The sequence below is a fragment of the Micromonospora sp. HM134 genome (assembly GCF_007833915.1).
GTDB classification, from domain to species: Bacteria; Actinomycetota; Actinomycetes; order Mycobacteriales; family Micromonosporaceae; genus Micromonospora; species Micromonospora wenchangensis.
In genome coordinates, this window is record NZ_CP041061.1 from 6,870,920 (window position 1) to 6,927,930 (window position 57,011).

The 57,011-nt window shown below is 73.7% G+C and carries 48 protein-coding genes and 1 riboswitch; of the genes, 24 read left to right on the plus strand and 24 right to left on the minus strand.

Annotated features, from left to right (window positions below):
• Positions 1-90: 90 nt before the first annotated feature.
• From groL to FJK98_RS29915, 3 genes are all read right to left on the minus strand, one after another.
• On the minus strand, positions 91-1,713 hold the full coding sequence (groL, locus tag FJK98_RS29905; RefSeq protein WP_088643186.1) for a chaperonin GroEL: 1,623 nt from the start codon (positions 1,711-1,713) through the stop codon (positions 91-93).
• 279 nt (positions 1,714-1,992) lie between these two features.
• Complete coding sequence (locus tag FJK98_RS29910) at positions 1,993-3,069, minus strand: hypothetical protein (RefSeq protein ID WP_145922004.1); 1,077 nt, start codon at positions 3,067-3,069, stop codon at positions 1,993-1,995.
• Between the two features lie 178 nt (positions 3,070-3,247).
• Positions 3,248-3,451: a cold-shock protein gene (locus tag FJK98_RS29915; protein WP_067305333.1), complete on the minus strand. Its 204-nt coding sequence runs from the start codon at positions 3,449-3,451 to the stop codon at positions 3,248-3,250.
• A 223-nt stretch (positions 3,452-3,674) separates the two neighbouring features.
• Here FJK98_RS29915 and FJK98_RS29920 point away from each other — a divergent pair, with 223 nt between their 5' ends.
• Positions 3,675-4,205: a GNAT family N-acetyltransferase gene (locus tag FJK98_RS29920; protein WP_145922005.1), complete on the plus strand. Its 531-nt coding sequence runs from the start codon at positions 3,675-3,677 to the stop codon at positions 4,203-4,205.
• Between the two features lie 201 nt (positions 4,206-4,406).
• Here FJK98_RS29920 and paaN read toward each other — a convergent pair whose 3' ends face one another.
• The 3 genes from paaN to thrC all read right to left on the minus strand — a co-directional run bounded on the left by paaN (position 4,407) and on the right by thrC (position 8,852).
• Entirely contained in the window at positions 4,407-6,080 is a 1,674-nt protein-coding gene (gene paaN, locus FJK98_RS29925) for a phenylacetic acid degradation protein PaaN (RefSeq protein ID WP_194823038.1), read from the minus strand.
• Between the two features lie 52 nt (positions 6,081-6,132).
• Complete coding sequence (locus tag FJK98_RS29930) at positions 6,133-7,176, minus strand: GNAT family N-acetyltransferase (RefSeq protein WP_240762429.1); 1,044 nt, start codon at positions 7,174-7,176, stop codon at positions 6,133-6,135.
• A 389-nt stretch (positions 7,177-7,565) separates the two neighbouring features.
• Positions 7,566-8,852 carry a threonine synthase gene (gene thrC / locus FJK98_RS29935; RefSeq protein ID WP_145922008.1) on the minus strand — a complete coding sequence of 429 codons (1,287 nt, stop codon included), beginning with the start codon at positions 8,850-8,852 and terminating at the stop codon, positions 7,566-7,568.
• A gap of 8 nt (positions 8,853-8,860) precedes the next feature.
• A riboswitch (SAM riboswitch) is annotated at positions 8,861-8,994 on the minus strand.
• 277 nt (positions 8,995-9,271) lie between these two features.
• On the opposite strand from thrC, the gene FJK98_RS29940 reads away from it, so the two are divergent.
• Positions 9,272-10,015, plus strand: a complete 744-nt coding sequence (locus FJK98_RS29940) for a hypothetical protein (RefSeq protein ID WP_145922009.1) — start codon at positions 9,272-9,274, stop codon at positions 10,013-10,015.
• 55 nt (positions 10,016-10,070) lie between these two features.
• Here FJK98_RS29940 and FJK98_RS29945 read toward each other — a convergent pair whose 3' ends face one another.
• The gene (locus tag FJK98_RS29945) at positions 10,071-10,520 is read right to left on the minus strand and encodes a DoxX family protein (protein WP_145922010.1); all 450 of its coding nucleotides are present in this window, start codon (positions 10,518-10,520) and stop codon (positions 10,071-10,073) included.
• A 987-nt stretch (positions 10,521-11,507) separates the two neighbouring features.
• On the opposite strand from FJK98_RS29945, the gene FJK98_RS29950 reads away from it, so the two are divergent.
• Complete coding sequence (locus tag FJK98_RS29950; protein ID WP_240762430.1) at positions 11,508-13,325, plus strand: hypothetical protein; 1,818 nt, start codon at positions 11,508-11,510, stop codon at positions 13,323-13,325.
• 112 nt (positions 13,326-13,437) lie between these two features.
• On the opposite strand, the gene FJK98_RS29955 is transcribed toward FJK98_RS29950, so the two are convergent.
• Genes FJK98_RS29955 through FJK98_RS33420 form a run of 4 tightly spaced genes read right to left on the minus strand, consistent with a single transcriptional unit; the run spans position 13,438 to position 17,114 of the window.
• Positions 13,438-14,694: an ABC transporter permease gene (locus FJK98_RS29955; protein ID WP_145922011.1), complete on the minus strand. Its 1,257-nt coding sequence runs from the start codon at positions 14,692-14,694 to the stop codon at positions 13,438-13,440.
• Positions 14,691-15,377 carry an ABC transporter ATP-binding protein gene (locus tag FJK98_RS29960; RefSeq protein WP_205789565.1) on the minus strand — a complete coding sequence of 229 codons (687 nt, stop codon included), beginning with the start codon at positions 15,375-15,377 and terminating at the stop codon, positions 14,691-14,693. Before FJK98_RS29960 ends, FJK98_RS29955 begins: the two co-directional genes overlap by 4 nt.
• A gap of 22 nt (positions 15,378-15,399) precedes the next feature.
• Positions 15,400-16,569: a peptidoglycan-binding protein gene (locus FJK98_RS29965; protein WP_145922012.1), complete on the minus strand. Its 1,170-nt coding sequence runs from the start codon at positions 16,567-16,569 to the stop codon at positions 15,400-15,402.
• Positions 16,566-17,114 carry a hypothetical protein gene (locus FJK98_RS33420; protein ID WP_168222571.1) on the minus strand — a complete coding sequence of 183 codons (549 nt, stop codon included), beginning with the start codon at positions 17,112-17,114 and terminating at the stop codon, positions 16,566-16,568. Before FJK98_RS33420 ends, FJK98_RS29965 begins: the two co-directional genes overlap by 4 nt.
• A 125-nt stretch (positions 17,115-17,239) precedes the next feature.
• On the opposite strand from FJK98_RS33420, the gene FJK98_RS29975 reads away from it, so the two are divergent.
• Together FJK98_RS29975 and FJK98_RS29980 are read left to right on the plus strand one after the other, a co-directional pair.
• Positions 17,240-17,896: a response regulator transcription factor gene (locus FJK98_RS29975; protein ID WP_194823035.1), complete on the plus strand. Its 657-nt coding sequence runs from the start codon at positions 17,240-17,242 to the stop codon at positions 17,894-17,896.
• On the plus strand, positions 17,893-19,065 hold the full coding sequence (locus FJK98_RS29980) for a HAMP domain-containing sensor histidine kinase (protein WP_145922014.1): 1,173 nt from the start codon (positions 17,893-17,895) through the stop codon (positions 19,063-19,065). The genes FJK98_RS29975 and FJK98_RS29980 overlap by 4 nt, the downstream gene beginning before the upstream one ends.
• Before the next feature lie 270 nt (positions 19,066-19,335).
• On the opposite strand, the gene FJK98_RS29985 is transcribed toward FJK98_RS29980, so the two are convergent.
• Positions 19,336-20,220 (minus strand): ABC transporter permease, encoded by an 885-nt coding sequence (locus FJK98_RS29985; RefSeq protein WP_145922015.1) that lies wholly within the window; start codon positions 20,218-20,220, stop codon positions 19,336-19,338.
• Positions 20,220-23,090 carry an alpha/beta fold hydrolase gene (locus FJK98_RS29990; RefSeq protein WP_145922016.1) on the minus strand — a complete coding sequence of 957 codons (2,871 nt, stop codon included), beginning with the start codon at positions 23,088-23,090 and terminating at the stop codon, positions 20,220-20,222. Before FJK98_RS29990 ends, FJK98_RS29985 begins: the two co-directional genes overlap by 1 nt.
• A 369-nt stretch (positions 23,091-23,459) precedes the next feature.
• Between FJK98_RS29990 and FJK98_RS29995 the strand changes: the two genes are divergently transcribed.
• The 8 genes from FJK98_RS29995 to FJK98_RS30025 all read left to right on the plus strand — a co-directional run bounded on the left by FJK98_RS29995 (position 23,460) and on the right by FJK98_RS30025 (position 32,122).
• Positions 23,460-24,647 (plus strand): hypothetical protein, encoded by a 1,188-nt coding sequence (locus FJK98_RS29995; protein ID WP_145922017.1) that lies wholly within the window; start codon positions 23,460-23,462, stop codon positions 24,645-24,647.
• Positions 24,634-27,411, plus strand: a complete 2,778-nt coding sequence (locus tag FJK98_RS30000; RefSeq protein WP_145922018.1) for a sensor histidine kinase — start codon at positions 24,634-24,636, stop codon at positions 27,409-27,411. Before FJK98_RS29995 ends, FJK98_RS30000 begins: the two co-directional genes overlap by 14 nt.
• Positions 27,408-27,878, plus strand: a complete 471-nt coding sequence (locus tag FJK98_RS30005; protein ID WP_067305308.1) for a roadblock/LC7 domain-containing protein — start codon at positions 27,408-27,410, stop codon at positions 27,876-27,878. Before FJK98_RS30000 ends, FJK98_RS30005 begins: the two co-directional genes overlap by 4 nt.
• Positions 27,875-28,348 (plus strand): DUF742 domain-containing protein, encoded by a 474-nt coding sequence (locus FJK98_RS30010; protein ID WP_145922019.1) that lies wholly within the window; start codon positions 27,875-27,877, stop codon positions 28,346-28,348. Before FJK98_RS30005 ends, FJK98_RS30010 begins: the two co-directional genes overlap by 4 nt.
• Positions 28,326-29,081 (plus strand): ATP/GTP-binding protein, encoded by a 756-nt coding sequence (locus tag FJK98_RS30015; RefSeq protein WP_194823239.1) that lies wholly within the window; start codon positions 28,326-28,328, stop codon positions 29,079-29,081. The genes FJK98_RS30010 and FJK98_RS30015 overlap by 23 nt, the downstream gene beginning before the upstream one ends.
• Before the next feature lie 42 nt (positions 29,082-29,123).
• Entirely contained in the window at positions 29,124-29,432 is a 309-nt protein-coding gene (locus FJK98_RS34440; RefSeq protein ID WP_240762432.1) for a hypothetical protein, read from the plus strand.
• The gene (locus FJK98_RS34445; RefSeq protein WP_240762434.1) at positions 29,387-29,749 is read left to right on the plus strand and encodes a hypothetical protein; all 363 of its coding nucleotides are present in this window, start codon (positions 29,387-29,389) and stop codon (positions 29,747-29,749) included. Before FJK98_RS34440 ends, FJK98_RS34445 begins: the two co-directional genes overlap by 46 nt.
• Before the next feature lie 111 nt (positions 29,750-29,860).
• Positions 29,861-32,122, plus strand: a complete 2,262-nt coding sequence (locus FJK98_RS30025; RefSeq protein WP_145922021.1) for an AAA family ATPase — start codon at positions 29,861-29,863, stop codon at positions 32,120-32,122.
• 50 nt (positions 32,123-32,172) lie between these two features.
• On the opposite strand, the gene FJK98_RS30030 is transcribed toward FJK98_RS30025, so the two are convergent.
• From FJK98_RS30030 to FJK98_RS30050, 5 genes are all read right to left on the minus strand, one after another.
• Positions 32,173-32,685, minus strand: coding sequence for a GNAT family N-acetyltransferase (locus tag FJK98_RS30030; protein ID WP_145922022.1), 513 nt, complete (start codon positions 32,683-32,685; stop codon positions 32,173-32,175).
• Between the two features lie 133 nt (positions 32,686-32,818).
• A complete protein-coding gene (locus FJK98_RS30035; protein WP_309236888.1) occupies positions 32,819-33,217 on the minus strand; it encodes a DUF3263 domain-containing protein in 399 nt (132 codons plus the stop codon).
• A gap of 160 nt (positions 33,218-33,377) precedes the next feature.
• Complete coding sequence (locus FJK98_RS30040) at positions 33,378-34,391, minus strand: ABC transporter permease (protein WP_145922023.1); 1,014 nt, start codon at positions 34,389-34,391, stop codon at positions 33,378-33,380.
• On the minus strand, positions 34,388-35,311 hold the full coding sequence (locus tag FJK98_RS30045; RefSeq protein ID WP_194823242.1) for an ATP-binding cassette domain-containing protein: 924 nt from the start codon (positions 35,309-35,311) through the stop codon (positions 34,388-34,390). Before FJK98_RS30045 ends, FJK98_RS30040 begins: the two co-directional genes overlap by 4 nt.
• 206 nt (positions 35,312-35,517) lie before the next feature.
• Positions 35,518-36,303 carry a DeoR/GlpR family DNA-binding transcription regulator gene (locus tag FJK98_RS30050; RefSeq protein ID WP_145922025.1) on the minus strand — a complete coding sequence of 262 codons (786 nt, stop codon included), beginning with the start codon at positions 36,301-36,303 and terminating at the stop codon, positions 35,518-35,520.
• 197 nt (positions 36,304-36,500) lie between these two features.
• On the opposite strand from FJK98_RS30050, the gene FJK98_RS30055 reads away from it, so the two are divergent.
• From FJK98_RS30055 to nagA, 3 genes are read left to right on the plus strand one after another with little or no spacing between them, the layout of a single operon-like run.
• Positions 36,501-37,430, plus strand: coding sequence for an SIS domain-containing protein (locus FJK98_RS30055; protein ID WP_145922026.1), 930 nt, complete (start codon positions 36,501-36,503; stop codon positions 37,428-37,430).
• Positions 37,427-38,365 (plus strand): ROK family protein, encoded by a 939-nt coding sequence (locus tag FJK98_RS30060; protein WP_145922027.1) that lies wholly within the window; start codon positions 37,427-37,429, stop codon positions 38,363-38,365. The genes FJK98_RS30055 and FJK98_RS30060 overlap by 4 nt, the downstream gene beginning before the upstream one ends.
• Positions 38,362-39,471, plus strand: a complete 1,110-nt coding sequence (gene nagA / locus FJK98_RS30065) for an N-acetylglucosamine-6-phosphate deacetylase (RefSeq protein ID WP_145922028.1) — start codon at positions 38,362-38,364, stop codon at positions 39,469-39,471. The genes FJK98_RS30060 and nagA overlap by 4 nt, the downstream gene beginning before the upstream one ends.
• 149 nt (positions 39,472-39,620) lie before the next feature.
• On the opposite strand, the gene FJK98_RS30070 is transcribed toward nagA, so the two are convergent.
• Positions 39,621-40,829: a DUF4032 domain-containing protein gene (locus FJK98_RS30070; protein WP_145922029.1), complete on the minus strand. Its 1,209-nt coding sequence runs from the start codon at positions 40,827-40,829 to the stop codon at positions 39,621-39,623.
• A gap of 144 nt (positions 40,830-40,973) precedes the next feature.
• On the opposite strand from FJK98_RS30070, the gene FJK98_RS30075 reads away from it, so the two are divergent.
• A complete protein-coding gene (locus tag FJK98_RS30075) occupies positions 40,974-41,753 on the plus strand; it encodes a phosphatase PAP2 family protein (protein WP_145923077.1) in 780 nt (259 codons plus the stop codon).
• A gap of 9 nt (positions 41,754-41,762) precedes the next feature.
• Entirely contained in the window at positions 41,763-42,995 is a 1,233-nt protein-coding gene (locus tag FJK98_RS30080; RefSeq protein ID WP_145922030.1) for an APC family permease, read from the plus strand.
• On the opposite strand, the gene FJK98_RS30085 is transcribed toward FJK98_RS30080, so the two are convergent.
• Positions 42,996-44,786: a potassium channel protein gene (locus FJK98_RS30085; RefSeq protein WP_205789279.1), complete on the minus strand. Its 1,791-nt coding sequence runs from the start codon at positions 44,784-44,786 to the stop codon at positions 42,996-42,998. It lies immediately after the preceding gene.
• 121 nt (positions 44,787-44,907) lie between these two features.
• On the opposite strand from FJK98_RS30085, the gene FJK98_RS30090 reads away from it, so the two are divergent.
• Together FJK98_RS30090 and FJK98_RS30095 are read left to right on the plus strand one after the other, a co-directional pair.
• A complete protein-coding gene (locus tag FJK98_RS30090) occupies positions 44,908-45,429 on the plus strand; it encodes an MSMEG_6728 family protein (RefSeq protein ID WP_145922031.1) in 522 nt (173 codons plus the stop codon).
• Between the two features lie 58 nt (positions 45,430-45,487).
• Entirely contained in the window at positions 45,488-47,014 is a 1,527-nt protein-coding gene (locus FJK98_RS30095) for an FAD-dependent oxidoreductase (RefSeq protein WP_145922032.1), read from the plus strand.
• Between the two features lie 48 nt (positions 47,015-47,062).
• On the opposite strand, the gene adhE is transcribed toward FJK98_RS30095, so the two are convergent.
• The gene (gene adhE, locus FJK98_RS30100) at positions 47,063-49,636 is read right to left on the minus strand and encodes a bifunctional acetaldehyde-CoA/alcohol dehydrogenase (RefSeq protein ID WP_145922033.1); all 2,574 of its coding nucleotides are present in this window, start codon (positions 49,634-49,636) and stop codon (positions 47,063-47,065) included.
• A 221-nt stretch (positions 49,637-49,857) separates the two neighbouring features.
• Here adhE and FJK98_RS30105 point away from each other — a divergent pair, with 221 nt between their 5' ends.
• Together FJK98_RS30105 and FJK98_RS30110 are read left to right on the plus strand one after the other, a co-directional pair.
• Positions 49,858-50,814, plus strand: a complete 957-nt coding sequence (locus tag FJK98_RS30105) for a hypothetical protein (protein WP_145922034.1) — start codon at positions 49,858-49,860, stop codon at positions 50,812-50,814.
• 423 nt (positions 50,815-51,237) lie between these two features.
• Positions 51,238-51,681, plus strand: coding sequence for an HNH endonuclease (locus FJK98_RS30110; protein WP_145922035.1), 444 nt, complete (start codon positions 51,238-51,240; stop codon positions 51,679-51,681).
• 149 nt (positions 51,682-51,830) lie between these two features.
• On the opposite strand, the gene FJK98_RS30115 is transcribed toward FJK98_RS30110, so the two are convergent.
• Both FJK98_RS30115 and FJK98_RS30120 read right to left on the minus strand, forming a co-directional pair.
• Positions 51,831-52,595 carry an enoyl-CoA hydratase/isomerase family protein gene (locus tag FJK98_RS30115; protein WP_145922036.1) on the minus strand — a complete coding sequence of 255 codons (765 nt, stop codon included), beginning with the start codon at positions 52,593-52,595 and terminating at the stop codon, positions 51,831-51,833.
• 105 nt (positions 52,596-52,700) lie between these two features.
• Complete coding sequence (locus tag FJK98_RS30120) at positions 52,701-55,088, minus strand: M4 family metallopeptidase (protein WP_145922037.1); 2,388 nt, start codon at positions 55,086-55,088, stop codon at positions 52,701-52,703.
• A 168-nt stretch (positions 55,089-55,256) separates the two neighbouring features.
• Between FJK98_RS30120 and FJK98_RS30125 the strand changes: the two genes are divergently transcribed.
• On the plus strand, positions 55,257-55,790 hold the full coding sequence (locus FJK98_RS30125) for a hypothetical protein (RefSeq protein ID WP_145922038.1): 534 nt from the start codon (positions 55,257-55,259) through the stop codon (positions 55,788-55,790).
• A gap of 129 nt (positions 55,791-55,919) precedes the next feature.
• Positions 55,920-56,549 carry a hypothetical protein gene (locus FJK98_RS30130; RefSeq protein ID WP_145922039.1) on the plus strand — a complete coding sequence of 210 codons (630 nt, stop codon included), beginning with the start codon at positions 55,920-55,922 and terminating at the stop codon, positions 56,547-56,549.
• A gap of 18 nt (positions 56,550-56,567) precedes the next feature.
• Here the strand turns inward: FJK98_RS30130 and FJK98_RS30135 are convergent, their stop codons facing one another.
• Positions 56,568-57,002, minus strand: coding sequence for an ASCH domain-containing protein (locus FJK98_RS30135; RefSeq protein WP_205789281.1), 435 nt, complete (start codon positions 57,000-57,002; stop codon positions 56,568-56,570).
• Positions 57,003-57,011 lie beyond the last annotated feature (9 nt).

Genomic DNA, 57,011 nt, shown 5'->3' on the forward strand with positions numbered 1-57,011 from the left:
GGCCGGCCGGTCCCGGCTGGGTACGGGCTACGGACACGGAACGGGGCGGACCGCTCGCGCGGCCCGCCCCGTTCGGCGTTGGAGCTGGACTCAGAAGTCCATGTCCCCGCCACCCGGGCCAGCCGGGGCGGCCGGGGTCTTCTCCGGCTTGTCCGCCACGACGGCCTCGGTGGTGAGGAAGAGCGCCGCGATCGACGAGGCGTTCTGCAGCGCCGACCGGGTCACCTTGGCCGGGTCGATGATGCCCGCGGCCAGCAGGTCGACGTACTCACCGCTGGCGGCGTTGAGGCCGTGCCCGGCGTCCAGGTTGCGGACGCGCTCGACGACCACGCCACCCTCCAGGCCGGCGTTGACGGCGATCTGCCGCAGCGGGGCGTCCAGCGCGATCTTGACGATCTGCGCGCCGGTCGCCTCGTCTCCGGTGAGGTCCAGCTTGTCGAAGGCGGTCTTGCCGGCCTGCACCAGCGCGACGCCACCACCCGGGACGATGCCCTCCTCGACGGCGGCCTTCGCGTTGCGGACGGCGTCCTCGATGCGGTGCTTGCGCTCCTTCAGCTCGACCTCGGTGGCCGCGCCGACCTTGATCACCGCGACGCCACCGGCCAGCTTGGCCAGCCGCTCCTGCAGCTTCTCGCGGTCGTAGTCGGAGTCGCTCTTGTCGATCTCGGCCCGGATCTGGTTGACCCGGCCCTGGATCTGGTCGGCGTCGCCGGCACCGTCGACGATGGTGGTCTCGTCCTTGGTCACCACGACCTTGCGGGCGCGGCCCAGCATGTCGAGGCCGACGGCGTCGAGCTTGAGGCCGACCTCCTCGCTGATGACCTGACCACCGGTGAGGATGGCGATGTCGGCGAGCATGGCCTTGCGGCGGTCACCGAAGCCCGGCGCCTTGACGGCGACCGACTTGAAGGTGCCCCGGACCTTGTTGACGACCAGGGTCGCCAGGGCCTCGCCCTCGATGTCCTCGGCGATGATCAGCAGCGGCTTGCCCGACTGCATGACCTTCTCCAGGATCGGGAGCAGGTCCTTCACCGAGGAGATCTTGCTGTTGACGATCAGGAGGTACGGGTCGTCGAAGACGGCCTCCATACGCTCCGGGTCGGTCATGAAGTACGCGGAGATGTAGCCCTTGTCGAAGCGCATACCCTCGGTGAGCTCCAGCTCCAGCCCGAAGGTGTTGCTCTCCTCGACGGTGATGACGCCTTCCTTGCCGACCTTGTCCATCGCCTCGGCGATGATCTCGCCGACGGTGCTGTCACCGGCGGAGATGGAGGCGGTGGAGGCGATCTGCTCCTTGGTCTCGACGTCCTTGGCGAGCTTGGACAGCTCCTCCGAGACGCTGGCCACGGCGGCCTCGATGCCCCGCTTCAGGGCCATCGGGTTGGCACCGGCGGCCACGTTGCGCAGACCCTCGCGCACCAGGGCCTGGGCCAGGACGGTCGCCGTCGTCGTGCCGTCACCGGCGACGTCGTCGGTCTTCTTGGCGACCTCCTTGACCAGCTCGGCGCCGATCTTCTCGTACGGGTCCTCGAGCTCGATCTCCTTGGCGATGCTCACACCATCGTTGGTGATGGTGGGGGCACCCCACTTCTTCTCGAGCACCACGTTGCGGCCCTTGGGGCCGAGGGTCACCTTCACGGCGTCGGCGAGCTGGTTCATGCCCCGCTCGAGGCCGCGGCGAGCCTCTTCGTCGAACGCGATCATCTTGGCCATACGGCGTTGTCCTCCTGGACACTCACGGGCCACCCGGGTGTTGTGCCCCGGACGGGCCGCCTGGTGTACGCACCTTGGGGACGTCGCCACCTGGCGACGACGACGTCCTCCTCGGTCGGGCCGGACAGCCCGCGACGACCGGCCATGTGCCACCCCGACGCCATCGAGACGCCGGTGTGACCGTGGCCCTACCGCCCCGACCATTGGCACTCATCGTATGCGAGTGCCAATGACTTGTTTAGCACTCTCCCCTGCCGAGTGCAAGCACGATGGGGCCGGTCAGCCGAGTTCCGCCACCAGTCGTGTGACGTTCACCGGCCCCTCCTGCGCCCGCTGCTCGGCGTACGTCACGACGAGTCCGACCAACTGCATGAGGTAGGCGGGGAGCACGAGCACCGCGCTGACCAGGATCACCGCCACCGCGCCCACGGCGGTGCCCGGCGCGGTGAACGGGTCGGTGCCGAACGGCAGGGTGCCGACCGACTCCACCACCCCGCCGAGCACGCTGCCGAGGAGCACCGCCAGGGCGACCAGCGCCACCCGACCGAGCACCATGCCCAGCCGGTCGTGGAACATCCGGAACGAGCGGCCGATCGGGTTCTGCCCCTCGAACAGGTAGACCGGGCCGGCCAGGGCGAGGGCGAAGGCCAGGTAGATGCCGGGCAGCAGGCAGAGGCAGAACCCGACGCCGACGAGCACGCCCAGCACCAGCATCCAGCCCCACAGGCCGAGGCAGCGGCGCGCGCCGTAGCGCAGCGCGCCGGGCAGGTCGGCCGGTTGGCCGGCGGCCTGCCGGGTGACCACCCAGGTCCCACCGGCCCAGCCGATGCCCTGCACCACCCCGAACGCCAGCGCGACCAGGAACACCGAGACGCCGTAGATCACCAGGTCGCTGAGGTAGCCCTCGGGCAGCGATCCGTCGGCGGGCAGCACGGTGGCGTCGGGCCCCATGCCGAGCGAGAGCAGGGACACCGCCACCGCCGGCACGACCTGGGTGAGCAGCAGCAACGGCAGCAGGGGCCGCCAGCTACGCCGTACCGCGCCGGTGCACCGGCCGAACCACCCCTCCAGGCCGGCGTACGGGGGGTTGACCAGCGGGTCCTCGGGACCCCACGGGCCGGCGTACGGGCCGACCCCGGGCGGGAGGCTGCCGGCGGTCGGGTGGCCCCAGCCCGGCGGCCAGGCCCCGGGCTGACCCCAGCCGGGTTGCCCGGCCGGCGTGCCCCAGCCGGGTTGCCCGGAGGGCGTGCCCCACGGCTGCTGGCCGGACGGCGTGCCCCAGGGCGGTTGCCCCCACGGGCCGCCCGGGGACCCGGCAGTGGGGTCGGGCGGACCCGAAGGCGACTGGTCGGACATGAACCCTCCTCAGCGGGGACGCCTGGACGGTTCACGATCTTTCCCGGCACCGGTCTCCGCCGCCAGCCGTCACGCGGACGCACCCGACGGGTGGGAACCCGCCCCGGCCACCGGGGCGGCCCGGGGTGGGGACCCGGCGCGCCCCGTCACCGGGGACGGGACGGGACCGGCGAGGAGGTCAGGCGATGACGCGGACCCGTTCGGCCTGCGGGCCCTTCTGGCCCTGGGCGATCTCGAACTCCACCCGCTGACCGTCGTCGAGCGCCTTGTAGCCGTCCATTTCGATGGCGGAGAAGTGGACGAAGACGTCCTGCCCGCCGTCGACGGCGATGAAGCCGTAGCCTTTTTCGGAGTTGAACCACTTGACGGTGCCCTGTGCCACGGTGCACTTCCTCACTCTGCGCGGCGTTCCCCAACTCCGGATTGCCGGCGGGCCGACAGCGGAGAGCCACCGTTCCGGCGGTCGGTGAGGGCCGCTGAATCGGTGACCGAAATCGCACGCTACACGAGGAGTGACGACAGTGCACGACCACAAATAGGGTCAAATCAGACGGGTATCGACCCGGTCACCCATCGGTGAACGTCGCTGCGGTATGCATGCCCCCATGACCTCTGCCCCGGCCCCACCGGCGACCCGCACGGCCCCCGTGCACCGGGTGCGTCCGCAGGACGCGGCCCGGATGCGGGCGCTGCGGCTGGAGATGCTCGCGGACGCGCCGCTGGCCTTCCTGGAGACCGTCGCCGAGGCCGCCGCCCGGCCGCACGCCGACTACGCGGCCCGGATCGCGTACGTGTCCCAGGGCTGCCACACCGCCCAGTTCGTGGCCGACCCCGGCGGCCGGCTGGTCGGGCACGCGGGCGGCACCGTCTCCCCCGACGAGCCGGACCTGACCGTGGTCTACGCGGTCTACGTGACCCCCTCGTGGCGGGGCAGCGGCCTGCTCGGCGCGCTGATCGACGCGGTCGCCGCCTGGTCGCGCGCCTGCGGCCGGCCGCAGCTCATGCTGGAGGTGGTGGTCGGCAACGACCGGGCCTGCCGGGCCTACCACCGACTGGGCTTCACCGACACCGGGGTACGCGTCCCGCACCCCAAGATCCCCGCCCTCAACGAACTCCAGATGCGCCGCCCCGCCTGACCCCCTCCTCCCACCGCCCCTCCCCGCCCACACCCCGCCGCCCACCCGGTGCCCGCCCCGCCGCCCCGCCGCCCGCCCAGCCCCGGTGATCAAGAGGTTCAGGTCACCCCGGGGGTCCGGATCTGACGCAAACCTCTTGATCACCGGGGCGAGAGACGGGCGGGGGGAGGGCGGGGGGCGAGAGCCGGGGGCGGGGAGGGGTTAGGCGGGGCGGCGGGACTGGACGATGCGGAAGCGGTTGGCCACGTAGGCGCCGTCGGTCAGGGCGGCGTTGGCGGCCGGGTTCGCGCCGCTGCCGTGGAAGTCCGAGAAGGCGGCGGACTGGTTCACGAAGACCCCGCCGGTCAGGTTGGCCGACAGGTGCACCCCGGCGTCGATCGCGGCGGCCTCGGCGGCGTCCAGCACCGCCTCGTCGGTGGAGTAGACGGCGGCGGTCAGCGCGCCGCACTCCCCCACGGTGGACCGGAGGATCTCCAGGCCGTGCGCGGTCGAGTCGGTGGCGATGACGAACGAGATCGGCCCGAACCACTCCCGGCCGTAGACCTCGGTGTCGGTGGCGGCGAGCTTGACGATGGTCGGCGTCCGGACCACCGCGTCGGGCAGCGCCGGGTGCGTGACGGTACGCGACTCCAGCACCGCCTCACCGACCTTGGTGACCTCGTCGAGGCGTTCCAGCACCCCGTCGTTGACGATCGCCCCGGTCAACTCGACGCCCCGGGCCGGGTCGGCGGTGAGCTTGCCGACGGCGGCGGCGATGCCGGCGGCCACCTCGTCGAAGCTCTTGTGCCCCTGGTCGGTGTCGATGCCGGCGGCGGGGATCAGGATGTTCTGCGAGGTGGTGCACATCTGCCCGCTGTAGAGGGTCAGCGTGAAGCCGAGGTTGCGGCACATCCCGGCGAAGTCGTCGGTGGAGTCGATCACGACGGTGTTCAGGCCGGCCTTCTCGGTGTAGACCGTGGCCTGCCGGGCGTTGGCCTCCAACCAGTCGCCGTACCCGGTGGAGCCGGTGAAGTCGACGATCTTCACGGCAGGGTGCAGGGCCAGGGTCGAGGCCAGCTTCTCGCCGGGGGCCTCGGGGGCGAGCAGCACCAGGTCGGGGGCGAAGCCGGCCTCGGCGAGCACCTCCCGGGCGTACTTCACGGTGATCGCCAGCGGCAGCACCGCGCGGGGGTGCGGCTTGACCACCACCGGGTTGCCGGTGACCAGCGAGGCGAACAGCCCGGGGTACGAGTTCCAGGTCGGGAAGGTGTTGCAGCCGATGACCAGGGCCACCCCGCGCGGCACCACGTGGAACGTCTTGGTCATCCGCAGCGGGTCGCCCTTGCCGGCGGCCTTCTCCCAGCCGGCGGTCCCGGGGTGGCGGGTCATCTCCGCGTACGCGTAGGCGACCGCCTCCAGGGCCCGGTCCAGCGCGTGCGCGCCACCGGCCTGGAACGCCATCACGAACGCCTGCCCGCTGGTGAACTGCACCGCGTTGGCCAGCTCGAAGATGTGCTTGTGCAGCCGGGCGAGGATCTCCAGGCACACCCCCGCCCGGGTCTGCGGGCCGGCGTCGCGCCAGGCCGGCAGGGCGGCGGAGGCGGCGGCGACCACCTCGTCCGCGCCCGGGTGCGGGTAGCGCACGTCCAGGGCCACCCCGAACGGGCTCGTCTCGGTGGCGACCCGGTCGCCCGCGCCGGGCTGGTCGAGCGGGAAGTCACCACCGAGGTACGCCTCGAAGGCGGCCTTGCCGTCGGCGGCGGCGGTCTCGCCGTACACCCGGGGGCTGGGCGATTCGGGATACGCGGACCAGTACCCCCGCTCGGTGATCGCGGTCAGCGCCCGGTGGAGGGTGTCGGCGTGCCTGTCGTACAGCGGGTGCGGGGTCTCCGTCATGCCCGCCATCATGCAACAGATGGCGGCCAGATCAGTAGGGGCGTGTCACAGATCAGATGGTCGACTGCCACTCCGTGGACCCGGCCACCGGCCGGAACCCGAGCTGCTCGTTGATCGCGATCATGTGGCTGTTCGCCGCCGCGTTGTAGGTGTCGACCGCGCTCAGCTCCGGCTCGTACGCCAGGGTGTGTTCGAGGTTCTCGGCCTTGCAGAGCAGGCCGAGCCGGTGCCCCCGGTGGGCCGGGTCGACGATGGTGATCTGCTGCCAGGCGTGCCGGGTGGTGTTCGCGGCCAGGCTGAGCACGCTCCACCCGACCAGCCGGCCGGACGCCCCGTGCACGGCGGCGACGCTGTACCGGCGGACGCCCCGCGCGTCCAGCGCCCGCTCCATACCCTGGAGACGCTCGGCGTCCATCCGCTCGGGTTCCCACTCCAGGTCACCCAGGGGCGCGTCGGCCAGCAGCCGACCCTCCAGGTAGGCGAGGTCGGCGAGGTGTTCCGGCGGCGGGTGGCCGTGCCAGCGGACCGTGCGGTAGCCGGCGGCGGCCGACCGCGCCCCGGCCCGCAGCGCCGCCAGCCGGTCCCGGTCGAGCGCGGTGACGTCGAGCCGGCGACGGACGTCGACGAGCGCCGGCCGCGCGCCGAGCGCCGCCGCGAAGGCGGCCCCGGGAAACTCCCGCCCCACCCCCACCGGTGTCGCCCCGGCCGGCTCGTCCGGCAGCGGGGTCACGGCGGAGCCGACCACCCGCTTGCAGCCGGCCTCCCGGAGCAGCCGCCGGGCGTGGGCGAACAACGCCCGTCCCACCCCGCGCCGCCGGTACGCCGGGTCCACCGCCAGCTCGATGCTGGCGTTCTCGGTGTTGTCCAGCAGGTGCAGGTTGACCCGGACCCAACCGACGGGCACCCCGTCGAGCCGGGCCACCGACCACCGGGTGTCGATGCCGGGCATCGGGTGCCACAGCGGTGCCTCGAACCGTCGCCGGCACAGCGGCGGCAGGTCGGGGGATTCCGTCGCCTCGACCGCGGCGGCGATCCGGTAGGCCGCGTCGAGGGTGGGCTGATCGGTCCGGTCGATCGTCGCGATGTCCAGGGCCACGCCGCGAGTCTTTCCCGTGTACGACATCGGGGGCCAGCGGATTTCCGCTGGCCCCCGATTCACGTTGGTCGGGAGGGACGTTCGCACAACGCCTCCGGCGTTGGGTCGTAAGAACTTGAAAAGTCTCCGGCGAAAGCCCTCCCGCACGGAGCATCTTCCGCCGCCCGGTTCCTGCCGTCAAGTCCTTCCCGGTGGGTTTTCACCACTCACCGCGAAAACCCGGTCACCCAGAGATCCACTCGGACCGCCCTGCGCCACGATCGACACAACGGGGCCGAAGAGGCGGTGTCCCGACGCGCAGACACCGCAACGCGCGCCCCGGTGAGTCGATCATCGGGGCGGTGGCGGGGAACGACGCGCGGCGGGCAGCGGGTGGCGCGCAGGAGGGGTCAGGAGAGGAGGCCGGCGTCGCGGGCGGCGCGCAGGGACGGCTTGATCCGGTGGGTGGGGCCGACCTGGCCGGCGACCGCGTCGATGGTCTTCAGGCCCTCGCCGGTGTTGAAGACGACCGTCTCGGCGGTCGGGTCGAGCCGGCCGGACTCGACCAGCTTGCGCAGCACCGCCACGGTCACCCCGCCGGCCGTCTCGGCGAAGACGCCGGTGGTACGGGCCAGCAGCCGGATGCCGGCGCGGATCTCGTCGTCGTCGACGTACTCCATCCAGCCGCCGGTACGCCGCACGGCCTCCAGGGCGTACAGGCCGGCGGCGGGGTCGCCGATGTTGAGGGACTTGGCGATGCCGGTCGGCCGGACCGGGGTGATGGTGTCGGTGTCGGCGTGCAGGGCGGCGGCGATCGGGTTGCAACCGGCCGACTGGGCGCCGAACACCGTCCAGCCGCCGGCCGGGGCCTCGACCAGGCCGATCTCGACCAGCTCGGTGAACGCCTTGTCGATCTTGGTGAGCAGTTCGCCGGAGGCCATCGGGATGACCACCTGGGCCGGGATCCGCCAGCCGAGCTGCTCGGCCACCTCGTACCCGAGGGTCTTGGAGCCCTCGGCGTAGTAGGGCCGGACGTTGACGTTGACGAAGGCGGTGTCCTCGAACTCGTCGGTCTCCACCAGCTCGCCGCAGAGCCGGTTCACGTCGTCGTACGAGCCGTCGATGGCGACCAGGTCGCCGCCGTAGACGGCGGTGGTGATCACCTTGCCCTGCTCCAGGTCGCCCGGGATGAAGACCACCGAGGGCGCGCCGGCACGGGCCGCGTGGGCGGCCACCGAGTTGGCCAGGTTGCCGGTCGAGGCGCAGGCGAACCGCTGGAAGCCGAGCGCCTTCGCGGCGGTGAGCGCCACCGAGACCACCCGGTCCTTGAACGAGTGGGTCGGGTTGGCGCTGTCGTCCTTGACCCACAGCGGCGCGCTGATGCCCAGCTCGGCGGCGAGGTTGGGCGCCGCCACCAGCGGGGTCAGCCCCGGGTCGAGGGTGACCCGGGTGGCCGGGTCCTGGCCGGCGGGCAGGAGGGCGGCGTACCGCCAGATGTTCTGCGGGCCGGCCTCGATCTGCTCCCGGGTGACGCGCGCCAGCACGGCGGCGTCGTAGTCGACCTCCAGAGGGCCGAAACACTCGTAACAGGCGTGCTGCGCGGCGAGCGGGTAGCGCGCGGAGCAGGCGCGGCAGACCAGGGCGCGGGCGGGGCTGGCGGCGGTGTCGATACCGGGGGCGGCGAGCGTCGACGTCATGTCGATTCCTCTCATCTTTCCCCGCATCGCACCCTGCGGCGGGGACGGAATTGGCACCTGCCCCGCCGGAAGCTCAGCGATGAGCGCGGGGTGGTTGCCGGGGCGTCGTCGGGCCGTATCCCTCAGCCCCTCTGGATGAGGTATGCAGTTGTGAGGCCGAGTCTAGGCAGCTTCGCGGCCATCGCCCAGCCGGCTTCCCACGGTGTGAGCCATCCCGCTGCCGGGCACCGGCCGGGCACCCCGGCCGGCACCGATGTTTCGGGGAAGTTACCAGCTCAACACGCCCGTACGCACCGGGCGGAGAAAGCCGTACGCCGGCCCCCCGGTCGGCCCCTGACCGCGCTCCGACAGGCCGGCCCGGGCCGGCCATGGAGCCGATGACCGGTATTGCCATCGATCAGTACGGTGCGGGTCACCTGATGTCGAGAGAGGACCCCCCGGCCATGCGACGGATCCCGTTGAGCCTCACCAGCCTCGCCCTGGTCTGCCTGCTCACCGCGTGCGGGGGTGAGCAGGGCACGACGGACGGGGCGGCGCCCACGGTCGGCCCGTCCACCGGGCCCTCCACCGCGTCGGTGCTGAACGCGGCCACGCCCGAGCCGACGCCCACCAGCGCCGAGCCGACCCCGCAGAAGAAGATCGCCCCCAGCACCGCCCCGGCGGCCACCACCACCGCCCCGGCACCGGTGGTCAAGGCCCCGCTGACCTGTGCCCATCTGGCGGGCGCGAAGCTCGGCAGCAGCAAGACGCCCTACAACGGCTACCCGGACTACCTGCCACTGACCGAGGGGCAGTGGTCGGGCGAGGACGGCGCGACCGTGACGCTCCAGAAGCCCTGCGGCATCGGCGACCTCGACGGCGACGGCGCGGACGACGCGGTCGGCGTGGTCTCGCTCAACTCCGGGGGCAGTGGCACCTTCTACACCGTCGCGGTGTGGCGCAACAACGGCGGTATGCCGGTGTTCCGGGCGCTGTCCGACCTCGGCGACCGGACCCCGGTCGTGTCGGTCAGCGTGGCCGGGCGGCGGGCCACCGTGGTCTGGTTGACCCGCAGCCCCAGCCGGGGCATGGCCGAGCTGGACATCAAGCGCACGTCGGTCTACAAGCTCTCCGGCAGCACGCTCACCGAGGTGAGCCACACCGACGCCCCCTACAACCCCTGACCGGGCGCGTCGCCGGGGCCGCCTCGTCGAGGCTCCGGCGACGCGGGTCAGTGCGTCAGACCGGCACCGAGCTGGGCTCGGACACCGGGGCCGCCGGGGCGTCGGAACGCCGGCGGGTGAGCAGCGTGTCGAGCGCCCAGGAACCCGGGCCGAGCACCGCGATCAGCAGGAACGACCAGCAGAACAGCGCGGACAGCTCCCCGCCGTTGCGCAGCGGCAGCAGGCCCTCCGGCTGGTGCACCACGAAGTAGGCGTACGCCATCGAGCCGGACGCGAGCAGCGCCGCGGGCCGGGTGAAGAGGCCGGCCAGCACCAGCGCGCCGCAGACCAGCTGGATCAGCGCGGCCCACCAGCCCGGCCAGGTGCCGACCGGGACAGCCTTGCCGGTCATCGGGTTGCCGCCGAACAACCCGAAGACCGACGACAGGCCGTGCAGCGTGAACAGCAGGCCGATGACGATGCGGTACAGGGACAGGGTCGGCCCGCCGAGCCGAGAGACGTTCATGGGAACCTCCATGGAAGGGATTACGTCCCACCATGATGAGGCATCGAAGAAGTTAAATCGATAAATTCTTTGTTACTGGGAAGATCCCGTTGCGAGACAATACCCCACCCCTCGCGGCCCGGGTCGCCCGCCCGTCGCGCCGACGCCGATCCGGCCGGCGACATCCGACGCGCGCCCGGCATCCACCCGCCGCCGCACCCGCACCGACCGACCCCCGGCCGGCCGGCACGGCAACGGAACGTAATGATTGTTAACTATGAATGAACTGTCATCAAATTCATACGCCATGTTTATGGTAAATGAATATGCGCACAATTCGCGTAGCCTCCGGCGGTTGCGTCGCCGCACCGCAGTCCGGCCCGACCGCCACACCCCCGGCGACGCGGACGGCGCAACTCCCCGACCCCCGCACCGAGCGGCACCGCCACACCACTGCCGCCCGACGTGCACGTCCGCTGATCGCGCCGGCAGGCGTGGAGCCCTGCCAACCGCCCCGGCGGCAGCCGACGCCCACGACCGTCCGCCCCGGTCCGCGCGCCGGCTTCGGACGACAGCAACCGGTTGGCGCGGTATTTCCGGGAAACCCCGAAAGCCGGACCCATCAGCAATGTTCGCGGCACCCGCGCCGCGCGCCCGGCGTCCCGTCCGGGCAGCCGCCCACCGCCCCGATCCACCCACCGGGCAGTTCAAGAATCCTTAACAACCCGCATCGCAGTAATGACCGCCGTAATACGTTAATCTCGTCACCACGTTACGCCCGGAACTGCTGAACCACCCCCGGACTCATCAGCAACCGCACCGCACCCCGACCGGCCCGTGATTCTCGTGCCGGCAATTTTCCATTCCCACCGGACGATGCAACACGGTCGGCCGGCGCGGCAATTCCGTGCGTCACGTCGATTATCCATCCCCCCTGGTCGAGAGCGGTCCGGCCGCTCCCCGTCCCCGCTGACGCCACCTCGACCGGTATTCACGGAAAGGACCACCGTGCGACGTCGACCACCCCTGCCGTCACGACTGCTACCCGCATTCGGCATCCTGATTCTGCTACCCCTTCTCGCCACCCCGGCCAGCGCCGACACCCGGCCCGAATCGGTACGGCTGCTCGCCAAGGCCGCCGCCGACGAGTGTTTCGCCGGGGTCGGCGTCGACTATCCCCCCGGACCGCCCTGCGCCGAGGGACGACCCAAGGTCAACCAGTCGTACGTCTGGGGGCTCGCCCAGGCCGGCCGGCGGCTCTGGTTCGGCACCGGGGCCAACGTGCTCTGCCTCAAGCCCGAGGGCTACCAGGTCCGCGAGCCGATCCTCAACGACGACTACGTCTGCGAGTTCGGCCAGAGCCAGCCGGCCCGGGGCAACCCCAGCCTGCCGGCCACCCTCGGTGACCACCGCACCCCCGAGGTCTTCACCTACGACCTGGCCGCCGAACGGCTCACCGAACGCACCGCCGACATCACGTCCGCCTCCCCGACCGACGCGAACCTGCTCAGGACGACCGCCGGGCTGCGCAGCGCCGCCGCCCACCAGGGAGTCGTGCTGCTCGGCGGGCCGAGCGTGGTCGGCGGGGTGAACGTGTTCGCCTTCGACACCGTCACCGGCCGGTACCTCGGATCGACCAACCTCTCCGTGTACGAGAACATCCGGCACTGGGTGGTGGCCGGCGGCGTGCTCTACGCCGGGGTCGGACTGGGCGCCAACGGCGGCGAGGCGGGCAAGGTGCTGCGCTGGACCGGCGACCGCACCACCCCGTTCGCGTTCACCGAGGTCGCCGACCTGCCCACCCAGGTCGCCGACCTCACCGAACACCAGGGCCGGCTCTACGTCTCCACCTGGCCCAAGGCGATCGTCGACGGCTCGGCGGCCGGGCGCGCCGCAGCCGGCGGCCTCCCGGCGGCGTACCCGGCCGGCCCGTCGTACGCCGACGTCGGCGAGCAGGCACCCCGCGCCGGCGGCGTCCCGGCGGCGCGCGCCGACGCCGGTGATGGCACCGACCCGGCCGACCTGGCCGGGATCTGGATGAGCCCGCCGCTGGCGGCCGGCGCGCCCGGACTGAACCCGGAGGACGCCGGCAGTTGGGCGCAGGTCTGGTCGGCCGCCGACTACGAGCCGGACCCGGTGGTCCGCCGGGCGTACGCCCTCGGTGGGCTCGCCTCCTTCGGCGGCCGGCTCTACTGGGGCACCATGCACGTGCCGTTGCAGGCGACCGCCCTGCACGTGTCGGTGTACCCGCCGCGCAGCCCGGCACAGCTCCAGGCCACCGTGCAGAACACCCAGCGGGCGTTCGCCGTCTTCCGAGGCCAGGACCTCGGCGGTACGCGCGAACGGGTCGAGACCCTCTACGGCGAGTCGACGTTGCCGGCGTACGACCCGGCCGCGAACAACGGCGGCGGGGCGTGGGCCCCGGCACCCACCGGGTCGACCCCGGTCTACGGCGGTTCCGGCTTCGGCGACCCGTTCAACCTGTACGCCTGGAAGATGGCGGTGGCCGGCGGCCGGCTCTACGTCGGCACCATGGACTTCGCCTACATCTCGCTGGACGGTGAGCTGCCCACGCCCCCGGCCGGCACGGCGACCAGCCCGCCGACCTTCGGGGCGGACCTGTGGTCGTTCGACGCGCCCGGCCGGCCGGCCCGCGCGGTCGACACCGGCGGCTTCGGCAACCCGCTCAACCAGGGCGTCCGCACCATGGTGGTGGACGGTTCCACGCTCTACCTCGGGATGGCGAACCCGATGAACCTGCGTACCGACCCGACGCCCGGCGTGCCGAAGGGCGGCTGGGAGCTGATCCGGGTGAGCCGACGCTGACCCGGGCCGGCTGATCGTGGCCCGGCGGACGGTACGGTCCCCACCGTCCGCCGGGCCACCCGACGCGGCCCGACCCGCCCGTCCGGGGCGTCCGGCGGGCGGGTCGGGGCGGTCACGGGGTGGCGAGGGCCTCGGTGGGGGCGAGCCGGCTGGCCCGGATCGCCGGGTAGAGCCCGGCCAGCGCGCCGATGCCGATGGTCGCCCCGATGCCGCCGGCCACCACCCAGAGCGGCACCACCGTCGGCCAGCTCTGTGAGCTGGCGTAGCCGGCGGTGACCAGGCCGCCGAGCAGCACCCCACCCAGCCCGCCCAGGGCGGACAGCAGCAGCGACTCGGCGAGGAACTGGGTGCGGATCTGCCCCCGGGTGGCGCCCAACGACCGCCGCAGCCCGATCTCGGCCCGCCGCTCGATCACCGAGATGACCATGGTGTTGGCCACCCCGACCCCGCCGACCAGCAACGCCACCGCGCCCAGGCCGAGCAGCAGGCCGGTGAACGCCTCGTCGGTGGCCTGCCGGGCGGCGAGCGCGTCCGACGGCCGGGACACCTGGATCTCGTTGGACTGTTCCGGGTTGGCCGTCGCCGCCAGCACCGCCCGGACGGCCTCGACGTGCTGCTCGGCCGAGCGGGTGTAGATCCGGGTCGGGTGCCCGTCCAGGCCCAGGTAGGTGGTCGCCGCCGACCAGCCGACCAGCGCCGACGAGTCGAGTTCCGGCGCGAGCGGGACCGGTTGCAGGATGCCGATCACGGTGAACCACCGCCCGTCCAGGTAGACCTGGATGTCCGGCCCGGCCGCGCCGAGCCCGAGCCGCTCGGCGGCCACCGACCCGAGGACCGTGGCCGGATACCGCGCGGTGGCCTCGTTGAGCCACGTCCCGCTGGCCAGCGCACCGCCGACGGTGTCGAGCAGGTCCAGCTCCACCGCCTGGGTGCCGAGGCCACCGGTCTGCGCCGCCGGAATCCGGTCCGACCGGTAGACCGGCATGTCGGCGAGCTGGGCGGTGGCCGACACCTGGCGTACCGGGCCGATCCGGCTGATCATGCCGACCGCCTCGACCGGCAGTTGGGCGTCCGCGCCGAACAGGGTGCTGCCCGGCGCGACGGTGAGCAGGTTGGTGCCGAGGGCGGCCAGCGTCCGGTCCAGGTCGGCCCGGGACGACGAGGAGATGCCGACCACGCTGATCATCGCCGCGATGCCGATGGCGATGCCCAGGGCGGACAGGAACGCCCGCAACGGCCGGGTCCGCAGCCCCACTCCGCCGACCCGCAGCACGTCCCGTGGGCTCAGCCGGGCCGGCCGCAGCCGCTCCGGCCGCCCGGCACCGGTCCGCGGCGTCCCGGTGGTCGGCCGTACCGGTGTCGTGGTCATCGTGGTACCCCCTCGGTCGGCGCGGCGGAGTCCGCCACGATCAGCCCGTCGCGCATCTGCACCTGCCGGGGCAGGCTCGCCGCGATCTCGCGGTCGTGGGTGATCACCACGATGGTGGTGCCGGCCGCGTGCAGCTCGTGCAGCAGCTCCATCACCCCGGCGCCGGAGCTGGAGTCGAGGTTGCCGGTCGGCTCGTCGGCCAGCAGCAGCGGCGGTTCGCCGACCACCGCCCGGGCGATCGCCGCCCGCTGCCGCTCGCCGCCGGAGAGCTGGTGCGGCCGGTGGTCCAGCCGGTGCCCCAGGCCGACCCGTCGCAGCGCCGCCTCCGCCCGCCGCCGCCGCTCCCGCCGGGGCACCCCGGCATAGAGCAGGCCGTCCGCCACGTTCTCCACCAGGGGTACGCCGGCAGCCAGGTGGAACTGCTGGAACACGAAGCCGATCCGGCTGGCCCGCAACGCGGACAGCTCCCGGTCGGACAACCGGGCGGCGTCGTACCCGTCGATGTGGACCGCGCCCGACGTGGGCCGGTCCAGCGTGCCGATCACGTTGAGCATGGTGGACTTCCCCGATCCGGACGGGCCGACGATGGCCACCAGGGCACCCCGGTCGACGGTCATCGAGACCCCGCCGAGGGCGGCGACCGTGTCGCCGTAGCGTTTCGTCACGTCGCGCAGCTCGACCACGGGGTGGGCGACCCCTGCCGGTTCAGTCACCGGGCATCCCCACGGTCAGCCCCTCGGTGACCGCCCCGCCGGAGACCTCCACCCGGCCGTCGGCGAACAGGCCGGTACGCACCGCCACGATCCGGGTGCCGCCCTCCTCGACCACCTCCAGCCCGTAGCCGCCCTCGGCGAGGGTGAGCAGCGCCGCCACCGGGACGGTGAGCACGTCGGCGCGTTCCGAGGCGACGAGGCCGACGTCGACCGCCGCCTTGTCGTAGCCGGCCAGGGCCTTGGCGTCGTTCCCGGTGATGGTCACCTCGATCTTGGTGTCGGTCTCCGCGTCCTTGCCGGTGGTCGCCGCCGAGGTCTGCACCACCGTCTCGACCGTGTCGACCCGGCCGGTGCTGCGGGTGCCGTCGGGCAGCGTGATGGTCACCTCCGCGCCCTTGCGGGCCAGCCGCTGGTCCTCGACGTCGAGGGTGCAGGTGACCAGCCGGGCCGTGCCGGTGGTCGAGAGGACCACCTTGCCCGCGCCGACGGTGTCGCCCACCTCCACGCCATGGCTCTCCACCCGGACCTCGCCGGGGGCGTAGACGATCCGGGCCGGCTCGACCTGGCCGGTCTCGGGCAGGCCAAGGTCCTCCTGCCAGTCCCGGACCGCGTCGGCGGTCGCCGAGGTGAAGTCCTCGTCGACGGTGAAGCCGGTGTGCCCGAGCGCGGCGAGGTTCTGCTCGAACTGCTTGACGTCGGTGCCGCTGACCCCGGAGCGCAGCATCCGGTACGCCGGCAGGCCGCCGTAGAGCAGCACCACCGGTTCGTCGTCGATCCGGTAGAGCGCCTTGCCCCGCTTGACCGTCGCGCCGCCCTCGGCGAGCCAGGTGACCGTCCCGCCCAGTCGGCTGTCCCGGGCGCGCGGGGTGCCGTACCCCAGTTCGCCGTTCTTGGTCTCCCGGTCGACCAGGTTCTGCCGGGTGACGGTGGTGGTCGCCGGTGGCCGGCGGTCGAGCGAGGCCGACCGGTCGGCGTGGCCGCCGCTGGCGAAGGTGACCGCCGTGCCCGCCACCGCCACCACGAGCAGCCCCGCCGCGCCGAGCAGGAACCCCGGTCGCGGGCGTCGCCGCCGGGCCGGTGACGGCTGCGCCCCGACGGCGGACGATCCGACGGCGGCCGGTGCGTCGGTGGGCGGCTCGGTGGGCCGGGGTGTGCCGGTCATGACGTCCCCCGGCGTTCACCCAGGTTGGGCACGGTCTCCCGGCACTTGTCGAACGCGGTCCGCACCGCCGGGTCCTTGAGGTCGATGTTGGCCCGGCCGGGCTGGATGCGCCCGTCGGCGGACGGGTCGGGGAAGTTCGGCACGCCGTTCTCCCGCATACACCGGGCCAGCTTGCGCACCTGCTCGACCTGGCCGGCGTCGAGCTGCCGGGGCTGCCCGCCGTTGGGGGCGTACTCGCGGCACTGCTGGAGCGCCGCCTGCACCTTCGCCGGGTCGACGTCGCCGCCGAAGTCGAACCGTGGCCCGTTCTGCCCCGGCTGCGGGTCCGGCACGTCGAGCCCCTGCTCGCGCAGGCACGCGGTGAACTTGAGCTGGCGTTCCTCGTCGCTCATCCCGGCGGCGGCGGACAGCGAGGGCGTCGTGTCGCCCCCACCACCGGCGCTGGCCACCCCGGGATCGTCGTCGCCACCGGACTGGCAGCCGCTCACGGCCAGGGCCGCCACCACGGGCAGGGCCAGGAGCAGGCGTAGCGGATGTCGTCGCATCGTTGGTCTCCCTTCCGGCCGGCAGAGAGCCGGCATTAGGGATAACTCAACTCCTGAGGCGGTATCCAGGGCGTAAGCGGCGACGTTAACGCGGTGGTTATCCCCGCATGGGTGAGGATGGAACGGTGCGCGTACTGGTGTGCGAGGACGAGAAACTGCTCGCGGACGCGATCGCCGAATGGCTGCGCCGGGAGGCGTTCGCGGTCGACGTGGCGTACGACGGCGACGCGGCCCTGGAACGCATCGGTGTCAACGGGTACGACGTGGTCGTGCTCGACCGGGACCTGCCCGTCGTGCACGGCGACGACGTGTGCCGGGCACTGGTCCGCGCCGAGCGGGACACCCGGGTGCTGATGCTGACCGCTGCCGCCGCCGTCCGGGAACGGGTCGCCGGCCTGGCCATCGGGGCCGACGACTACCTCACCAAGCCGTTCGCGTTCGTCGAGTTGAGCGCCCGGGTGCACGCGCTGACCCGGCGCACCCGGCCGGCCGCCCCGCCGAAGCTGACCCGGGCCGGGATCGTCCTGGACCCGTCCCGGCTGGAGGTCACCCGGGACGGGCACTTCGTACCGTTGTCCCGTAAGGAGTTCGGCGTGCTGGCCGAGCTGCTGCGCGCCGACGGCGCGGTGGTCTCCGCCGAGGAGCTGCTGGAACGGGCCTGGGACGAGCACATCGACCCGATGACCAACGTGCTGCGGGTCACCGTGATGAAGTTGCGCCGCAAGCTCGGCGACCCGCCGGTCATCGAGACGGTGCCCGGGGTGGGATACCAGATCCGATGAGGAAACCGACCATCCGGGCCAGGCTGACCCTCATCTACGGCGGCCTGTTCCTGCTCGCCGGCACGGTGCTGCTCGCCGTGACGTACGTGCTGGTCGACCAGCGGCTCGCCCACGGTCTCGGGTTCAACCTGCGCGGCACCGGCGGCAAGGAGTCGATCTCGCTGCCGCAGGGCACGCAGATCAACGCCAACCAGGCCGAACACCTGCGCGACATCGTCCGGCAGGTGCAGGACGACGCCCGCCGCGACGCCCTCGACTCGCTGCTCACCCAGGGCGGGGTGGCCCTGGCCGTGGTGACCATCGCCGCGGTCGCGTTCGGCTGGCTGGTCGCCGGCCGGGCGTTGCAGCCGTTGCAGCAGATCACCGGCACCGCCCGCCGGATCGCCGGTGCCGACGGCGCCGGCCGGGGGCTGCACGAGCGGATCGCCCTGGTCGGGCCGACCGACGAGGTGAAGGAGCTGGCCGACACGTTCGACCTGATGCTCGAACGCCTCGACCGGTCCTTCGACGGGCAGCGGCGCTTCGTCGCCAACGCCTCGCACGAACTGCGTACCCCGCTGGCGATCAACCGGTCCCTGGTGGAGCTGGCGATCACCAGGCCGGACGCCCCGCCCGAACTGCGGCAGCTCGGGGAGACCCTGCTGGCCGTCAACGAACGCCACGAACGGCTGATCGACGGGTTGCTCACCCTCGCCGACTCGGAGAACGCCCTGGCCGAACACGCCGAGGTGGACCTCGCCGAGATCGCCGGGCACGTCGCCGAGCAGACCGCCCGGTCCACCACGCTCGCCGTCACCCGCGACCTGGCCCCGGCGCGTACGGCCGGCGACCCGGTCCTGCTGGAACGGCTCACCCAGAACCTGGTGGAGAACGCCGTCCGGCACAACGTCGACACCGACGGCTGGCTCTCGGTCGCCACGGCGGTGGTCGACGGTCGGGCCACCCTGACCGTCAGCAACAGCGGGCCGGTGGTGCCCGGCTACGAGGTCGAGACGATGTTCCTGCCGTTCCGCCGGCTCAACCGGGAGCGGGTCGCCGGTCAGCGGGGCTTCGGCCTGGGGCTTTCCATCGTCCGGGCGGTGGCGCGGGCACACGGCGGGACGGTGCGGGCCGTCCCCCGCCCCGACGGCGGCCTGGTGGTAACCGTCTCCCTCCCCAGCCCCTCCTGACCCGGCTCCGCGCCCGACCACTGGCGAGGGCCCAGCGGGGCCTTTCACCAGCGGCAGTTCGTGGCTCGACACGAACGCCGCATCTGCACCCGTCGCAGCCGTCTCCGATAGTGTCCGACCCGACACAGAGCGAGGCGGTCTCACGTCGTCACCTCTGGAGGGACGGGTCCCACAGCCTCACGATCAACTCGATGGGGCCGATGATGCGGTGTCCGGTGATCGGCGATACCGCAACATCGGCCCCATTGCGAAGCACTTCGCCGCGTCGGCCTAGCTGGTGACGTCCTTGCGGGTGAAACGCCAGAAGGCCAGGCCCCAGAACAGGGTGGCGTAGCTGACCGCCGAGATCGCGCCCCGGACCACGTCGTCGGTCTGCATCGGGGTGGACAGCAGGCCCAGCCAGGCGCTGCTGTAGTGGGTCGGCAGGAAGTCACGCAGCACCCCCAGCGCGGTGATCTGGTCCAGGATGCTGGACAGGATCCACAGCAGCACCGCGCCACCGACCGCACCCAGCGCGGCATCCGTGACCACCGACAGCAGGAACGCCAGCCCGGCCACCACCAGCAGCACCACCGCCAGGTAGCCGAGCACCGCCAGCAGCCGGACCAGCCCCTCGGTCGGGGTCAGCTCGGCGGCGACCTGGCTGGTCAACGGCGACCAGCCGTAGCGCAGGGTGCCGGCGAGCAGGGCCGTGCCGGCCAGCAACAGCAGGGCCAGCCCCGAGTACGCCAGCGCCACCGACAGCTTCACCGTCAGCAGCCGGGCCCGGGGCACCGGCACCGCCAACAGGTAGCGCAGGCTGCCCCAGCTCGCCTCGCTGGCGACCGTGTCACCACAGAACAGCGCCACCACCACGACCAGCAGGAACGACGCCGACACCAGGATCGAGAAGAGGGTGAAGTTGAGCCCGCCCGAGGTGGCCAGGTCGGCGAGGCTGGCGAACTCGCCCCGGCCCCCGCCGTCGTCGTCCCCGGACTCGAACTGGAACGCCACCAGGATGATCAACGGCAGCAGCACCATGAACCCGAGCGCCAACTGGGTACGTCGCCGCGACGCCTGCCTGCGGAACTCCGCCCCGAACGGCAGGGTCACCCCCGGCCGGTACCCGGCCGCCGCCCCACCCGGCCCGAACGATCCCACCGAAGAACCTGCCATCACCGGTCACCGCTTCCCCGAGAGTTCTCGCCCACCAGGGCGAGGAACGCGTCCTCCAGGCGACGCCGGGGCACCACCCGGTCCACCCCGATCCCGGCCCGGACCAGCTCGGCCACCACCTCGCTGCGGGCGGTGCCGTTGGTGTCCACCACCAGCCCACCGGCGTCGTCGGCGGTCAGCACCTGCACCGCGTCGAGGCGGCTCAGCACCTCCCGCGCGGCGGCCTGGTCGGTCACCTCGAACAGGGTGCTCGGCGACTCGCCGACGATCTCCTCCACCGGGCCGGACGCGACGATCCGGCCCTTGTTCACCACCACCGCGTGCGTGCAGGTCTGCTCCACCTCGGCCAACAGGTGACTGGAGACCAGCACCGCCCGGCCGTCGGTGGCGTACCGCTGGAGCACCCGGCGCATCTCGGCGATCTGCGGCGGGTCCAACCCGTCGGTCGGTTCGTCGAGCACCAGCAGCTCCGGCAGGCCCAGCATGGCCTGCGCGATGGCCAGCCGCTGCCGCATCCCGTGGCTGTAGTTCTTGGTCCGCCGGTGCACCGAGTCACCCAGGCCGGCGATCTCCAACGCCTCGTCGAAGTGCGCGTCGGCCCACGGCCGGCCGGTCGCCCGCCAGTACGCCTTCAGGTTGTCCAGGCCGGACAGGTGCGGCAGGAAACCGGGCCCCTCCACCAGCGCGCCGATCCGCGACAGCACCGGCGAGCCGGGCACCAGCCGGTGCCCGAAGACGTAGATCTCCCCGGCGGTCGGCTGGGTCAGCCCCATCAGCACCCGCAGGGTGGTGGTCTTGCCCGCCCCGTTCGGGCCGAGCAGCCCCATCACCTGGCCGGGGTGCACCTCGAAGTCCACCCGGGACACCGCCACGAACCCGTCCGCGTACTCCTTGCGCAGGTCACGGACGGCGAGCGGGATGCCCGCGTACTCGGGATGGACGGAGTCGTCCTGGCGGCGGTGCCGGCGGCGGACCACGGCGACGACCACGACGAGCCCGACCAGGATCGTTGCCAGCAGGCCGACCAGCACCCAGCGCCACACCGTCGCGGTGGTCGGGATCGGCGTGGCGGTGACCGTCGGCAGGCTCACCGCCCCGTCGACCGCCACCGTGTAGACGGCCGGCGCGGCCGGCGTGGTGTACGCCTGGTCGGCGGTGGCCAGCACCACCCGCAGCCGGTGCCCGGCCTCGACCCGGCGGACGATCGCCGGCAGGGTGACCTGGACCGGCTGCGCGGCGTCGATCGTGGCCGGCAGCCCGGTCAACCGGATCGGGGCGACCAGCCCGTCGGGCAGCGTCGCCGCGCCGGCCGGGTCGACGTCGTAGAGCTTGGCGAACAGGACCGCCTCGCCGGTCGCCGACGCGGCCCGGACGGTGACGGTGGGTGCGCCCACCACGTCCACCGCCTCGGTCAGCGGCGTCGACTCGAACCGGGCGTGCTGGCCGGGCACGTCGCCGGCCACCCCGTCGAGCAGGGAGCCGAGCGACCCGGCGAACGGGATCGCGGAGATCGCCGCCGGGTTGCCGTTGGGCGGGTTGGCGACCGGTTGGGCCGGCCCGGCGACCGGCACCTCCCGCCGGGCGTCCCCGGTCACCCCGGGATAGTCGGCGGTGCGGTAGCCGGTGGCGACCAGTCCCCGGTCGAGGGCGTCGAAGCCGGCGATCCGGGAGAACGTGAAGTCGTCGCCGGGGGCCGCGCCGGTGCCCTTGACGTAGTGGTCGAGCCACTGCACGGTCAGGTACTTCACCCGGTCGGAGTCGCTGGTCGGCCCGGTGCCGCCGTCGTGGCCGCCGGTGAACCAGGCCACCCGCACGGGGGTGCCGGCGGCGGCGATGCCACGCGCGTTGGCGTCCGCCTCGGTGAGCGGGAAGAGGGTGTCCGCCTCGCCCTGCACCAGCAGGGCTGGGGCCTTGATCCGGCCCAGCACGTCGGCCGGGGACGAGCGCCGCAGCAGGTCCACCGCCGCCTGGTCGGCCCGCCCGGTGGTGGCGATCCGCAGGTACGCGGCGCAGACGTCGGCGGCGAACCGGCCGCACGACGGGTCGGCGGCGGCCCCCGGCACACGCGGCGACCGGCTGCCCGGCCCGTTGCCCGGCTGCGGGCTGGGCGCGCCGGCCGACGCGGGTGCCCCCTCCGGCTGGGCGGCGGCGGTGTTGCCGGAGAGCCCGGCCGGCCCGGAACCGGCGCTGCCGCCGCCCCCGAAGAAGATGCCGGCCCACCCCTTCTTGAACACACCCTCGGTGGCCGGCTTACCGGTGCCCTCCGGCAGGAAGGCGCGGGACAGGTCGTTCCAGGTGATCATGGGGACGATCGCGTCGACCCGGGGGTCCTGGGCGGCCAGCAGCAGGGCCAGGCCGCCGCCGTACGAGCCGCCGACCACCCCGACCCGGGGGTCACCGGCGGCGTCGGTACGCACGTCGGGGCGGCCCGCCAGCCAGTCCAGCAGCCGCTGGGCGTCGCGCACCTCGTAGTCGGGGCTGTCCAGGTGGATCTGGCCGCCGCTGCGGCCGAAGCCCCGCGCCGTCCAGGTCAGCACCGCGTAGCCCTGCCCCACCAGGTCCTCGGCGTCGGCGCGGACCGAGTCCTTCGTACCGCCGAAGCCGTGTGCCAGCAGCACGGCCGGGACCTTCCGGCCGGCCGACGCGCCCTTCGGCAGGTAGAAGGTGGTGTCCAGGTCGACGGGCTCGTCGCCGGCCGGCCCGGAACGCACGGTGAGCATGGTCGACTCGGTGCGGAAGTCCGGCCGGTCCGGCCAGACCGCCCAGCCGACGACCGCCGCCAGCAGGACGACGACCACCGACGCGGCGACCGCGCGACGGCCGGTGGGCAGGGCACGGCGGACCCGCGCGGCCGACAACGGCGATTTCATTCGGCTCACGGTACGGCCCGAAACCTGAGCGTTGGCTGAGATCCGCCGTACGTCCGTCCTGACCAGCCGATCGGCGGTCGGACAGGGCAAACCGCACAAGGTCACCCGGCGTTCACGCAGAACGAATTCGGATTACGTGAATTCACGCGTAAGGCGCGATACCGCTATGGAAACGAGCATGTCACCGTGACAACAGTACGCAGCGTGTCCAGAACGTCAGTCTTGCGTCACATCACTCGAAGTGACGCAAAACTGACCCGCGTAGACCTCCGGCCAGGGATCGCCCGTCGATTAGGTTCTCGGTCCGACGCACGGGACCGAAGTGTCACGCCATCCCGAACCCCTGCGCCGCCGCCGGAGGAGACAACCATGACCGTTCCCGCCTCGCGGGTCCGTCGACGGCCCAGGACACCGGGCCGCCTGTTGCCGCTGCTACTCGCCACCGCGCTGCTGCTGCCGGTGGCGTTCCTCGTCGTACAGGGCCACCGGCTCGTGGACGCCGACCGTGAGCTGGCCGAACGGGAACGGCTCGGCGTCGAGTACCTGCGCGCCCTCGGCCCGGTCACCGGCGCCCTGGTCGACGCGCAGACCGCCGCCGTCGCCGGCCGGCCGGTGCCCCGCGACGCCCTGGACCGGGCGGTTGAGGAGGCCGCCGCGGTCGACGCCCGGGTCGGCGGCGAACTGCGCAGCACCGAACGGTGGGCCGGCCTGCGGGCGAAACTGGAGGGCCTGCCCAGCCGGTCGCTCACCGACCCGGAAACCGCCTTCACCGCCTACGGCGAGGTCACCGACCTGCTGCTCGCCCTGCACGGCAAGATCCGCGAAACCTCCGGCCTGATCCGGGACCCCGGCTCCGACTCGTACTTCCTCCAGGACGGCGTCGGCGAGGAGATGCCGGAGGCGACGGTCGCCGCCGGACGCCTCGTCGACCTGGCCGTGCTGGCGCAGCGACGCCCCGCCGCCGACCAGGCCCGCACCGTTGGTGAACTGGCCACCCTCCGGTTCGCCGCCCTGCAACCGGCCGGTGACCTGGTCAACGACCTGCAGACGGTGGTCGACACCTCGGAGAGCGCCGACATCGGCGCCGGGGTGCTCACCCCGTTCGACAACTACCAGCGGGCGGTCGAGGCGCTGGGGGCGCTGTCCCAGCCCCGGGGTCGGACCCAGGATCTGGACCTGACCAAACTCGCCGCCGCCCGGACCCAGGCGCAGACCGCCGCCCGGGAACTCCAGCCGGTCATCCTCGACGAACTCGACCGGCTGCTGCGGCAGCGCATCGACCAGCTCGACCGCGACGCCCTGCTGATCCTCGCCGCCGGTGGGGTGGCCGGGCTGCTGCTGGTGGCGCTCGGCGCGAGCGGTTGGCTGCCGACGCGCCACAGCGAACGCCCGACGGGCCGGGACACCCCGCCGGGTGGTGAGCCGGCCGACGCCACCGCGCCCACACAGTGGGAACCGCCGACGCCGCCCGGTCGCCTGCCCACCGGGCCGGTGCTCCAGCCGGCCGGCCGGGGCACCGAACCCGACCGGTGGAGGCCCTTCGATGCTGCTCGGTAGGCTGCGAATCCGGGGCAAGCTGGCCCTGCTGGTGGTCGTCCCCCTGCTCTGCATGGCCGGGCTCACGGTGCCGGTGGTCTGGGAACGGGCCAGCGAGGCCCAGCGGGCCGGCGACATCGCCGACCGGGTCCGGGTCGCCAGCCGGGTCGGCACGATCCTGCAACACCTCCAGCAGGAACGCCTGCTCGCCGTCGGCCTGCTGCTCGGGCAGGTCCAACGCACCGACCTCGTGCAGAAGATCGCCGAGGTGGACGACCGGGTCACCGATCTGCGCTCCGACCTCGGCGACGACCTGCCCGCCGAGGTCGACACCGCCCTCGACGGGGTACGCCAGCTCGCCGCCCTGCGGACGGCGGCGGTCGCCGGGCAGACCGGCCCCGACCAGCTCATGGCCGGGTACGGGCCGGTGAACACCGCCCTGATCGACTCGCTGCGGCTGCGGCTCAACGCGGACACCCGCACCCCGGCCGGACGACAGGTGCTGGCCCTGGACGGCGTGCTGCGCACCGGCGAGAGCCTCAGCGCCGGTGCCACCCTGATCGTGCTGGTCGCCGCCCGGCCCAACGCCCAGACCGTCTCCGCCTACGTGGCGAACTTCGCCGTCCTCGAAGACGAGAGCGCCCGGCTCCAGGCCCTGGTCACCCCCGAGCAGCTCGACCTGCTCACCCTGGAAGAGGTCGCGGTCGCCAACCGCACCGGGCCGAACTTCATCGACCAGAGCGCGGCGGACCCGGCCACGGCGATCGGCGCGCTGGACGTGGCGACCCTCTTCCCCACCGTCTCCTCGATGATCACCCTGGGCCAGTTCGTCGAGAAGAAGCTGGCCGCCGACGTCACCGCCGAGGTGCGCGCCGACCGGCAGGTGGCGCTCGCCGGGGCGTACTGGGTGACCCTGCTGACCGTGAGCATCCTGATCGCGGTCATCCTGCTCACCATGGCGGTCGGCCGGGCGGTCGCCCGACCGCTCACCCGGCTCACCCGCTCCGCCGACCGGGTCGCCCGGGTCGCCGAGTCCGAACTGGTCCGGGTCGCCGACGACGAATCCGAAACCACCCCACCGGTACGCCTCGACCCGGTCGACGTGGGCGCCCGGGACGAGATCGGCGACCTGGCCCGCGCCTTCGAACGGGTGCAGAACACCGCCGCCCGGCTGGTGGAACGGCAGGTGGCGAGCCGACGCAACGTGGCCCAGATGTTCGGCCACGTCGGGCGGCGCACCCAGAACCTGGTCGGCCGGCAGATCGCCCTGATCGACCGGCTGGAGCAGCAGGAGACCGAGCCGGGGCGGCTGGAGCACCTGTACCGGCTCGACCACATCTCCAGCCGGTTGCGCCGAAACGCGGGCAGCCTGGTCGTGCTCTCCGGCGCGACCGGCGACGACGCGCACGTCGCACCGGTCCCGGTCGCCGACGTGGTCCGGTTGGCCCTCGGTGAGATCGAGGACTACACCCGGGTGGACGTGCAGGTCCCCCCGGAGGTGGTCGCCGCACCCGCGATCGTCGGTGACCTGGTGCTGACACTCGCCGAGCTGATGGAGAACGCCACCGTGTTCTCCCCGCCGCACACCCGGGTCGTGGTCACCGCCGAGACGACCGACGACGGCGCCCGGCTGGCCGTCATCGACCAGGGCATCGGGATGAGCGAGCAACGGCTCGCCGAGGAGAACGCCCGGTTCACCCGCCGGGAGCGGCTGGACCTGGCCCCGTCCGAGGTGCTGGGGCTCTTCGTGGTGGGTCGGCTCGCCCGCCGGCACGGCTGGACGGTGGAACTCGCCGCGACCCCGGGCGGCGGGGTGACCGCCAGCCTGGTGCTCCCCGGCTCCGCCCTGGCGCGCCCCGTGGCCGGGCGTACCGGGGAACCCGTCAGCCGGGTCGCGCTGCCGTCGGGAGTCCGGCCCGCGACGACCCCGCCGGCCGGACTCCCGACGCGGGAGCGACCCGGGTCGACCGGCCCGGCCACCGGGTCCGCCCCCGGCGGCCCCCTGCGGACCGGCCGCACGCCGGTCGTGCTCGACGCCGGCCCCGCCCGGCCCACGGTCGACGTGGCGTCGGCCCGGCCGGTGGTCGACGCCACGGCGCTGCCCGGGTTCGACCCGACGCTGCTCAGCAAGGCCACCAGGAGCATGGCGGCCACCGGCCCCTGGGACGCGTTCGGCACCGTGCCGGCCGACCCGGAGCCGGCCCGCGCCCCCGGCGTCGACCCGGAACCGGGCCACCCCGCCGGCGGCGACCCGGCCGGGGCCACGACGGTGCTGCCGGCCCGGGGCAGCGCCGCGGTGACCCCGGTGGCCGACGCGCCCCGCCCGGCGGTCCCGCAGGCCGTCCTGCTCCCCACGGTGGGACAGACCACCGCGCCCACGACGGACCGGCCGGCCCCGCTGCCCGGCGTCCGGCAGCGGGTCCCCGGGGCCAGCCTGCCCCGTACCGCACCGGTCGTCGGGCCGGTGGACGGCAGCCGGGCCGACCCGGACGCCGCGCGGGCCCTGGTCGAACAGTTCCAGTCCGGGGTACACCGGGCCGAACAGGCCGTGCCGGCCGCCGCGCCCGCTGCCGCCCAGCCCCCCGCCGTACCGGCGGTGCCCCGGCTGACCCGGCGGATCCCGGGCGCCAACCTGACCGTCTCACCGCCCCGGCAGGCACCGAGCCAGAATCCGGGAGATCCGGGCGAGGTCCGCGATCTCATCAACGCGTTCGAGACGGGCGTCGCCCGGGCTCTGCGCGAAGTCCGCACCGACCACCGCACTGAAGAAGGAACGACACGGTGACCAGCCCGCACGTACACGAGAACGTCGACTACCAGAACCATCCCGCCGGGGACCTCAGCCCGGAGGCGCGCACGTTCAACTGGCTGTTGGACTCGTTCACCTCCAGCACCGCCGGCGTCCTGGAGGCCATCGCGGTCTCCTCCGACGGGCTGCTGATGGCCATGTCGTCGATCAAGGACCGGTCCAACGCGGAACGCCTCGCCGCCGTCGTCTCCGGCATGACCAGCCTGGCCGGGGGCGCCGCCAGCTGGTACGCCCTCGGCGGGCTCAACCGGGTGATCGTCGACATGGCCGACGGCTACCTGCTGATCACGGCGATCAGCAGCGGCTCCGTGCTGGGCGTGATCGCCGACCGGTCGGCCAACCTGGGCACCGTCGCGTACGAGATGACGCTCTTCGCCGGCCGGGCCGGCGGCGCGCTGACACCGAGACTCATCGCCGAGCTGAAGAACGCCGTTCAGCAATGACCCGGGACGCCGCTGGCGAGGAACCGGAACCCGAACCCATGGTCCGGGTCCGCCCCTACCTGCGGACCCCGATGGGCGACGCGACACCGACGCCCGCGCCCGTCCCCGAGCCGGAGGCCGACCGCCCGGCCAGCCCCCGCCCGTTCGTGCTGACCGCCGGGCGGGTGGCCGGCGCGGACCCGGCGATCGGCCTGGAAACCCAGGTCACCGCCCGGTCCGGGCCGGGTCGGGCCGCCGCCGTGGCGGCCCTGCTGGCCCCCGAGCTACAGGCGATCGTCGCCCTGTGCGGTGAGCCCATCTCGGTCGCGGAGATCTCCGCCCGGATGCGGCTGCACCTCGGCGTGACCCGGGTGCTGGTCGGTGACCTGCGGGCCGCCGGCCATCTCGACGTGCACGTCGGCGCCGTCGACGACGCATTTGACCCCGACCTCATCCTGCGAGTGATTGATGGACTCCGTGCGATCTCCTGAATGGCCGGTCGCCCCGCTCGGCGGGCTCGCCGCGAACAGTGCCTCCGCCCGCTACGGACAGCCCGTGGGTGGCCCTCCGACGGCGCCGCAGCACCCGAGCGCGCCGCCGCCGTACCGACCGCCGGCGGCGTCGGCGACACCGACGGCGGACACCCGCACCGGCCCGCCGGCCGCCCCGCCGATCCCGGTCAAGCTGCTCATCGCCGGGGGTTTCGGGGTCGGCAAGACGACCACGGTCGGCGCGATCTCCGAGATCGCCCCGCTGACCACCGAGGCCGAGATGACCAGCGCCGGGATCGGGGTGGACGACCCGGGGGCCCGCAGCGGGAAGACCACCACCACGGTGGCGATGGACTTCGGCTGCGTCACCATCGACCGGAGCCTGAAGCTCTACCTGTTCGGCACGCCCGGCCAGGACCGGTTCGGTTTCATGTGGGACGACCTGGCGCGGGGCGCGCTCGGCGCGTTGGTGGTGGTGGACAGCTCCCGGCTGGACGACTGCTACCCGGCGATCGACTTCTTCGAGCGGGCCGGCCTGCCCTTCGTGGTCGGGGTGAACACCTTCGACGGCCGGCTGACCCACGAGCTGGGGGCGATCCGGTGGGCGCTGGCCATCGGTGACCACGTGCCGCTGGTGCAGTTCGACGCCCGGGAACGGCTGTCGGTGCGGGACGCCCTGCTGGTCGTCCTGGACCGGGCGCTGGACCGGGCGGTGCGGGAGAAGGGCGCCTGACCGAACGGACGCCCGGTCGTTTCCATCGGAGAGGGGGACGTGATGAGGGGTGGTCTGGACGAGACACTGGCCCGGCTGGCCCGCCGTGAGGAGGCCCGTCGCCGCCGGTCGGCCGATCCGGAGACCGACGACGGCGGGTCGACCCTGGCCTTCGAGGCCACCGGCCGCGCGACCACCGCCCCGGCCCACCCCGGGCCGGCCGCCGCTGAACTGGCCCACCCCGGGCCGGGGGCCGCCGCGACGGCGGCTGCCGAACTGGCCCGGACCGGGCCTGCGCCGGCCCCGCCGGCGACCCGGTGGAGGAGGTGGCCGAGGCGGTCCGCCGGGTGGTGGCCGCCCGTCCCGGGCTGACCGTGGTGCTACGCGTCGAGTACGCGGGGCGCACGTACCCGCTGCGGATCGAGCAGGCGCAGCCCGCCGCCCGCAACGAACGGCCGGGTGCCGGGGCCCGCACCGAACGACCGGAGAACGGGGTACGCAACGAGCGGCCGGAGGTGGGGGCGCGGGCGGGCGTCGACCCGCCGACCTCCCCGCCGCCGGCCTGGCCGCTGGCCGACCGGACGCCACCGGCGTGGACCCCGGCCCGGGAGATGCCGGGTGTCGATCCGGCGGCCCGGCTCGCCGAGTTGATCCGGCGGGACCCGACGCTGCTCGACAACGACACCTGACGGTACGACCGGGGCGCGGCACCCCGCGTCCGGGCCGACCGGGCGGCTGGCCTGGGCGGTCGTACCGGACGACCACGGGCGTCGGCGGCGGCGGGCGGCTACTGTCGGGCGATGCCCGCACCGGATCTGACCCTGACCGCCAGCCTGCGCCCGGCCGCGCTGGACGCCCGACGTGGCATCGTCCGGCTGCACCCGGAGGTGCTCACCGCCCTGGCGCTGCGCCCCGGGGACCCGGTGCGGCTGGCCGGCAGGCGGGTCACCGCCGGGATCGTCGCGCCCGCCGAGCCGACCGCCAGCGCCGCCCTGCTCTATGCCGACGACCTGACGCTGGGAAACCTGGGGCTGCGCGACGGCGGTCAGGTGACCGTCGGTCCCGCCCCGGTGACCCCGGCCCGTCGGGTGACCCTTTCCGGCCCGGTGTCGGTGCTCGCCGCGGTGTCCCCGGAGATGCTCCGGCTCGCCCTGCTCGGCAAGGTCGTCAGCGAGGGTGACAACGTCTCGCTGCTCCCCCAGGACGTGCTCCCCGACGCCTCGGTACGCGGTCTGGTCGAGGCCGCCCGCCGCAGCCTCGCCAACACCGTCGGGTACGCCTGGACGAGCACCCTGCTGACCGTGGTCGCCGCCGACCCGCAGACCGGTGGCCTGGTCACCATGGACACCGTGGTCGGTTGGGAACACGGCCAGGTCACCCACGGCTCCTCCGGCCCGGCCGGGTCCGGGCGGGGGTCGACCGGCCGGACCGGGGCGGCTCCGGCCGACGGCGCGACGGGTCCGGCCGGGGAGGCCGGCGGGACCGGGCACGACGACGACGTGCCGCACGTGGACGAGCTGCCCGGCCTGCGGGCCCAGGCCGAGGAGCTGACCGAACTGTTGGACCTCGGCTTCCACCACCGGGAGGTGCTGGGGCGGTTGGGTACCAAGGTCTCGCTCGGTGTGCTGCTCGGCGGGCCGGCCGGCTCGGGCAAGTCGGCGCTGGTGCGGGCGGTGGCGAAGGCGGTCGGCGCCCGGGTACGCCCGCTGTGGGCACCGGAACTCGCCGCGCTGACCAACGACGCGGCGGCCCGACGGCTGCGCGAAACCGCCGCCGAGCTGGCCTCGGGCGGGCCGGCCGTGCTGCTGGTCACCGACGTGGAGGCGCTGGCCCCGGCCGAGGACGCCGGACCGCTGGCCACCGTGTTCCGGCAGGTGGTCGCCGGGGCCGTCCGGTCGGGCACGGCGGTGGTGTGCACCACCTCGCGGCCGGAGTCGGTCGATCCGGGGTTGCGCGCGCCGGACCTGCTGTCACTGCGGATCTCGGTGCCGCTGCCCGATCCGGCGTTGCGCCGGGAACAGCTGACCGTGCTGACCCGGCAGGTGCCGCTGGCCGAGGACGTCCGGCTCGACGAGGTGGCCGGGCGTACCCCCGGGTTCGTCGCCGCCGACCTGGCCGCGCTGGTCCGCGAGGCCGGGGTACGGGCGGCGCTGCGGCAGAAGACGGCGCAGACGCCGACGGTGGCGATGGCCGACTTCACGGCGGCGCTGGAGGTGGTCCGGCCCACCACCATGGCGGCGTCCACGCTGGAGCTGGCGACGGTCACCCTGGACGACGTCGGCGGTCTCGGCGAGGTGAAGCAGACCCTCACCGAGTCGGTGCTCTGGCCGCTGACCTACCCGGACACCTTCGCCCGGCTGGGGGTGCAGCCGCCCCGGGGGGTGCTGCTCTACGGGCCGCCCGGGTGCGGCAAGACCTACCTGGTGACCGCCCTGGCCGGGACGGGACGGGCGAACGTGCTGTCGGTGAAGGGTGCCGAGCTGTTGTCCAAGTGGGTCGGCGAGAGCGAGCGGGCGGTGCGGGAGCTGTTCCGCCGGGCCCGCGAGGCCGCGCCGACGCTGGTCTTCCTCGACGAGATGGACGCGCTGGCCCCGGTGCGCGGTCAGGCCACCGACGGCGGTACGACCGACCGGGTGGTGGCCGCCCTGCTGACCGAGCTGGACGGGGTGGAGGCGCTGCGCAACGTGGTGGTGATCGGGGCGACCAACCGCCCGGACCTGGTCGACCCGGCCCTGCTGCGCCCCGGCCGGCTGGAACGGCTGGTGTACGTGCCGCCGCCGGACGGACCGGCCCGCGCGGAGATCCTGCGGGCCGCGTCCCGCGCCGTGCCGCTCGCCGAGGACGTCGACCTGGCGGCGCTCGGCGAGGAGTTGGCCGGCTTCTCGGCGGCGGACTGTACGGCGCTGGTGCGGGAGGCGGCGCTGGCCGCGATGCGGGAGTCGCTGTCGGCCGCCACGGTCACCGCCGCGCACGTCGCCACCGCCCGGGACCGTGTCCGTCCCTCCCTGGACCCGGCGCAGGTCGCCTGGCTGGCCGCCTACGCCGACAAGCACGCGGGCTGAGCCTGCCGTCGTCGGCCGATTCGACGAGGAGCCGGTGGCCGGCGGCGTTGTCAGCCGGCGGCGGGGGGTGTCGCGTCGAGCGAGATCTCCGCGTACACCTTGTGGTCGTCCTCGCGGAGCTTGGCGCCGCAGGTACGCAGCACCGCGACGGCCCCCAGGTTGTCGGGGGTGGTCTCGGCGACGACGGAGTGCATGCCGGCCGCCGCGGCAGCGTTGAGCAACTCCCGCAGGGCCGCCGCGCCGAGGCCCTGGCCCCGGGCCGACCGGCCGAGCCACATCCCGGTCTCCACCACCCCCGGGGCGTCGCAGCGGGTCATCCTGATCATGCCGACCACCTCGCCGCCGGCACACACGGCGAACATCAGGGTGCGGGTCGGACCGTTCAGCCCACCGAAGCTGGCCCGGTGGAAATCCCGGAACGCCTCCCGGCGGGCGAGCGACCAGCCGGCCGGGGCGTCTACCGGGGGCATGACGTCACTCGGCTCCGCCTCGGCCGCCGCTACGGAGAGCAACGATTCGAGGTTCGCCTCGTCCACCGGTTCCAGCCGTACCGTGCCTGCCACGTGCCGCAGTCTGCCGCCCACACCGGCCATCGTCCACCCCTTCGGCCGGTGACTGGCGGTCTGGTCGGAGGTATCGGCCGGTCGTCCCATCGGAGCCGGGAACCTCACGCTCCGCTGTCAGCGCGGGCGGGGCTCAGCGGCGGCGGTTGCGGGCGCGGGAGGCGCGCAGCCGGCGGAGCCGGCCGATCAACAGCGGTTCGGCGACCAGCGCGGCGGGGCGGTCCAGCAGGGCGTTGAGCAACTGGTAGTAGCGGGTCGCGGACAGCCCGAAGGTGTCCCGGATGGCCTGCTCCTTGGCCCCGGCGTGCCGCCACCACTGCTGTTCGAAGGCGAGGATCGACCGCTCCCGCTCGGTCAGCTCGTCGCCACCAGCCGCCGCCCGCGCAGCGGCCGGCCCGGCCTCCGGCCCGGATCGGGGCGACGGCACGTCGGCGTCCGGTGCCGGCCGGGGTGAGGGCACCGGCGGCGCGGACCGGGCGTCGGTGGGCGGTGTGGGGTCGGCGGGCGGCATGGCGTCGGTGGGCGGCGGCACGGCGCTCCTCGGCAGGGTGGACGACCGGGCGTGCCGGCCGGGGAAACCCAGCTTAACCAGGGTGGGCGACGCTTCCGGACGACGGACGGGCCCGGGTCGACAGGTGGTCGACCCGGGCCCGTCCCGGTCGGGTACCGCCCGCGCCGGGCGGCACCCCGGATCAGGTGACGTCCCGCCGGCGCATCATCCAGAACGCGGCGACCATCACCACGACGGTGCCGATGCCGAACACCAGTGCCGAGTCCTGCCAGGTCACCAGCATCTCCTTGGGCGTGCACTCGCCCTGGACGAAGTCGCAGGAGCGGTAGTCGACGAGCGTCCACTGCTTCTGGAACCAGGCCAGCGCGTAGGTGGACAGCACCCACCGGTCACCGAACCGGACCTCGGCGATCGTCGTGGCGATCCGGATGCCGATCTCGCTGACCACCCCGGCCCCCACGGCCACCCCGAGCGCCATCGCCGTGTGCCGGCCCAGGGACGCCAGGGCGAAGGCCACCGCACCGGCGGCGAGGATCATCGCCAGCGCCCGCAGGCCGCTGATCCCGGCGGACTGCCACACCCCGGAGGTGACCTTCTCGGTGGTCCCCCGGAACGTGGCGATCAGCCAGAAGGCCAGTGTCCACAGCGCCCCGAGCACCACGGTCACCCCGGTCAGCGTGGTGAGGACGGCGGCCAGTTTGGTGCCGAGCACGGTGAGCCGTTTCGGCCGCCACAGCAGCAGGTTCATCATCCCGCCGGTGCTCCACTCGGCGCCCACGAACGAGGCGCCGATCAGGAAGCCGAACAGCGCCACCGCCCCGGCGAAGATGGCGACGAAGTTGCCGAACTCGGTCCGGAAGTCGAACTGGTAGGGCAGGTTCCACTTCGGGTCGAACATGTCGGCGGTGGGCTTCCAGTCCCGGCCGCAGTTCGGGCCGTACCGCTCGTCGGTCTGCTCGCCACGCGCCTTGGCCGCGTCGCACTCGACGATCGAACGCTCCCACTCCCGGACGGCGTCCCGGAAGTTCGCGTCCGACTCCGCCTGCGCCTGGGCGATCACGGCCGGGGAGAGCTTGTGGCTGGAGAAGGCGAAGGCGGTGACGATGCCGGCCAGGCCGAGGACGAGCAGGACCAGCATGACCCGGGTGAGCCGGCGCTTGGCCAGCCGACGCAGTTCGGTGACGTACAGGCTCATGCGCCCCACCCTCCCGTGGTGCCGGCGGTGCGGCCCGGCTCGCCGATCGTGGCGGACTCGTCGACCTGGCGGTGCTGACCGGGGACCGGAGCGGTGGCGGTGATCTCCAGGAAGACGCTCTCCAGGTCCACCGACACCGGGGCCAGTTCGCTGACGTACAGGTGTTGTTCGGCCAGCAGCCGGCTGACCGTGGCCGGCTTGTCCACGCCGGCCAGCATCAGGTGGTCCGGGTGGCGGGTGACCGCGACGCCGGCCCGGCCGAGCAGGTCGGCGGCGGCGGCGAGGTCCTCGGCGGCGTCCAGCCGCACCCGTACGCCGCCGTGCGAGTGCTGGGCCAGCACCTGCTCCACCGGACCGGCGGCGACCCGGCGGCCCAGCGAGATGATGGTGACCTCGTCGCAGATGAGCTGGATCTCGCCGAGGATGTGGCTGGAGAGCACCACGGTCATCCCGGATTCGGCGAGGTTGCGCATCAGGGTGCGCATCTCCCGGATGCCGCCCGGGTCGAGGCCGTTGGCCGGCTCGTCGAGGATCAGCAGTTTGGGGTTCTTGAGCAGGGCGGAGGCGACGGCGAGCCGCTGCTTCATGCCGAGCGAGTACGTCTTGACCCGCTCGCCGGCCCGGTCGCGCAGCCCGACGAGTTCGAGCACCTCGTCGACCCGTACGGCGGGGACGTCGCCGGCCCCGGCCAGCAGGGACAGGGTGTCCCGGGCGGAGAAGTGCGGGAAGAACTGCGGGCTCTCCACGATCGCGCCGACCTGCCCGGCGACGGTGGGCAGCGCGCCGGGCACCTCGTGGCCGAGGATGGACATCCGCCCGCCGTCGGGCTGGATCAGCCCGAGCAGGGTACGCAGGGTGGTGGTCTTGCCCGATCCGTTGGGGCCGAGGAAGCCGTGCACCTGGCCGGCCTCCACCCGCATGTCGAAGCCGTCCAATGCGTTGCGGACCCCGCGTCGGCGGCTCTTGTACGTCTTACGTAGACCTTCGATCTCCAGGACAGCCGACAAGCTGCGCCTCCCCCGATGGTGGCTGATGACAGCGGTCACCATACTCGGTATACCCGCCAGGGCAATACCCGGTATGCATCGGCGCGCGAACCACTACCGACGGTGTATCAACGAGTCACTCAGGCGCAGACGACGGTCACCCCGGCGGCGCGGAACGCATCGACGAGTTCCGGGGCCGCCCCGGAATCGGTCACCAGGGTCTCCACCCGTTCGACCGGGCAGATCCGGGCGAACGCGTGCCCGCCCAGCTTGGACGAGTCCGCGATGATCACGACCCGCTTGGCCCGCGCCACCATCAGGTTGTTCATCGCCGCCTCACCCTCGTGGTGGGCGGCGGCACCCAGCTGGGGATCGAGCGCGTCCACGCCCAACAGGGCGACGTCCAGGGTGACCTCGCGCAGCAGCGCCCCACCCAGCGGGCCGACCAGCTCGAACGACTTCGGCCGCACCACACCCCCGGCGACCACCACCTTCATCCGGGAGCGGACCAGCAGTTCGTTGGCGATGTTCAGGGCGTTGGTGACCACGGTGAGCTGGGCACCCTCGGCGCTCGTGTTCAGATCCGGCCGGACGGCCAGGGCACGGGCCACCTCGGTGCTGGTGGTGCCGCCGTTGAGGCCGACCACGGTGCCGGGGGAGACGAGCGCGGCGGCGGCGGCCCCGATCCGCTGCTTCTCCGCCGAGTGCTTGGCCGTCTTGTACCGCAGCGGCAGGTCGTACGAGACGCCGTTGGCGACCGCGCCGCCCCGGGTCCGGGTGATCATCTGCTGCTGGGCGAGCTGGTCGAAGTCGCGCCGGATGGTGGCCTGGGAGACGTCCAGCCGCTCGGCGGCCTCCTCGACGCTGACCCGACCACTGTCGGTGAGCATTTCGAGCAGAGCGTTCCACCTGGCGTACCGGTCCACGGGGGGCCTCCGACTCTGCACGAAGGGTGATCGAATGCGTGCACAGTAGTGCGCGAAACTCCCGGTACGCAAAACCCCCGACTGCGCGATCCGGGGGCAGGTTGCCACGCGCACCTCGTTTCGCGCAGAATAACGCGCGAAAGACGGTGGTAATGAGCCGTATTGCGCACCTCCCACCCCTGTGCGAGGAGTTCCCCATGGCGTACGTCGACGCGGAGATCGCCAGCCAGCCCGACTGCTGGCGGGAGGCGGCCCGACTGGCCGGCACCGTCGCCGGCGTCCTCCCCCGCCCCGGCGAGCGGGTCGCCGTCGTCGGTTGCGGCACGTCCTGGTTCATGGCCATGGCGTACGCCGGGCTGCGTGAACGGGCCGGCCACGGCGAGACCGACGCATTCCAGGCCAGCGAGTTCCCCGCCGACCGCCGCTACGACCGGCTGATCGCGGTCACCCGCTCCGGCACCACCACCGAGGTGCTCGACCTGCTCGCCGCGCTGCGCGGCCGGACCCCCACCACCGTCCTGGTCGGCGACCCCGGCTCGCCCGCCGTCACGCTGGCCGACGCGGCCGTGCCGATGCCCTTCGCCGACGAGCGTTCGGTGGTGCAGACCCGGTTCGCCACCACCGCCCTGGCCCTGCTCCGCGCCCACCTCGGCGACAACGTCGAGGCGCTGGCCGCCGACGCCGAGGTCGCCGTCCGCGCCCCGCTGCCGCTCGACCCGGCCCGCATCGACCAGGCCACCTTCCTCGGTCGCGGCTGGACGGTCGGGCTGGCCCAGGAGGCCGCGCTGAAGTGCCGCGAGGCGGCCACCTTCTGGGCCGAGGCGTACCCGGCGATGGACTACCGGCACGGCCCCATCTCGATCGCCGGCCCCGGCCGGCTGGTCTGGGCGTTCGGGGAGCTGCCCGAGGGCCTGCCGGAGGACGTGGCGGCCACCGGGGCGGCGTTCGTGCACAGCCGGCACCACGGCTGCCACACCGTGCTCGGCAGCTGGGCGGCCGGCCGGACCCCGGTCGACCCGATGGCCGACCTGATCCTGGCCCAGCGCTTCGCGGTGGCCCTGGCGACCAGCCGGGGGCTGGACCCGGACGCACCCCGGCACCTGACCCGCTCCGTGGTGCTGGCATGACCGACGGGCCGTCGGGCGACGACCGGGTGGTCGTCGCGCTGGACGTCGGCGGCACCGGCATGAAGTGCGCCCTGGTCCGGCCGGACGGCAGCGTGCTGCACGCCGAACGGCACCCGACCGACGCCGGGCGCGGCCCGGACGCCGTGGTGCAGACCGTCCTCGCCGTCGCCGAAGGGCTGGCCGAACGGGCCCGCGCCGCCGGGTCGACCCCGGTGGCCTGCGGCGTCGCCGTGCCCGGGGTGGTCGACGAGGCCGCCGGGGTGGCGGTCTGGTCGGCCAACGTCGGCTTCCGGGACGTACCGCTGCGCAGGCTGGTGGGGGCGCGGCTCGGGCTGCCGGCGGCGCTCGGCCACGACGTGCGGGTCGGCGGGATCGCCGAGGCCCGGCTCGGTGCCGGCCGGGACGCCCGGCACGTGCTCTTCGTCGCGATCGGCACCGGCATCGCCGCCGCCCACGTGGTCGCCGGCTCGGCCGCCGTCGGCGCGCACGGTGCCGCCGGGGAGATCGGCCACATCCTGGTACGCCCCGACGGCCCGCGCTGCGGGTGCGGCCGGCCCGGCTGCCTGGAGGCCCTCTCGTCCGCCTCGGCCGTCGCCCGCCGCTACGCCGAACTGGCCGGGGCGACGGCGAGCGCGGCCGACGTGGCCGGGCGGGCGGCGGCCGGTGAGGAACTGGCCGGGCGGGTGTGGCGGGAGGCCGTCGAGGCCCTCGCCGACGGGCTCGCCACCGGGCAGGCGCTCTACGACGTCGACACCATGGTCATCGGTGGCGGTCTGGCCCGGGCCGGCGGGCAGCTGCTCGACCCGCTCCGCGCGGCCCTGCGCGAACGGATGACCTTCCATCGGGAGCCGCGCCTGGTCGCGGCGGCCCTCGGCGACGAGGCCGGCTGCCTCGGTGCCGCCCTGCTCGCCCTCGACAGTCTGGAGAGACGATGACCCAGCGGGTGACCGGCAAGGTGGTGACCCCGACCGGCGTGATCCGGCAGGGGTGCGTGGAGCTGGACGGCGAGCGGATCACCGCCGTCGCCGAGTACCCGGCCAAGCGCGACGGGCACTGGATCGTGCCGGGGTTCGTGGACATGCACACCCACGGCGGGGGCGGGCACACCTTCACCACCGGTGACGCCGACGCCGCCCGCGAGGCCGCCGCGTTCCACCTGCGGCACGGCACCACCACCCTGCTGGCCAGCCTGGTCAGCTCCCCGTTCGAGCTGATGCGCACGGCGACCGCCGCGTTCGCGCCGCTGGTCGCCGAGGGGGTGCTGGCCGGCGTCCACTTCGAGGGGCCGTACCTGTCGGCGGCCCGGTGCGGCGCGCAGAACCCGGAGTTCCTCCGCGACCCGTCCACCGACGAGCTGGGCCGGCTCATCGCGGACGGCGGCGGGGCGGTCCGCATGGTCACCCTGGCCCCCGAGCGCCCCGGCGCGCTGGACGCCATCAAGCTGCTCACCTCGCACGGGGTGGTCGCCGCCGTCGGCCACACCGACGCCACCTGGGAGCAGACCCGGGCCGCCGTCTCGGCCGGGGCGAGCGTCGGCACCCACCTGTTCAACGGGATGCGCCCGCTGCACCACCGCGAGCCGGGCCCGGTGGTGGCCCTGCTGGAAGCCCCGAACGTGGTCTGCGAGCTGGTCGCCGACGGGGTGCACCTGCACGACGGGATGCTCACCTTCGCCACCACCGTGGCCGGTCCGGAGCGGGTCGCGTTGATCACCGACGCGATGGCCGCCGCCGGCATGCCCGACGGCGAGTACGAGCTGGGCGGCCAGCGGGTCGCCGTGTCCGACGGGGTGGCCCGGCTGGCCCGGGACGGGGCGATCGCCGGCAGCACCCTCACCATGGACGCGGCGCTGCGGCACGCCGTCACCGCCGGCATCCCGATCACCGACGCGGTACGCATGGTCGCCACCACCCCGGCCCGCGCCATCGGCCTCGGCGACCGGGTCGGCGCGCTCCAGACGGGCCGCCGGGCGGACCTGGTGGTGCTCGACGACGAGCTGAACGTCGTCCGGGTGATGCGCGCCGGCACCTGGCTCGACTGACCCGGGCCGCCGCCCCCAGCCTCCTCGGTGACCTGCTCGACGGTGTGCACCGGCGAGCACCGAGGATGCCGTGCGCGTCCTTTCGAGCTGATGACGTCAACGGCTCACGGGGCACCCGACGGTGCCGGTGCCCGACGAGGACGGGCGGGTCAGGCGGTGGGAACCTCGACGCCCAGGACGGCCTGCTCGTCGGGGCGGTGCACCAGCACGTCGGCCAGGTAGGACTGCACCGCCGGCCCCATCCCCACGTCCCGGCCGGCCCGCTCGGAGAGCAGCCACTTGTGCTCGATGATCTGCGCGAAGATCTCCTGCGGTTCCAGCTTGTGCCGCAGGTGCGCCGGGACCGCCCGGACGACCGGCTCGAAGACCTCGGTCAGCCAGCGGTGGGCCGCCTGCTGCTCGTCGGTCAGGTCGCTCTCCACCCGGTAGGCGTCCAGGTCGTTGAGCAGTCGCCGGGCCTGGTTCTCCTCGGCGTCCAGGCCGGTGAGCCGGATCAGCCGCCGGGTGTGGTAGCCGGCGTCGACGACCTTCGGGCGGACCAGGTACCGCCCGTCGTCGACCGTCGACAGGGCCACCTCGGCCACGTCGAAGCCGAGATCGTTGAGGCGGCGGATGCGGCGCTCGATGTCGTGCCGGGCCTCCCGCTCGACCTGCTGCTCGTAGGTGATCTCGTGCCAGAGCCGTTCGTAGCGCTGCACGACCTCCTCGCAGACCACCTCCGGGTCGATCGACTCGTGCAGCAGCCCCGCCGCCTGGAGGTCCAGCGCCTCACCGAAGATGTTGACCCGGGCGATCTCCAGGTCCTCTCCGCGCTGGCCGGATGAGAGCGAACGGTGCAGCGCGCCGGTCTCGGCGTCGACCAGGTAGGCGGCGAACGCCCCGGCGTCCCGCCGGAACAGGGTGTTCGACAGCGAGCAGTCGCCCCAGAAGAAGCCGGTCAGGTGCATCCGGACCAGCAGCACGGCGAGGGCGTCGAGCAGCCGGCCCATCGTCTCCGGGCGCAGCGTGCGGGAGAACAGCGCCCGGTAGGGCAGCGAGAACTGGAGGTGCCGGGTGATCAGCACCGGGTCCAGCGGGGTGCCGTCGTCGGCCTGCCGGTCGGCCACGATAGCGATCGCCTCCACCGACGGGAAGTCGATCCGTTCCAGCGCCCGCAGCAGGTCGTACTCGCGTTCGGCGACCCGTTCCCCGGTTTCCTTGACCGCGTACACGTAGTCGCCGAGGCGGACGAACCGGACGATGTGCCGGGAGATGCCCTGCGGCAGCGCCACCAGGTGCCGGGCGGGCCACTGTTCCAGCGGAGTCGACCAGGGAAGGTCGAGCAGCGCCGGGTCGACGAGGGCCGAGGTGATCCGCACGGGGACAAGTGTGCCGGGTGTCCCCCGTCCGACGCCTCCCTTCGTGGTTCGGCACACATCGACCCCGGGCCGTGCCGTCCCGACCACCGCGTCGGCCGGTAGCGTGATCGCGTGCGGGAGCGAACCACGACGGTACGCGGCGGAGTGCGGCTCAGACCGGTCCGTCCGGCCGGCTGGTGGTACGACCTGCTGCTGCTCACCGCCCTGGTCGCGCTGACCGGGGCGCTCGCCACCGACCACCTGTTCGGCATCGACCGGGCGGTCGCCGACTGGGCCGACGGGCACCGGCCGACCGCCGCCTACTGGATCGCCCGGATGCTCAACCTGCTCGGCCAGGGCACCCCGTTGACGCTGCTCGCCGCCGCCCTGGGGGTGCTGCTGGCCGTCCGGCTCCGCTCGGTCCGCCCGCTGCTGCCCCCGGTGGTCGCCTTCGCGCTCACCTACCTGACCATCGGCCCGCTCAAGGTGTGGACGGCCCGCCCGGCCCCGAGCGCCAGCGTGAAGGAACCGTTCCTGTCGCCGGAGCGGACCCTGCCGCTGTTCCAGCACGACCTGCCGGTCCGCTACGCCCAGTCGTACCCGTCGGGGCACGTGGCCAACGCGATCGTCTGGTACGGCGTGCTCGCCCTGCTGCTCGTCCCGCTGCTGCGGACCGTCGGCCGGCGGATGCCACCCCGGCTGGCCACCGCCGTGCGGGTGGTGCCGCCGCTGGTGGTCCTGTGCACCACCACCTACCTGGGCTGGCACTGGCTGACCGACTCGGTGGCCGGGCTGCTGCTGGGGCTGCTGCTCGACCGGCTGCTGCGCCGGGTCCCCTGGGACGAGCTGCCGTTACCGTCCCGGCTGCGCGGCCGGGACCGCCCGTTCACCGCCGACCCGGGCCGGTCGCCCGATGGGGGCCGCCCGTTCACCTCCGCCCCTTAACCTGCCGGGGTGGATCGGCTGAGCCGGCGGTTGGGCGTACCCGATGCGGTGGTGGTCGGGTTGGGGGCGATGCTCGGCGCGGGCGTGTTCGTGGTCTTCGCCCCCGCGGCAGCGGCGGCCGGCGGCACCGGGCTGCTGGTGGCGCTGGCGCTGGCCGGGTTCGTCGCCTACTGCAACGCGACCAGCTCTGCCCGGCTGGCCGCCCGCTACCCGGAGTCCGGCGGCACGTACGTCTACGGCCGGGAACGCCTCGGCCCGTTCGCCGGGTTCCTCGCCGGCTGGGGTTTCGTGGTCGGCAAGACGGCGAGCTGCGCGGCGATGGCGTTGACCATCGGGGCGTACCTGTGGCCGGGGCAGGCCCGGCTGGTCGCGGTCGGCGCGGTGCTCGCGGTGACCGGGGTGAACCTGCGCGGCGTCACCCGCACGGTCGCCGCCACGAAGGTGCTGGTGGTCGTGGTGCTGGCGGTGCTGGCCCTGGTCGCGGTGACCGGCCTGGCCGCCGGGGAGGTCCGGTTCGACCGGCTCGCCGAGGGCGGCGGTACGGCCCGGGGCGTGCTGACCGCCGCCGGCCTGCTCTTCTTCGCCTTCGCCGGGTACGCCCGGATCGCCACCCTCGGTGAGGAGGTCCGCGACCCGGCCCGCACGATCCCCCGGGCGGTGCCGCTGGCCCTCGGGGTGGTGCTGGCGGTCTACCTGCTCCTCGCGGTGGTCGCGGTCGGCGTGCTCGGCCCCGACCGGCTGGCCGTCTCCGTCGCGCCCCTGGCCGACGTGGTGACCGTCGCCGGGCTGCCCGGCCTGGCCTGGGTGGTCCGGGCCGGGGCGACGGTGGCGGTGACGGGGGTGTTGCTGTCCCTGCTCGCCGGGGTGGGCCGCACCCTGCTGGCGATGGCCCGCCGCCGGGACGTGCCGGGGGCGCTGGCCGCCGTGCACCCGGTGCACCGGGTGCCGCACCGCGCGGAGCTGACCGTGGCCGCCGTGGTGGTCGCGGTGGTGGCGCTCGGCGACGTCCGGGGCGCGATCGGCTTCTCCAGCTGCACGGTGCTGGTCTACTACGCGATCACCAACGCCGCCGCGTGGACCCTGGGCCGGGACCCGGCCCGACGGCTGCCCACCCGGGCGCTCGCCGGGGCGGGGCTGGTCGGCTGCCTGCTGCTCGCGGTCAGCCTGCCGACGGCAGGCGTCCTCGCCGGTTTCGGTGTGCTCGCCCTCGGCGCGCTCTGGTACGCCGTCCGCCCCCGCTAGTCACTCCTGCGGATCGCGCGACGCCGGGATGTCGGCGGTCGGCGGGACGGCCGGCGGGGGCGGGGTGGTCTCGCGGAGCAGGGCGCTCAGCCCCGCCCGCCGGGCCACCACGGTCAACCGGTCCCCCGCCGAGATCACCATCCGGGGGTCGGCCCGCCAGTCGGTCCTGTGGCCGGGCCGGGAGTGGGCCAGCAGGCGCACCTCGCCGGGGCGGGCCACCGCGCCGAGCGGGCGACCGTCCAGGGCCGCACCGGCCGCCACCGGCACCTCCACCACCAGCAGGGCGTGCCGGTCGACCGGGATGGTGGCGATCACCGCCCGGTCCAGCAGGGCGGCGGCGAAGGACGGCGCCGCCAGGTAGGACACGCTGCGCGAGATGCCGATGCCGAACGCCCGCTGGATGCGTTCGGCGAAGTCGCCGTCGAAGAGCCGCAGCACCACCCGCAGTTCCGGGTTGAGCGCCCGGCCGTTCAGCGCGGCCCGCAGGTTGACCCCGTCGTCGGTGGAGACCACCACCAGCGCCTGGCAGTGTTCCACCGACGCCGAGCGGAGCGTCTCCTCGCGGGCGGCGTCCCCGACGATCAGGGGTACGCCCAGCCGCCGGGCCAGCGCCGCGCCGCGCGCCTCCGCGCTGCGGTCGATCGCCACCACCTCGACGCCGAAGTCGTGCAGTTGGGCCATCACCCGGGTGCCGATGTTGCCCAGTCCGACGACCACCACGTGCCCGGTGCGTTCCGGCTGGATGCGCCCGGCGTGCAGGGCCAGCCGGGCGTTGACGATGCCGTCGACCACCACGGCGGTGATCAGCGGGATCAGCGCCAGCCCGGCCAGGTTGAGCACCACCTGCATGATCTGGGCGGCGGCCGGCTTGGTGACGTCCGGGTCCTGGCCGCTGAGCGTGGTGACCAGGGTCAGGTAGAGCGCCTCCGTCCAGCTCACCGCGACCGCACGGGCGTTGAGCCAGCCGAGCAGGGCGATCACCCCGAGCAGGGTCAGCACCGCGATGCCGATCTTGCGGGTGGCGAAGCTGCGCACCGCCCGCAGGAGCACCGCCAGGGGTCGTCGGCGACGCCGGGCCCGGACCAGCCGGCGGGCCGCCAACTCGGTGCCGGCGGGCTGCCCGGTCGCCTCGGCGAGCACCACGTCGGCGGCCTGCTCGTCGGCGGGCAGCACCCGGACCAGTTCCGGATCGGTGGTGACGGCCAGCCCGCACACCACGTCGGCGGGGCGGACGTCGGCGCGGCGGGCCACGTAGAGGGTGCGACCGCCGTGCCGGAAGTGGGTCGGGGCCACCTCGCCGAGGGCGGCGGCGACGAACGCCGGGGCGGCCATCGAGGCGTCGGAGAGGACCGCCGAGTCGGGGAAGAGCTGTCGCAGGCCGTTGGCGAGGCTGGTGTTGAACATCCGGACGACCAGGCGCAGCCGGGGTTCGACGTCCTGCGCGCAGAGCGCGGCCTGCATGTTGCCCACGTCGTCCTGGTGCAGCAGGGCCAGGCCGTCCGCCCCGGCCAGGCCGGCCCGGCGGAAGGTGGCCTCGTCGAGCCGGTCGGCCCGGACCACCTGGACACCCTCGATGTCCCGCCCGTCGGGGCCCTCGGAGCGGCGGCGCTCCGGCACCACCAGGGTGATCCGGACCCGGCCGTGCGCCAGGTCGGTGCCGAGCAGCGCCCGCACCACCCAGTACGCCAGCGGGTCGCCGCCGCAGACCACGTAGTGCGGACGGGTGTCGCCGTTCATCCGTAACCGCCAGCCGGTCGCGCGCCGGGCCCGGTCCCGCAGGGGTTCGGCCATGCCCGGATGGTAGCCAGCCGGTCGCCGGACACGCAGCCCTGGTGAGCGCACCGGACGGCGTGGGAACGACGCCGGTGGGCGGGCAGGCATGGTGGGCGTGGCGGCGGGTAGAGCAGCGGGCGTGCAGACGTTCCTGCCGTACCCGGACTTCCTGGCCAGCGCGCGCTCCCTCGACCAGCGGCGGCTGGGCAAGCAGCGGGTGGAGGCGCTCCAGGTGCTGCGCGGGCTGACCCGGCCGGGGTACGGCTGGCGCAACCACCCGGCGGTGAAGATGTGGGCCGGCTACGAGGAGGCGTTGACCCGGTACGGGCTGGACGTGTGCGCGGTCTGGTCGGCGGCGGGCCGGGCGGACACCTGCGCGTCGACCCTGGTCACCGACCTGACCACCGCCCGGGGCCACGGCCGGGTACGCAGCCAGGCCGAGCTGGCCGCCGCCGGTGAGCTGCCACCCTGGCTGGGCCGGGACGACCTGCACCGCAGCCACCGGTCGGCGCTGCTGCGCAAGGACCCGGAGCACTACCGCCCGCAGTTCGGCGACGTACCGTCCGATCTGGAGTATGTCTGGCCGCCGTCCGACCGTCCCCCGCTCGCCGCCGCCAGCCGACCCGCCGATGCCCCCGGTGGCGGTGCCGCACCGTCCTGACCGGGCCGGATCGGGCCTGGTCGGGCAGACTGGGGGTCCCTCGGGTCGGAAGGTGCACATGGCGCTGTCGCAGAAGCTGGGCCGGCTCATCGGCGTACGCGAGCACGTGGTGGACCCGGGCGGGGGTGGCGCCCCCCGGGTGGCCCGGCCGACCACGGCCGTGGTGGTGGGCGGCGGGATCGCCGGCATGTCGGCGGCGGTGGTGCTCGCCGAACGCGGGGTGGACGTGACGGTGCTGGAGGCCGCGCCGACGCTGGGCGGCCGGCTCGGCGCGTGGCCGGAGGCGCTCGCCGACGGCAGCCAGCTCAACGAGCACGGCTTCCACGCGTTCTTCCGGCAGTACTACAACTGGCGGTCGATCCTGCGGCGGGTCGATCCGACGCTCGGCTTCCTCAAGCCGATCCCCGGCTATCCGATCCTGTCCGCGCAGTGGCCCACCGAGGAGTTCGGCAGGCTGCCCCCGGCCCCGCCGGCCAACCTGCTCGCGTTACTGCTGCGCAGCCCCAGCCTGCGCCTGGCCGACCTGCGCACGATGGACCGGGACGCCGCGTTGCCGCTGCTCAGCTACGACCCGGTGGGCACCTACGCCGAGTTCGACGACACCACCGCCGACGCGCTGCTCGCCTCGTTGAAGCTGCCGGACCGGGCGCGGGCGATGCTGTTCGAGGTCTTCTCGCACTCGTTCTTCAACCACGAGACCGAGATGTCGGCCGCCGAGATGATCGCCCAGTTCCACTTCTACCTGCTGGGCAACCCGGAGGGGTTGGCGTTCGACTGCCCCGACGAGGACTACGCCACGGCGATCTGGCAGCCGCTGACCCGGCACGTGGAGCAGCACGGCGGCCGGGTGCGCACCGCTTCGGCCGTCGCCCGGCTGGACCGGGAGCCGGACGGCTGGCGGGTGACCACCGCCGACGGCACCGTCCACTCCGCCGGGCAGGTGGTGCTGGCCGTCGACCCGCCCGCGCTGGCGGCCCTGGTCGCCGCCTCCCCGGGCCTGGTCGCGGTGGCGCCCGAGCTGGTGGCGCGGATGCCCGCGTTCGGTCGGCCCGGCCCGCCGTACGCGGTGGCGCGGTACTGGCTCGACGGGGACGTCCGGGCCGACCGGGCGGTGTTCAGCGGGGTGTCCCGCCAGCCCACCCTGGACTCGGTGACCCTCTACCACCGGCTGGAGAACGAGTCCCGGCGGTGGGCGCAGCGCACCGGCGGCGCGGTGGTGGAGCTGCACGCGTACGCCTGCGACGAGGGGGTGCCGGCCGGGGAGCTGGCCGAACGGATGCGGGTCGAGTTGACGGCGCTCTGGCCGGAGGTCGCCGGGCTGGGCGTGCGGGAGCTGCGCGCCCGGGTCGAGGCGCAGGCCCCGGCGTTCACCCCGGGCAGCCACGCCGGCCGGCCGGGGGTACGCACCGACGCCGAGGGCCTCTACCTGGCCGGGGACGGCATCGGCACCGACTTCCCCAGCGCGTTGATGGAGCGGTCGGCGGCGACCGGGATCATCGCCGCCAACCACATCCTGCGGGCCGCGGGGGCGGCCACCGAACCGGTCCGCTCGATCCGCCCCCGGGGACTGCTCGCCGGGAAGTGAACCGTCCGGGGCGCCCGCCCGGCCCGTCGGGTCGGGCGGGCCGGCCGGTCAGCGCGCGGTGCCGTGGTAGGCGTCCCGCATGAGCCGCTGCATGTCGTCGAGCATCGGCATCCGGGGGTTCGCCGGGGCGCACTGGTCCTCGTAGGCGTTGAGGGCCTGCTGCGGCAGCGCCGCCTCGAACGCCGCCCGGTCGACGCCGATCGCGGCGAACGACGGTTCGATGCCGACCGCGTCGCGCAGCCGTTCCACCGCGTCGGCCAGCGACGCCACCCCTTCCGCCGGGGTGCCCGCCGGCAGGCCGAGCAGCTTGGCGATGTCGGCGAACCGTTCCGGCGCGCGGTAGCTCTCGTAGCGCGGCCAGCCCGACAGCTTCGCCGGGACGGTGCCGTTGTAGCGGATCACGTGCGGCAGCAGCACCGCGTTGGTCCGGCCGTGGGCGATGTGGAACGTCGCGCCGAGGGTGTGCGACATGGCGTGCACGATGCCGAGGAAGGCGCTGCCGAACGCCATCCCGGCGATGGTGCCCGCGTTGTGCATCCGTTCCCGCGCCTCGGGGTCGGCGTCGGCCACCGCCCGTTCCAGGTTGCCGAAGATCAGTCGGATGGCGTGCAGGGCGAGCCCGTCGGTGAAGTCGTTCGCGTACACCGACACGTACGCCTCGATGGCGTGGGTGAGCGCGTCGAAGCCGCTGTCGGCGGCGATGGCCTTCGGCATGCTGGCGGTGAGCACCGGGTCGACGATCGCCACGGTCGGGGTGAGCGCGTAGTCGGCCAGCGGGTACTTCTTGCCGGTCCGGTGGTCAGTGATCACCGCGAACGGGGTCACCTCCGCGCCCGTGCCCGACGTGGTCGGCACGCATACCAGCCGGGCCAGCGCGCCGAGGGTGGGGAAGGTGAAGGCGCGCTTGCGGATGTCGAAGAACTTCTCCCGCATGTCGTCGAAGACCACGTCCGGGTGCTCGTAGCGCAGCCACATCACCTTGGCGGCGTCCATCGCGGAGCCGCCGCCGAGGGCGACGATGGTGTCCGGCCGGAAGGCCCGCATCAGCGCGGCGCCCCGATCGACGGTGTCGACGCTCGGCTCGGGTTCCACGTCGTCGATGATCTGGAGGGCGATCCGCTCGGGGCGGCGTTGCAGCACCCGGTTGATCCGGTCGACGAAGCCGAGCCGGGTCATGGTGGCGTCGGTGACCACGGTGACCCGGTGCACGTCGGGCATCTCGGCGAGGTAGCGGATCGCGTTCGCCTCGAAGAAGATCTTCGACGGGACCTTGAACCACTGCATGTTGTTGTTCCGCCGTCCGATGCGCTTGATGTTGAGCAGGTTCACCGCCGAGACGTTGTCGGACACCGAGGTACGGCCGTAGCTGCCGCAGCCCAGCGTCAGCGACGGCAGGAACGCGTTGTACATGTCGCCGATGCCGCCCTGCGAGGCCGGCGAGTTCCAGATGATCCGGACCGCCTTGACCCGGCGGCCGAACTCCTCCACCAGTTCCTCATCGGCGGTGTGGATGACGGCGCTGTGCCCGAGGCCGTGGAACTCGACCATCTGCTCGGCGTACCGCAGGCCCTGCTCGCGGCTGTCGGCGCGCAGCACGGCCAGCACCGGGCAGAGTTTCTCCCGGGTCAGCGGCTCGTCGGGGCCGACCCGGTCGACCTCGACCAGGATGATCGAGGTGTCCGGCGCGACGCTGATCCCGGCGGCGTCGGCGATCCAGGCGGCGGTCCGGCCGACCACGTCGGGGTTGAGCTTGCCGGCGGGGAAAAGCAGCGTCTCCAGCTTCTCCTTCTCGGCGGCGGTGGCCAGGTGGGCGTGCAGGGTGCGGAACTCCTCGATCGCGGCGTCGTGGATCGCCGCGTCGAGGATGACGGCCTGCTCGGAGGCGCAGATCATGCCGTTGTCGAACGACTTGGACAGCACGATGTCGTTGACCGCGCGCTTGAGCTTGGCGGTCGCCTCGATCCAGGCCGGCACGTTGCCCGCGCCCACGCCCAGCGCCGGCTTCCCCGCCGAGTACGCGGCCCGCACCATGGCGTTGCCCCCGGTGGCGAGGATGGTGGCGACCCCGGGGTGGTGCATCAGCGCGGTGGTCGCCTCGACCGACGGCTCCTCGATCCACTGTATGCAGTGCTCCGGCGCACCGGCGGCGACCGCCGCGTCGCGTACCGTCCGGGCGGCCTCGACGCTGCACCGCTGCGCCGCCGGGTGGAAGGCGAAGATGACCGGGTTGCGGGTCTTGAGCGCGAGCAGTGCCTTGAAGATGGTGGTCGAGGTGGGGTTGGTGACCGGGGTGATCCCGGCGACCACGCCCACCGGATCGGCGATCTCGACGATGCCGCTGATCTCGTCCCGGCTGATCACCCCGACGGTACGGGTCTTCGCCATGCTGTGCGTGACGTGCTCGCAGGCGAAGATGTTCTTCACCGCCTTGTCCTCGAACACCCCCCGACCGGTCTCGGCGACGGCGAGCTGGGCCAGCGCGGCGTGCCGGTCCAGCGCGGCCACCGACGCCTTGCGGACGATGTGGTCGATCTGCTCCTGGTCGTAGCGGTCGTAGTCGGCCAGGGCCTTGAGGCCGTCGGCGACCAGGGCGTCGATCGTGGTGGCGAGTGCGGTCGACATGCTTTCACCTCGGCGGTTGGCGGCGTCTCGGACACCCTCAGCATCCATCGACGGCCGCCTCGGCGGTGGGGCGCAAGGACCCGTCCGCCGGTGGCCAAAGGTCCCGTCGTCGCGCCGTCCCGGGTGGGTCCGGTCGGCCGAAGGTCCCGATGTCGGGCGGGGGCCACGCAGCGTCGCCTATCCGACACCGTGCCCCGCCGCCCCCGTCCACCATGATTCGCATGACGGGACCGCGAAAGGCCTACACGTTGCTCACCGTGGCCGCCATCGGGGTGGCGGTGCTGGCCTGGCGGATAGGGGTCGACAAGGCCAACGCCCTGGTGGGCCTGGCCGGCGTCTTCGCCGCGAGCGCGCTCGGGCTGCTGTCCCTGTTCAGCGCGATCGACCCACGGCTGTCCCGGGCGGCGACGGACGCCGCCGCCCTGCCGCCGGGGGCGACCCCGGCCGCGCCCGACGCGCCGGCCGGGGCCACCGCCCCGCCGGCCGGCCCGGGTTCGCGCCGCGGCTGGCGACGCTGGGGGCTGCCGGCGGGGATCGCCGTACTGCTGCTGGTGATCGTCGGTACGGTGGCCGTGCTCTCCTGGCCGACGGACCGTACGCCGGACGCGCGGGGTGCCTCCCCGACGACCTCCGTCGACGCCGCGTCGGGCGGCCCCACCGGCACGTCGGCCCCGGTCGGGTCCACGCCCACCGTCGGTCCGTCCGGGGCGACGCCCACCACCACCCCGGCGACCCCGGACCCGGGTCCGGACGGGCCGACGGCCGGCCCCGCGCCCACCCCCACGCCGACCAGGGGGCCGGTGGGGCCGGACTGGGTGCCGCCGGCGGGCGCACCGCACTGGACCCTGCTCGCCGAGGACTCGGTCTATTTCCTGCCGAGGCCCCGGGTAGCGCGGGGCACCGGCGCGGGCACCCTGATCTTCCAGGCGCAGCACCACCAGCTCGCCCTCTACAACTGGACCGACGACCCGACCGACCTCAGCTACGAGGGCTGCCGGAATCCGAAGGCGCAGCGGTATCCGAGCATCGACCTCGAACAGCTCGAACCCACCCCGGTCACCTACTGCCAGCCCGACCCGGGCGACCCGACGGTGGTCAACTACGTCCGGATCGACCGCAACCGCTACCAGGCGACGCCGGCCTCGGTCGACGTCACCGTCTGGTCGGTCCGCTCCTGACCGACCACCGCCTCCCGGTCCCGTGGGTCGTGGCGGGGAGCGGCCCGCCTCCCGTCACGGTCGTGCAGGGGTACGGGCGGTGGCGGGTGGCATCGAAATGCGTTGCCCGCTCGCACCGCCGCGCATAGCGTGATCCGCGCAAGGTCAACCAGTCGAACCGGGAGCACGCCATGACGTCGCCGCACCTCACCAGCGCGTGGCCGACGCTACCCGTCGACGGTGATCGAGCCGAACATCCCCGGGACGGGAATCCCGACTGACGCGTGCCCGTACGCGCCGGCCGCCCCGTCCCACCCGAGGACCGGGCGGCCTTCGTCGTCCGGGCCGACCTCCGGCGGCGGACTCGTCCGGGCCGGCCGCACTCCGGACGGGTGACTCCGCCCGCCGGCCCGATCGACCCACCGACCGCGAAGGGAGAGCCCGGTGGACGCCGTCCTCGTCATCAACGCCGACCTCGGCCCGCTGCACCGGGTCACCGTCCAACACGCGATCCGGATGCTGTGCCGTCGGGTCGCCGAGATCCACGAGGCCGAGCCGGACCGGGTGATCGGGATCTTCCCCGTCCCCCGGGTGGTCCGCCTCGTCCGGTACGTCGTCACCCGCTGGCGGTTCAGCGCCGGCCCGGCCTGGTCCCGGGCGGGGGTGCTGCGCCGCGACGGTGGGCGGTGCGGGTACTGCGGCGCTCCGGCCAGCACCGTCGACCACGTGCTGCCCCGTTCACGCGGCGGCGGCAACACCTGGCGGAACACCACCGCCGCCTGTTACCCGTGCAACCAGCGCAAGGGTGACCGGACCCCGGCCGAGGCGGACATGCCGCTGCGGCGGGAACCGGCGACGCCGAGTTGGGCGAGCCTCGCCGGGCGGTGACCGGACCGGCCGGCGGGCACAGGGGGTCGCGTCGGGTACGCCCGGTGCGACGCCCGCCGGCCCCACCGCCCTCATGATCGACTCACTGTCGCCGAGGTAGCGGTATCCGCTGGCTCGGATACCGCTACGTCACCGCCGGTGCGGCCGGGTCACTGACCACCGGACGGGGACCAGGGAAAGTCGGGCGGACGCCGTTCGTGGTGGGCGGCGACCCCCTCGCGGGCCTCGCCGCTGTCCTGCACCTTCCGGTGCCACCAGGCGATCCGGGCCGGCCCGGCCCGGTCGTCGATGATCTCCTTGGCGGCGGCGATGCTGAGCTGGGAGCGGGCGGCGATGGCGGCGGTGATCGCGGAGACCCGGCCGGGCAGGTCGTCGACCACCTCGTCGGCCAGGCCGACCCGCAGCGCCCGTTCGGCGTCGATCAGTTCGGCGGTGAAGATCAGGAACTTGGCCGTGGACGGGCCGACGAGCCGGGTCAGCCGCCGGGTGGCCGGTGCCGGGTAGACCAGCCCGAGCCGGGCCGGCGGCACCCCGAACCGGGCGTCCGGGGCGGTGATCCGCAGGTCGCAGGCGACCGCGAGCAGGCAGCCACCGCCGACGCAGGGGCCCTGCACCGCCGCGACGGTGGGCTTGGCGAACGCGGCCAACCGTTCCTCGGCGGCGACCGCGATGCCCGCGTCCCCGTTCGCGTCCAGCAGTTCGTCGAGGTCACCGAGATCGGCACCGGCGCAGAACGCCCCGTCGGCGCCGGTGAGCACCAGGGCGCGCACGGCCGGGTCGGCCTCCAGCCCGTCCAGCAGCACGGGCAGCCGCCGCCACATGGCCGGCGTCATCGCGTTGCGCCGGCCGGGGTTACGGATCGTCACCGTCGCCACCGCGCCGGTCACCCCGACGGTCAACTCCGCGTCCGACACCGTCGCACCCCTCTCGTCGTGTCACCGGTGCGGCGACCATAACGGCGCGGGCCCGACGACCACCCGGGAGGGGTGGCCGCCGGGCCCACCGACGCAGGGGTCAGGTCAGGACACGTCGAGCGCGGTGTCGTCGACCACGAAGGACGTCCGCAGCGAGGCGTCCTCGGTGCCGGTGAACTTCAGGGTCACGCTCTGGCCGGCGTACGCGGCCAGCGAGAACGAACGCTGGGTGTACCCGGTGGCCTTGTTCAGGTTCGAGTAGGTCGCCAGGGTCGCCAGCACGGTGCCGGAGGAGTTCAGCACCTGCACGGTCAGCTTGTCGTACGCGGTGGTCGTGGTGACCTCCCGCGAGTCGATGTGCAGCCAGAAGCTGAAGTTGTACGTCGCGCAGCCGGCCGGCAGGCTCACCGACTGGGAGAGCGTCTCGGTCAGGGTGCCACCGGTGCCGCCCAGCCAGGCGTTCCAGGTGCCCCCGTGGGTGGGCTGGCTGGCGCCGTTCTGCCCGATGACGCCCGTGCTGGCCGACCAGACCGTGTTGCCGGACTCGAAGCCGGGGTTGCCCAGCAGCTGGCCGGCGGTGCAGCTGCCACCGACGCTGCTCACGGTCAGCGCGTAGCTGGCCGAGTGGGCCACCGCGCCGGTGCCGGTGACCGTCACCGTGTAGCTGCCGGCCGGGGTGCCGGCCGAGGTGGCGATGGTCAGGGTCGACGCGGCGCCCGAGGTCACCGAGGCGGGGCTGAACGTCGCGGTCGCGCCGGTCGGCAGGCCGGACGCGGAGAACGTCACGGTCTGCGCGGTGCCGCTGGTGGTCGCGGTGGAGACGGTGGTGGCGACCGAACCGCCCGCGGTCACCGAGCCGGAGGTCGGGGAGAGCGTGACGGAGAAGTCGTTACCGGTCGAGGAGCAGGGGGCGTCGCTGCCGGAGACGGCCACCGCGGTCCACGCCGCCTGGACGGCCTTGTACTCGGTGGAGCAGCTGCCGTACAGGTCGGTCGCCGCCTTGAGGCTGTACGCGCGGGCGGTGTTGGCCGGGGTGCTGGTGTTGACGTACGACGTGTTGGAGGTGAAGTACACGTCCAGGGCGCGGAACCAGATCTTCTCGGCCTTCTCCCGGCCGATGCCGGTGACCGCCGGGGCGGAGCCGCAGACCGGCGAGGTGCCGTACGACGTCGCGCCGGTGCCCTCGGCGAGGTTGAAGAAGAAGTGGTTGCCGACGCCGGAGGAGTAGTGCACGTCCTTGTTCTTGGTGCTGGTGGTCCAGCAGGAGTCGGACGAGCCGTCCAGCGACGGGTTGTACATGTAGCGCAGCGGGGTGCCGTTGCCGTTGATGTTGATCTTCTCGCCGACCTGGTAGTCGCCCGGGTCGCTCGGCGCGGCGGCGTAGAACTCGACCATGTTGCCGAAGATGTCGCTGGTGGACTCGTTGAGGCCGCCCGACTCGCCGGAGTAGACCAGGCCGGAGACGGCCTCGGTGACGCCGTGGCTCATCTCGTGGCCGGCCACGTCGAGGGAGACCAGCGGCCGGGAGTTGCTGGCGCCGTCGCCGTAGGTCATCTGGGCGCCGTCCCAGAAGGCATTGATGTAGTTGCGGCCGTAGTGCACCCGGCTCGGCACGCCCGCGCCGTTGCCGAAGATGCCGTTGCGGCCGTGCACGTTCTTGAAGTAGTCGAACGTCTTGGCCGCGCCGAAGTGGGCGTCGACGCCGGCGGACTGCCGGTTGGCGTTGGTGCCGTCGCCCCAGGCGTTGTCGGCGTCGGTGAACGTGGTGCAGGTGGTGGTGCCGTTGTTCATGTCGCAGGTGCGGCCGTTGCCGTGCGACGGGTCGATCATCTGGTAGGTGCTGCCGGAGAGCGTGGTGTCGATGCTGACCGAGCCGGTGTAGATGCCCTGCCCGCTGCCGACCACCGACTCGATCTCGTCGTGCGCGCCGATGACCCGGCCGGTGACGGCGTCGGTGATCACGTGCAGCTTCGACGGGGTCTGCTGGTCGGCCTTCCAGCCGGACAGCACGGTCTCCCAGGCGAGCCGACCCTTGCCGGAGGTGGCGTCGACGAAGAGTTCCGGCGTACCCACCTCGGTGATCGTGCCGGAGAACGCCTTGCGGGCCGTCGCGCCGGCCGCCGCCGGGCTGATCTTGGCGGTGGTGCCGAGGGTCAGCGGGGCGGCCAGGCCGACCGAGGTGCCGGCGAGGGTGCCGTTGGGCGCGGTGTGGATGACGAAGTCACCGCCGTACACCCGCAGCCCCTGGTAGGTACGGGTGTAGCGGGTGTGCGCGGCGCCGTTGGCATCGACCTTGGTGCGGACCGCCTGGTACGCCTCCGCGCTGGTGCCCTGGACCGCGCCCGGGTTGCTGCGCAGCAGGCTCTCGGCGCGGGCGGCGGGGGCGGCATCGGGGGCGGGGGCGGGGGGAGCCGCGTGCGCTGCGGTGGCGACGCAGGTCAGCATTCCGCTGGTGAGCAGAGCTGCGCTGACGGCGGCGAGGGGTCTTTTCACGTGCCCTCCTGGCAAGGGAAAGATGTGACGGGGGTAGTCACGCATGTAGATATAGCGATACATCCGGGAAAAGAGAAGGGGTGGCGCGGTTCCATGACACGACACTGGCCGAACGGAGGACGGTTCTCACCGGGGGAACCGATTGACGTCGATGCGCGTCCGATCGGCATGAGATCATCCGCCCTGGTCCTGGCGGCCGTCACGGCCGCCGCCGCGCTACTGACCGGCTGCTCAGCGGCCGAGCCGGGAACCCCCACGCCACCAGCGGCCACGACCGCGCCCACCCCCACCGGCAGCACCCCGACCGGGGCCGGGGCCAGCCCGGACGACCCCGACGCCCCGGACGCCGGGTCCACCGGCGTCGACCGGGTCACCCTGACCCGCTTCGGCGGCTTCGCCGGCAACCGGGACACGGTGACCGTCGAGCCCGACGGCCGGTGGACGACGACCGACCGGGCGGGCGCACGGCGGACCGGGCGGCTCGACGCGACGGCGCTCGACCGGCTGCGGACGCTCACCGGCCCGGCCACCCGCGCGGACGCCGGCGGCCCAGCCGACGACGGCTGCGCCGACACCTACCTCTACCAGCTCACCGTCGGGGCACGCCGGGTCGACTGGACCGACTGCCCGACCGGCCCGCAACCACCGGCCGCCGCGCAGGAACTCGCCGCCCTGCTGCTGAAGACCACCACGACCGGCTGACCGTGATCCGCGCCCGACCAGCGGTCGCGTCGACCGGTGGCGTGGCTCACCCGGCCTGCCCGGCCGGACGCGATCCGGGGTGACACCTGTCGGATAACCTACCCGCTGGAGAATCCCGCGAGGAGCGTTGTGCCCAAGAGACGACCCGCCGGTCCCGGCCACCCGCACGACCCGCGCCCGGCCGGCCCGCGCCGCCGGCCCGGACCGGTCGCGGTGCTGCCGGCGGTCGTCGCCACCGTCCTGGCCACGGGGTGCGCGGTCGCCGACGTCGAACGACCGACGCCGCCCACCCCGACACCGGTGGCGCGGACGTTGCGGACCCCGGACACCCTGCTGGGGCTGCCCCGCTCGGGCACGCCGCTGCCCGCCGGACTGCCCCGGTTCCGGCTCAACGAGCTGACCCGCGAGGCCACCCCGGCCACCAGCACCGTCGAGGGGGTCTACGGGCGGGGTCGACCCACCCCGGAGACGATCGTGGTGAGCGCCGTCTCGGGCACCGTCGCCGACCCGCAGGCCACGCTGGCCCGGCTGCTCAAGCCGTACCGGATTCCGAAGCCCCGGTCGGTGGAGTTCGGCAGATACGGCGGCGAGGCCCGGTGCGGGCGCGGACGGACCGCCGACGAGGGCCACCTCACCGCCTGCGCCTGGGCCGATCCGGAGGTCGCCGGGGTGGTGGTCTTCCTGACCGCCACCAAACAGCCGGACCGCAAGGAGGACTTCCTCACCATCCGCGACGAGCTGGAACAGCCCACCGGCTGACCGGCCCGCCACCCCGGGTCAGCCGGTGACGCCCGGCACCACCCGGAAGCGTTCGGCGACGGCGAGGGTGTCGTCGTCCACCCGGAACCCGGGATCACCCAGCCAGCCCAGGTAGTCCGACCCGTGCCAGTAGTCCTCGTGGCCGGCCCGCCAGGCCGCCACCGAGTCGTACCCCTCCCCCTCGTCGCGGGCGTGGTCGAGGTCGACGTCCCCGAGCCGGACCACCCGCACCCCGGTCACCTCGATCACCGCGACCGGGCGGTCGGCGGAGTCGACCACCACCGCCCGGTCACCCACCGCCGGCAACGGCTCGCCGTCACGCTCGTAGTCCTGGAGCAGGCCCGTGGTGGTGGTCTTCGCCCCGCCGAGCACGGCGGCGACCAGTTGGTCACGCAACGGACCGGGAAAGGCGAACTCGCACTTCGGCAGGTCGGGAAAACTCGGCGTGGTCACCGGGCGACG

What these genes read in the sequence shown, in the direction of transcription:
- FJK98_RS34440 (WP_240762432.1), top strand. Translation starts at nt 29,124, where the DNA reads ATGAGGGGTGGTCTGGACGAGACACTGGCCCGGCTGGCCCGCCGTGAG.
- FJK98_RS29945 (WP_145922010.1), bottom strand. Translation starts at nt 10,520, where the DNA reads ATGAACGTCTCTCGGCTCGGCGGGCCGACCCTGTCCCTGTACCGCATC.
- paaN (WP_194823038.1), bottom strand. Translation starts at nt 6,080, where the DNA reads ATGACGGAGACCCCGCACCCGCTGTACGACAGGCACGCCGACACCCTC.
- FJK98_RS29910 (WP_145922004.1), bottom strand. Translation starts at nt 3,069, where the DNA reads ATGTCCGACCAGTCGCCTTCGGGTCCGCCCGACCCCACTGCCGGGTCC.
- FJK98_RS30055 (WP_145922026.1), top strand. Translation starts at nt 36,501, where the DNA reads ATGGCGTACGTCGACGCGGAGATCGCCAGCCAGCCCGACTGCTGGCGG.
- FJK98_RS29980 (WP_145922014.1), top strand. Translation starts at nt 17,893, where the DNA reads ATGAGGAAACCGACCATCCGGGCCAGGCTGACCCTCATCTACGGCGGC.
- FJK98_RS30095 (WP_145922032.1), top strand. Translation starts at nt 45,488, where the DNA reads ATGGCGCTGTCGCAGAAGCTGGGCCGGCTCATCGGCGTACGCGAGCAC.
- FJK98_RS30010 (WP_145922019.1), top strand. Translation starts at nt 27,875, where the DNA reads ATGACCCGGGACGCCGCTGGCGAGGAACCGGAACCCGAACCCATGGTC.
- FJK98_RS29965 (WP_145922012.1), bottom strand. Translation starts at nt 16,569, where the DNA reads ATGACCGGCACACCCCGGCCCACCGAGCCGCCCACCGACGCACCGGCC.
- FJK98_RS30000 (WP_145922018.1), top strand. Translation starts at nt 24,634, where the DNA reads ATGCTGCTCGGTAGGCTGCGAATCCGGGGCAAGCTGGCCCTGCTGGTG.
- FJK98_RS29955 (WP_145922011.1), bottom strand. Translation starts at nt 14,694, where the DNA reads ATGACCACGACACCGGTACGGCCGACCACCGGGACGCCGCGGACCGGT.
- groL (WP_088643186.1), bottom strand. Translation starts at nt 1,713, where the DNA reads ATGGCCAAGATGATCGCGTTCGACGAAGAGGCTCGCCGCGGCCTCGAG.
- FJK98_RS30125 (WP_145922038.1), top strand. Translation starts at nt 55,257, where the DNA reads ATGAGATCATCCGCCCTGGTCCTGGCGGCCGTCACGGCCGCCGCCGCG.
- FJK98_RS29990 (WP_145922016.1), bottom strand. Translation starts at nt 23,090, where the DNA reads ATGAAATCGCCGTTGTCGGCCGCGCGGGTCCGCCGTGCCCTGCCCACC.
- FJK98_RS30040 (WP_145922023.1), bottom strand. Translation starts at nt 34,391, where the DNA reads ATGAGCCTGTACGTCACCGAACTGCGTCGGCTGGCCAAGCGCCGGCTC.
- FJK98_RS30105 (WP_145922034.1), top strand. Translation starts at nt 49,858, where the DNA reads ATGACGGGACCGCGAAAGGCCTACACGTTGCTCACCGTGGCCGCCATC.
- FJK98_RS30060 (WP_145922027.1), top strand. Translation starts at nt 37,427, where the DNA reads ATGACCGACGGGCCGTCGGGCGACGACCGGGTGGTCGTCGCGCTGGAC.
- FJK98_RS30085 (WP_205789279.1), bottom strand. Translation starts at nt 44,786, where the DNA reads ATGGCCGAACCCCTGCGGGACCGGGCCCGGCGCGCGACCGGCTGGCGG.
- adhE (WP_145922033.1), bottom strand. Translation starts at nt 49,636, where the DNA reads ATGTCGACCGCACTCGCCACCACGATCGACGCCCTGGTCGCCGACGGC.
- FJK98_RS29920 (WP_145922005.1), top strand. Translation starts at nt 3,675, where the DNA reads ATGACCTCTGCCCCGGCCCCACCGGCGACCCGCACGGCCCCCGTGCAC.
- FJK98_RS29985 (WP_145922015.1), bottom strand. Translation starts at nt 20,220, where the DNA reads ATGGCAGGTTCTTCGGTGGGATCGTTCGGGCCGGGTGGGGCGGCGGCC.
- FJK98_RS30045 (WP_194823242.1), bottom strand. Translation starts at nt 35,311, where the DNA reads ATGCGGGTGGAGGCCGGCCAGGTGCACGGCTTCCTCGGCCCCAACGGA.
- FJK98_RS30025 (WP_145922021.1), top strand. Translation starts at nt 29,861, where the DNA reads ATGCCCGCACCGGATCTGACCCTGACCGCCAGCCTGCGCCCGGCCGCG.
- FJK98_RS30015 (WP_194823239.1), top strand. Translation starts at nt 28,326, where the DNA reads ATGGACTCCGTGCGATCTCCTGAATGGCCGGTCGCCCCGCTCGGCGGG.
- FJK98_RS33420 (WP_168222571.1), bottom strand. Translation starts at nt 17,114, where the DNA reads ATGCGACGACATCCGCTACGCCTGCTCCTGGCCCTGCCCGTGGTGGCG.
- nagA (WP_145922028.1), top strand. Translation starts at nt 38,362, where the DNA reads ATGACCCAGCGGGTGACCGGCAAGGTGGTGACCCCGACCGGCGTGATC.
- thrC (WP_145922008.1), bottom strand. Translation starts at nt 8,852, where the DNA reads ATGACGTCGACGCTCGCCGCCCCCGGTATCGACACCGCCGCCAGCCCC.
- FJK98_RS29940 (WP_145922009.1), top strand. Translation starts at nt 9,272, where the DNA reads ATGTCGAGAGAGGACCCCCCGGCCATGCGACGGATCCCGTTGAGCCTC.
- FJK98_RS29995 (WP_145922017.1), top strand. Translation starts at nt 23,460, where the DNA reads ATGACCGTTCCCGCCTCGCGGGTCCGTCGACGGCCCAGGACACCGGGC.